The organism is Burkholderia sp. HI2500 (assembly GCF_002223055.1).
Lineage (GTDB): Bacteria > Pseudomonadota > Gammaproteobacteria > Burkholderiales > Burkholderiaceae > Burkholderia.
In genome coordinates, this window is record NZ_NKFL01000006.1 from 3080613 (window position 1) to 3136520 (window position 55908).

Genomic DNA, 55908 nt, shown 5'->3' on the forward strand with positions numbered 1-55908 from the left:
ACATTGCGCGCGCCCGCGTAGCGGATCATCGCGTCGGCGGCCGTGCGCTGGCCGGCGACGAGCGCCTGGTTGCCGGTATGGTTCAGCACGAACAGCACGCGCGGCGGCTGCGCGCCGCCGGGCGCACGGGCGGCGACCGCGTCGCGCGCGGCCTGCCAGTCGCGGTCGAAACGTTGCAGCAGCGCGGTGCCCGCGTCGCGCACGTCGAGCGCCTGCGCGACGCCGGTGATCTTCGCGCGCACCGATTCGACGTCGTGGCGTTCATCGAACGTCGTCACCGCAACGCCGGCGTTCTTGACTTGCGCGATCGCGGTGGGCGGGCCGGCTTCGGCCGACGCGAGCACGAGATCGGGCCGCAGCGACAGCAGCCCCTCGGCCGACAGCGCGCGCTGATAGCCGACCTTCGGCAGCCGCTTCGCGGCGTCGGGGTACGTGCAGGTCGTGTCGGCGCCGACGAGCCGGTAGCGCGGCGTTTCCGCGCCGCCGAGCGCGAACGCGGTTTCCGCGAGTGCGCCGCCGATCACGACCACGCGTTTCGGTGCGGCCTGCACACCCTGGGCGAGCACGCTGCCGGGCAGCGCGCCCGCGAGCGCGCCGGCCGCCGCGCTTGCCAGCACCGCGCGGCGGCGCGGATCGAACGGCCGCGCGCTCACCGCGCGCCTCCGCGTGCCGCGGCCGGCAGCGCCGCGACGAGCGCGCGCCAGTCGTCGCGTTCGACCTTGCCGGGCTTGCGCTCGCCGAACAGCAGCGCGACGTGGTCGCCCTGCCGGTCGAACAGTTCGAGCGACGTGACGATGCCGTCGCTCGTCGGCTTCTTCACGACCCACGCGGCGGCGATCAGGTCTTCGCGCACGTGCAGGTTGAAGCCCGGGTCGAGCACGTTGATCCACGCGCCAACCTCGCGCACGTTCGCGACGGGGCCGGTATGGATCTGGATCATCCCTGCGTTGCCGACGAACACCATGATCGGCTGGCCGCTCTGCGCGGCCTGCTGGAGCACGTGGCGCAGCGCATGTGAGGTTTCGACCGGATACGCGTATTGCGGATCGGCGAGCCGCAGTGCCTGCATGCGGCTCACGCCGAAGCGCTGCGTGATGCCGAAGAACTGGTGCGTGTCGGTCATCGTGTCCCACGCGGCGCGGAAGCCCGCGACGTCGATCTCGGTATCGGCGCGCTCGGGCGTTTTCGGCGCGGCGGGCGCGACCTCGAGGCCCGGCTCCTGCGACGGCGCACGCCAGCGCTCGACGAACGCGTCGTACGCGGCGTGGTCGCTGTGCGCGCGCAGGTAGACCTTGTGGATCGCATGGCCCTGCGCGTCGAAGAACTGCAGGCTCTTCAGCGGGCCGTGCGCGGTCTCGTCGCGCACCGCGAATGCCGATACCCAGTGACGATAGAAGATGCGCAAGTCGATATCGCCGAGCGCTAGGCCGACGGGGCCGTCGTGGCTCATCTGCGCGTATTCGCCGTCCTTTTCGTGGACAGCCGTGTCGTTGCGCGTGAGCGCCATCACGCGACCGAGGCGCGGCATTTCCTCGAACATCGCCGGAAAGCGCGCGTCGAGCCGCACGACGTGCTCGCCGACGAACGCGGCGAGCGCCTCGCCTTCGCTGACGCCGAGCGCCTGTGCGACGTCGCGGTTGCGCAGCTGGCGCTCGGTCTTGAGCTGGATGAACGCGTCGCGCAGCGCGGCGGCTGCGCGGGCCGGCGTGGTGGGTTGACCGGGAAGGGCGGATTGCATCATGTCGGACTCCTTCAAGTAACGGTTGGGGTGGCAGCGCGGGCGGCGCGCATCAGAAATCCACTTTCATGCTGACGGCGACCGTGCGACCGGACGACGTATACGCGTCGAGCACCTGCGAATCGGCTGCGATGCCGCGCACGTCCGACCAGTTCCAGTACTTCCGGTCGAACAGGTTGCGGATGCCGATCGTCGCGCTCACATGCTTGTTGAAGCGGTAGCCGCCGCGCAGGTCGACGACGAACGACGACGGCGGCGAGAAGCACGCCTTGTTCGAGCAGTCGGACTTGTCGATGTCCTTGTCGCGTTTCGCGGCCTGGAACAGCAGGTCGGTCTGCACGTACCAGCGCTCGGTCGGCTCGTAGCGCACGCCGAACACGGCCGAGAACGGGTTGACGGTGTTCAGCGGCTGGCTGGCCGCGCCGTCGTTCTGCGTCGAGCCCTTGGTGAACGCCATCGCCGTCTTCAGCGTGATGCCGTTCGGCATCACCCATTCGGCGCGGCCTTCGAGGCCGTGAATGCGCGCGTCGGCGAAGTTCACGTACTGGAACACGAACGGGTCGGTGGGCCGGCCGCTGCCGGCGATCGTCGTGCGCGAGATGAAGTTGCGGTAGCGGCCCGTGAACGCGGCGGCGCTGTAGCGCACGACGCCGTAGCCGGTGCCCGCCTTGCCGCGCAGGCCGGCTTCGAACGTGTCGCTCGTCTCGGGCTTCAGGTTCGGATTGCCGATCGACGTGTAGCCGTACACCGGGTTCGAGAAGCTGCTGTTCACCTGGTCGGGCGTCGGCGCGCGAAAGCCGTGTGCGTACTGTACGTACGGAATGACCGCGGGCGTGATCTCGTAGAGCACGGCGACGCGCGGCGACAGTTCGTTCGCGCTCGTCGATACCGCCTTGCCGGTGAACAGCGGATCGTTGGCGGTCGGGTTCAGCCGGTACGTGTCGAAGCGCAGGCCCGGCGTGACGAGCAGGCGCCCGTAGCCGATCTGGTCCTGCACGAACGCGCCGAACAGCGTGTAGTCGGTGTCGGGGAACGCCTTGTTCGGGAACGCCTCGCCGACGCCCGGCACCGTGCCGTCGCGCAGGTTCGTCACGCGCGACACGCTGCCGTCGACGCCGTAAAGCAGCTTGTGCGCGAACGGGCCTGTCGCGAAGCCGCTTTCGGCGAACGCGGAGCCGCCGAACGTGCGCTCCTTGTACTGGTTGTCGCGCGAACGCGAAGCCGCCCGGCCGCGCGTCTCGAACGCGTATTGGTCCTGCTTCGCGTCCTGGTAGTAGAACTGCACGTGCGCGGTCTGGAACCAGCGGAACGCGTCGTCGCGGAAATCGTAGTCGACGCTGAAGCGGTTGCGTTCGAGCCGGTCGTAGGTCGTGAGGCCGAGCGTGGTCGGCGGGCTGATCGCCGACAGCACGTCGGTGCTCACGCGGCGCTGCACCGTTTCGGCGGTGAACCTGATCGTGTCGCGCGTGGTCGGCGTCAGCACGAGCTTGCCGAGCAGCGATTCCGAATAGACGTCCTGCGGGTTCGACGTGGTGCGCAGCGTGCTTGCCGAGTTGTTGCTGCCGCGCGTGTCGACCTCGTGACCGCGCCGGCCGTCTGCGATGATCATCCCCTGCACGCGATCGTTGCCGCCCGCGGCCGATACGGTCGCGCCGACGCTGCGGTCGGCCGAGTCGTAGCTCGGCCGGAACGAGAAGTAATAGGGTTTGTTGTAGATCGACAGCAGGTCGCGCGGATCCTTCGTGATGAAGTTCACCGCGCCGGTCAGGCCGTCGCTGCCGTACAGCGCCGAGGCCGGCCCGCGCAGGATCTCGATGCGCTTGAGCGTGTCGAGATCGGCGTAGTCGCCGCGCCCCGCTTCGAGCGGGCCGAATGAAAACGCGTTCGGCAGGCGGATGCCGTCTTCCATCAGCAGCACGCGATTGCCTTCGAGGCCGCGGATGTTGATGCTCGAATCGCCGTCGCGGCCGCCGCCGAGCGCGGCGTTGCCGGGCCGGTACGCGGTGCGGCGCACCGTGACGCCCGGCTCGTAGCGCAGCGCGTCCTTGATGTTGGTGGCCTGCTGTTCTTCCAGATCCTCGTCGGTGATTACCGACACGGACGCCGCCGTGCGGCTCGCGGCCGTGGCGGTGCGGTTGGCCGTGACGGTGACGGGATCGAGCAGCGCCGCATCGCCGCGCGTGGACGCGGCGACGAGGAGGGCGGCAGGCGGGTTGGCGCCTTGCGGCGTCGAATCGGCGTGAGCCGTGGCGGCGGACAGGCCGAACGCGCCGAACAGCGCGGCACAGATCGGCCGCCGCGCCAGCGTATAGCAATGCACAGGTGGTCTCCCATTGATGATGACAAGCCCGAAGGCTGGCTGGGTGACGCGTTCACCTGGCTGGCCCGCCCGCGCACGGAAGGCGGCGAGCGGCGAATTGAAAGGCAACTGATAACTTTACCAGTGTAAATGAGAATTATTATCAATACAAGAACGGAAAGCGGCTCGCGTGGGTGAGCGCTTACCTGCGCGGCTCGGGCGAGCCGCGGCGGGAAATTCGGGAAAAACGCGGGCGTGAACAGGCCCTAGGCCAGCGCTTCGATGCGGATCAGCAGGTTGCGCGCATGCGTGATGAACGCATCGTGCGTCGCGCGATCGCCGTGGCTTTCGAGGCCGGCCTGCTCGGCGAATGCGATCTGTTCGGTGTAGAGGTCGACGAGCGCTCGGCGTGTGTCAGGGGGAAGCGCGCGGATCATCGACACGATCAGCAGTTCCTGCGCGCGAAGCGTGCCGGACAGCGTCTGGACGTTCATGCTGGCCTCCATCGGACGATGCGGCGGCGAGCCGCTCTTTCCATACTAGGCGGTCGGCGGTCGCAGCGCAGGCGCGGTGTTGGCGACGAGGAGACGGAATGCGATTCGACGCGGTAATCGACGCTGCCGTTGCGCGGCGCGAAACGCGCCACGCGTGGCCGGCGCACCGTGAATCGACGCGTGCAGGGAGGCGAACGGAATCAGCCGGCCGCTTTCGCCGCCTGCGCATCGCGCACGACCTGCGCGACGCGTTCGACGAACTCGACGTCGACGCTCGACAGTGCTTCGCGCTTGCCGTCGGGCATCTCGACCATCAGGCGATACGTGACGTCCTGCGTGGCCCATGAGAGATAGCCGACGACGGCGAGCATCACGCCGACGACGAGCGCGGCGCTCGATCCGGCGATGCCGCCTGCGACGGCGACGGCCGCGCCGATCAGCGAGATCAGCGACGGCACGAGGCGGTTCTTCGGAATCTTGACGACGTCGACCTGGCGGATGTCACGGAGTGCGAATACCTGCCCGGCGGCCGACAGGCCGTTGCGCGTGATCATCACGCCACGTTCGTTGAATGCGTTTTCCATCGTGTGTTGCGTGGACGAAAACGCGCAGCGTAGCAGGTTTCGTTGCGGCATCAAACGAGACCGACTGCCGCACGATGGGTGCGGCGCGGGTGAAACCAGGCAAGCGGATGGAGCGGGAAGTCGTTCAGAACTGCAGGCGGCCGTCGCCGTAAAGCCGGCCCGGCACGTGCGAGGCGACGACCTCGGCGATTTCTTCGTCGGTCGATTCGGCCGGCACGATCTGGCGCCGCGCGGGCGCGTCGAGATGCATCGTCCATTCGACGAGGCGATACGGCCGGCCCCACGGGCGCTGCATTTCGACCGATACGCGGCAGCTCTGGACCGGCATCGAGTGTTGGCACGTCAGAATCGCGTGCAGATGGCTGAAAACGGTATCTTCGATCATCATGGCCTCCGATCCTGTCTTGTCTTGCGGGCAATCGATGGCGGCGCCGTCGGCGGTTCAAAAAAAAAGCCGCCGATGTTCAGGCGGCCAACAGGGGGGGTGAGAGCATCCTCTCAGCCCAGAATTAAGCGAAACTTAAAAGCCCATAAAAAAGCGCCCCGCGTGGAGCGGGGCGCTTCTTGCCGTCGTGATCCGCGTGTTAAGCGGATGCTTTAGAACTTGTGACGGATACCGATACGTGCGGCGATCTGGTTCTTCGAACCCGTGCCCGACGTATTGAAGTAGCTCGTGCTCGAGCCGATCTGCGCTTGCACGCCCTTGCCCGATGCCTGCTGGTACACGACCAGGCCGTACACGTCCGTACGCTTGCTGAGTGCGTAGTCGGCGATACCGTTGACCTGGTTCCAGTGCCACGAGTTGCCGCTTTGCGTGGCGTTCGTGTACGTGTAGCCGAGGCCGCCCGACAGAGCCGGCGTGAAGGCGTACTTCGCACCTGCTTCATACGCGTTGTAGAACGTGCCGCCCGCGCCCGACACGGTCGAGAACTGCGTACGCGTCCACAGCAGCCATGCCGTTGCCGGGCCCCAGACGTAGCGGCCACCGACGCCGTACGTGCGCAGGTCGCGGACGTTGCCCGTTGCGATATTCGCGATCGTCGTCGAGAAAGCCGGCGTCGACTGGCTCGGGAAGCGGATGTCCGTGTACGCTGCGCCCAGCGAGAACGGGCCGTTCGCGTAGTTCAGGCCGAAGCTGTATGCGCGCGACGAGCCTGCCGTCGTCGTCGTGCCCGTCGTCGTCGCCGGTGCGCCTGCGAAGTCCGTCGAGTTCGAGAAGCCGTACAACGCGCCGAACGTGAAGCCCGAGTAGTTCGCGCTCTGGAACTTCACGGCGTTGTTGATGCGGCTCGACGTGAGCTGGTCGAGGTCGTTCACGTGGTACGCGTAGTTACCCGCGACCGTGTTGCCGCCCGTCGAGTAGTTCGAGCCGAGGATGTCGGTCGAGAACGAGTACTGGCGGCCGAACGTGACCGTGCCGTATTGCGACTGGCTCAGGCCGACGTAAGCCTGGCGGCCGAAGATCGCGCCACCCTGGCCGATCGTGCCGTTACCGCTGTTGAAGCCGTTTTCGAGCACGAAGATCGCCTTCAGGCCGCCACCGAGGTCTTCGGTGCCGCGCAGGCCCCAACGGCTGCCCTGGGCAACGCCGTCGTCGTACTTGAACAGCTTGCCCGTACCGCCGTTGGCGGTCTTGCTGTGGTTCACGTAGCTGATACCGGCATCGATGACGCCGTAAAGGGTCACGCTGCTTTGTGCGTGCGCCGTGCCGGCCGTTGCTGCCAGAGCGGCGATGGTCAACAGTTTCTTGTTCAAAGGGTTCTCCGAGCGAATAAATGGCGTGTCCAGTTGCGGTTCCGGCGCTCTCTATGGGCGCTTTCACGTACCGGCGGCAACTTTATCGAGGGGCCACGTAATGAATATGACAGCGACTGTCATATGAAGAATCTGTGGCGTCGATGCGACACCGAATTCTGCCCGGTTGTATAGCCGGTGGTTATACCGATTCAGACTGAGATTCGACCGGAATCAGGAATATGCACATGAAATAAGCTTGGTTGGCGGCGTTCCGGCCCCATGCCACGATCCGTGTTCCAACAAACGACACGGGACAGAGGACACCATGCGACGTTCATTCCTGACCGGCCTCGGCGCACTCGCCGCCGCGCTGGCATTCGCGGCGCCCGGCGCGCACGCCGACCCGCAAACGCTGAAAATCGGCACGATGAGCGGCCCCGACGCACAGATCTGGACCGAGGTGACGAAGGTCGCCGCGCGCGAAGGTCTCGCGATCAAGGTCATCGAATTCAACGACTACGTGCAGCCGAACGCGGCGCTCGATTCCGGCGATCTGGACGCGAACGGCTTCCAGCACCAGCCGTTCCTCGACAGCCAGATCAAGCAGCGCGGCTACAAGATCGTCAACGTCGGGCTCACGTACACGGCGCCGATGGGTTTCTACTCGAAGAAACTCAAGTCGCTGAAGGACTTGCCGGTAGGCGCGAAGGTCGGGATCCAGAACGATCCGTCGAACGGCAACCGCGCGCTGCTGCTGCTGCAGAAGTACGGCGTGATCAAGCTGAAGCCGGGCGTCGGCGCGAACGGCGTGAATGCCACGCCGCTCGACATCGCCGAGAACCCGAAGAAGATCAAGATCGTCGAGCTTGATTCCGCGCAACTGCCGCGCGCGCTGCCCGACGTCGATGCCGCGTCGATCAACACCGACTACGCGGTGAAGGCCGGGCTCACGCCGGTGAAGGATGCGATCGCGATCGAGGATCTGCGCGGCCCGTACGCGAACCTGATCGCGGTGCGCGCGCAGGACAAGGACAAGCCGTGGGTGAAGAAGCTCGTCGCGGCCTATGAATCGGACGACGTGCGCAAGTTCATCGACCAGAAGTTCGGCGGCGCGATCATCCCGGCGTTCTGAACGTTTTCACCTACCGGATGGCCGGATATCGACGATCCGGAAAGCAAATCGCCCGCGCAAGCGGGCGATTTCGTTGGTGCGGGCGGGTATCGCGATACGCGCGCGCCATGCTCCGGCGCGCAAGCCGGCCGCTCAGGCCGACAGCAGCGAACCCGTGCGGATCGCGGTCGCGCCGGCAATCCGCGCGACTTCCATGCCGGCCGTCGCGAAGCGCACGATCTGGCGCGCGTACAGCACGCCCGACACGCTGCTCTTCAGCGTGACGACGCGATCGGTCAGCGGATCGACGATGTCGGCCACGGCCTGCCCGGCCTCGATCATCACGCCGACCGGCGTGCGGAACACGATCACGCCCGACACCGGCGCGACGAGCGGATCGGTGCCCGCGAGCGGCGTGGCCGGATGCGCGAGCGGCGGCAGCGGCGCCGGCGTGCCGTCGACGACCCCACGCTCGGTCAGGTATTCGACGATCGCCTGTGCGTCCTTTTCGGCGAACTCGTACGACACGTCGCGCTCGCTGCGCAGCTCGATCGTGACGGAAATCGCACCGTTCGGGATCGGGAAGCGGTCGCCGAAGCGGTTGCGCAGGTCCGACCAGCAGAAGCTGTGAATCTCGTCGAACGGGTTACCGACCGAATTCAGCGCGAGCAGCGACGCCTGCGCGTCGAGGTAGCGCGACAGCGGCTCGACGTCCGGCCACAGATCGGGATTCGTGTAGAGGTGCATCACCGCATCGCTGTCGCAGTGCAGGTCGAGCACGATATCGGCGTCGAACGACAGCTTCTGCAGCGCGAGGCGCTGCGAGTCGAGCTCGGTGCGCGGCTTCTGCTCGTCGAGCGCTTCGCGCATCGCGGCGCGCACGGCGACGAGGTTGTGCTGCGCGTCGTGAGTCAGGCGGTGTTCGACGCGCGGCAGCACGAGCGCCGCGAGATCGTAGAAATTGCGGTTGAAGTTCTGCATCGAGCCGAGCTCGAAGCGGCCGAGGTGATCGCCGAACACGTGTTGCGACAGGCCGATCGGGTTCGGCACCGGCACGATGACGACTTCGCCGCGCAGCTTGCCGGCCGTCTCGAGCGCGGCGATCTTGCGGCGCAGCAGGGTGGCGACCAGCATGCCGGGCAGTTCGTCCGCGTGCAGCGACGACTGGATATAGACCTTCTTGCCGCCGCGCGGGCCGTAGTGAAAGCTCGTGATCTGGCGTTCGGTACCGACGGCGGGGGAAATCAGCGGATGGGTCTGCGTTTGCATGATGGGGGAGTGCGGCGCAGCCGCGAATGATCCGGTGTGCGTGGAAGATCGATTGTACGTTGCCTTCCTCGCCGCCATCAAACCGGCGCCAGAACACGCCGTTTCTCGTTGAGAATCATCAGGTTGGGGCGGAAAAAATAACGCTGCCGGCACGGCCCGCGCAAAAAAACGGGCTCCTTGCGGAGCCCGTTCGTGCCGAGGCGAAGCGTGCGCTTGCCGGGCGGATTACTTGCCGTAGACGTCGAAATCGAAGTACTTCTTCGCGATCTTGTCGTACGTGCCGTCCTTGCGCATGCCGGCGATCGCGCCGTCGATCTTCGCCTTCAGGTCGGTGTCTTCCTTGCGCAGGCCGATGCCGGCGCCGTTGCCGAGCGTCTTCGGATCGTCGATGTCCTTGCCGGCGAAATCGAAGTTCGCGCCGCGCGGCGTCTTCAGGAAGCCGATTTCAGCCTGCACCGCGTCCTGCAGCGCGCCGTCCAGACGGCCCGAGATCAGGTCGGCGTAGACCTGGTCCTGGTTCTGGTAAGGCACGACGTTCACGCCCTTCGAGGCCCAGTACGTCTTCGCATAGGTTTCCTGGATCGTGCCCTGCTCGACGCCGACCGACTTGCCCTTCAGCGATTCGGCCGTCGGCATCAGGCCGGTGCCCTTCTTCGTGACGAGGCGCGTCGGCGTGTTGAACAGCTTCGCCGAGAAGGCGATCTGTTCCTGACGCGCCGGCGTCATCGACATCGACGACAGCACGCCGTCGAACTTGCGGGCCTTCAGCGCCGGAATCATCCCGTCGAAGTCGTTTTCGATCCACACGCACTTCGCGTTCATGCGGCGGCAGATTTCGTTGCCGAGGTCGACGTCGAAACCCACAACCTTGCCGTCAGCGCCTTTCGATTCGAAAGGCGGGTAGCTTGCGTCGACGCCGAACCGCACGGTCGTCCAGTCCTTCGCATACGCGGTGCCTGCCGATACGGCGAGCAGGGCTACGGTCACAGCCGCAAGAATCTTTTTCACTCGGTGACTCCTCGTTTTGTTCGATGGGTGCGCGGTTGTGCCGCGCCGTAAGCCTTCGGCCCGGCGCGGCTTCGCGACAGGCTGTCCGTTTCGCCCACCCGATGCGGGCGCGCGACGTGCGGAAGATTATCAAGACAAAATACCGGCAGGGCGCCTAGGACAAGCCCCGATACCGGGCCCGGCGGCGGCGCATGAGGGGCGCCGCCGTTTCAGACACAGGAACGATTCAGCCGAGCGTTTCGTTGACCGCGCGCTGCAGGCACGTGACGAATTGCGTGACGGCCGGCGTGGGCAGCAGGTCGCGCCGCGCGATGATCGACAGGTCGAAGCGCGGCATGGCTTCGTCGAGTTCGGCCGTGCGAATGCCCAGCGGCGCGACCATCGCGGCGAGCGGGCGCGTGAAGCAGCCGATCACGTCCGAGCGCGCGACGAGCCCGAGCGTCACCGCGAACGACATCGGCGAGCGCAGCAAACGTTTGGGCAGCGGCAGCCCGTGCGCCTCGAACATCCCGACCATCACACTGTGCGGAAACTGCTCGGCACCGACGGTGACGATCCACTCGGCATCGAGCAATGCCTCTAACCGGCGGGCATGCGCAAGCGGGTGGCCTTCGCGCATCACGACGGTGAATTCGGTCGACAGCAGCGGCGATTGCGTGAAATCGCGGTCGAGCGCGGGCACATGGTGCATCGCAGCGATGTCGAGCGTGCCGTTGCGCAACTGCGCGAGCGCGTCGGGCACCGTCACTTCCTCGAGATGCAGGCTCACGTTCGGCATCGACTGGCGAAACGCCGTCACCGCGTGCGGCAGCGCGGTCAGCGCGATCGACGGCATCGTGCCGACCGCCACGCGCCCCGACATCTCGCCTTTCACCTGCTCGACGGCCTCGACCGTGCGGCGGATGTCGCCGAGCAGCTGCTCGGCGCGCGGCAGCAGCGCATGGCCGCACGCGGTCAGCTCGACGCCGCGCACGCTGCGCGCGAGCAGTTCCGCGTTGAGCGCCGTTTCGAGCTCGCGGATCGTATGCGTGACCGCGGGCTGCGTGACGCCAAGTTCGCGCGCGGCGGCGCGCAGGCTCTTGTGATGCGCGGCGGAGACGAATGCCTGGAGCTGCGCGAGGTTCAGGGGGTTGCGGATGCGGGTCATCGATCGGGTCCGGTTGGCGCGACGCTGTGGCGGGCGACGGGGTGTAGCGGAATTTGATTGCAATCCTGAAGGTTGCGTGCGCATGGGGTTGCGGCGCCGTGGCTCGGGCAGGCGGCAGGTGCGGCCGTGGCCGCGACGGCGATCGTCGTCGGGCTGGTCGTGATCAAGCCGTTTCGATGCCGGTAGCCTGCACGTGCCGCAATGGCAGGTGCGGCGAGGCCCTACGCCAGCGCCATTTCGACAGCCGTCAGCGTGCGGCGCCGAATCCAGCCGCTCGCCATCCGGATCGCGAGCCAGTACGGCATGAACAGCAGCCGCGTGCGGGCGGTCGGGCAATGCACGAAGGTTTCGGTGCGCAGCAGGTGCGCACCCGACGCGAGCCCGACGACTTCGAAGCTGAGCACCAGCTTCGCATCGCGCGGATCGTCGTGCCGCATGAACGCCGCCGCGTCGGCGATCTTCAGCACGCCGAGATCCGGGCGCCAGAAGCGGCCGATCAGGCCGAGCGACAGCGACGTCTCGTCACGATGCAGCGGGGTGAACGCATGGAGGCCGAAGCGTTCGCGTTCGACGCGTGTGGTGCCGGGGCGCAGCGACGCGGCAACGACTGCCGGGAATTCGCGGACGTTGAGCAGCGCGTCGACGATCGGATCCGTGCGCATGTCGAGCGTGGCGACCGTGTCGATGATGCGCGCCGGCGCGGCATCGATCGGCTTCGATTCGTGCACTTCGTAGAAGCCGAACGACGGGATGAACGGCGGCTTGTGCGCCGACGTCCGGGTGCTCGATTCGGAGACGATGCCGAGCGCGTTCATGGGGGCTCCCGAAGGCAAAGCCCGATCGTAGCACCGGGGGCGGATTCGCGTCGCACTGCGCCCCATCAACAAAAAAAGCCTGGAAACTTGCGTTCCCAGGCCTGGAGACCATCAACGATGATGGTGGAGGAGACGATGTCGTCCCGATGCGCGCCGTCCTTCTGCCGGCGACGTCGCGCACGATTCGCGGTCAGATCGCCCAGCCGCCGAGATAGAACGTGACGAGCACGGCCGCGATGAGCACGGTGCCGACGTTGAGCTTGCGGAATTCGCCGCTGGCGATGCGGCCGATCACGAGCGTCGAGAAGCCGAGCATGATGCCCGTCACGATGTTCGCGGTCAGCACGATGAACACCGCGCACACGAGGCCCGACATCGCGTCGACCATGTCGTCCATGTGCAGCTTGCTCACGCTGCCGAGTATCAGCAGGCCGACGTACATCAGCGCCGGTGCGGTGGCGTACGACGGCACGAGGCCCGCGAGCGGCGAGAAGAACATCACGACGAGGAACAGCAGGCCGACCACGGCGGCCGCGAGGCCCGTCTTCGCGCCGGCGGCCACGCCGACGCTCGACTCGATGTAGGCTGCCGCCGGCGCACCGCCGAGGAAGCCGGAGAAGATCGAGCTGAGCGAGTCGGCGGTCAGTGCACGGCCGCCGTTGATGATGCGGCCGTTCTCGTCGAGCTGGCCGGCCTGGCCCGCGACCGCGCGGATCGTGCCGGTCGCGTCGAACACGGCGGTCATCACCAGCGCCAGCACGCTCGGCAGCACGGCCATCGACAGCGCGCCCTTGATGTCCATCGCGCCGATCAGCGACGCATGGCCCGGTGCGCTCAGCGACGGCAGCGCGAAGATGCCGTGGTACTTCACGCTCGGATCGAAGACCAGCCCGAAGATCGAGATCGCGATCACGACGAGCAGGATGCCGCCCGGCACGCGACGCTTCTCGAGGCCGAAGATCGCGGCGAGGCCGATGATCGACATGATGACCGGGAACGCGGTGATCTGGCCGAGCGCGACCGGCAGGCCCGCGCCCGGGTTCTTGATCACGAGGCCGACGTCGTTCGACGCGATCAGCAGCAGGAACAGGCCGATGCCGATCCCGGTGCCGTGCGCGACGCCCGCGGGCAGGTTGCGCAGGATCCACGAACGCACGCCGGTGACCGAGATGCCGGTAAACACGAGGCCCATCAGGAACACGGCGCCGAGCGCGACCGTCGGCGACAGTCCCTTGCCGAGCACGAGGCCGAACGCGGTGAACGCGGTCAGCGAGATCGCGCAGCCGATCGCGATCGGCAGCTTCGCCCACAGGCCCATCAGCAGCGAACCGAACGCGGTCGTGAGGCAGACCGCGACGAACACGGCGCTCGTGTCGAAGCCGGCCTTGCCGAACATGCCGGGGACGACGAACACGGAATAGACCATCGCGAGGAAGGTCGTGACGCCGGCAATCACCTCGCGGCGCTGCGTGCTGCCGCGCGACGAAATGTCGAAGTACCGGTCGATGACTCCCTTGGTGCCAAAGTCAGTTTCTTCCGCGCCGACGCCGACCGTCGGCTGCACCGGGGTATCACTCATGAGCTTGCTCCTTTATCAGCATGCTGAAACGGCCCGTAGCGAACCGTCGTCAGGGTGTCTCGTATCTAGTTGGGATTGTCGGCAACGTCGTGGGGACGAATGACGCGTGATCCGTGTCGTTCCGTGCGAATCGAAACGATCGCGTGGGTGTCGCGTCGTGCGACGCGTTGTGGTGTCGACCCCGTCACGTGTGCTTTGCCGTAGCGAAGGTTAGGCGAACCGCCCATCACGTCCCATTGGGGGAAGAGCATGCAGCGCATGTCTCAGCGCTTATATCGGCGTGCAACGGGGCTCTGTCGCGTCGACACGCGTGTATACGCCTAGTTCGAATCCGTTAAGGCGATTATTTGAATGCAGGGTCGACGGGCAAGGGGGAAGCGGGGGATGCATCGAAAATTACAAATATCTTTCATGGTGGCCGGGTAGGCCGGTGGAATCAGGGGCCGGTGACAGGATCCGCCGCCGCGCGCAACCTGCATTCGGACGAGGGCGCCATCGCGCCGAGGCGGTTTTCGTCGTCGCCCCGGCCTCAATTGTGCGCGAGATGGTCGAGGTAGGCGCGGAACATGTCGGCCATCGCGTTCGCATACGCGTCGATTTCATCGGGCGAGCGCTCGCTTTCCGAAAACGCCTTGCCGGCCGCGGTGAGCGTGGTGATGATCAGGTCGCAGGCCAGTTCGCGCGTGGCGTCCGGTGCATCGGGCAGCGCCTCGCGCATGAACGCCTGGAAGATGCGGTTGCCGGCCGCCTTCGCTTCGTGTGCCTCGGGCGCGTCGCGATAGAGCGGCGCGGCGTCGTCGAGCGCGATGCGCATCCGCGCCTCGTCGCATTCCGAACGGATGAACGCGTGAACGGCCGTGCGCAGCCGCTCGGGCGGTGTCCGGTTCACGTCCTCCAGCATCCCGCGCAGCATCTCGGCCGTCTGCCGCCACTCGTCATGCTGCAGCCGGAACAGCACGGCCGCCTTGTTCGGGAAGTACTGGTACAGCGAGCCGACGCTCACGCCGGCGCGCTCGGCGACGCGCGCCATCGTGAAGCGCTGCGCGCCTTCGCTCGCCAAAACCTGAACAGCAGCCTGGAGGACGGCCTCGACGAGCTGGGTCGAGCGAGCCTGCCGAGGCAGCTTGCGCGTGGCAATCCGGGCGTTCGGGCGGTCGGTCATGCGTGGCTGGCCAATGCGAATAGTAAAACCTGAATAGTTCGTCATATTCTAACCAGGTGCACCGACGCACTCAACCTGAACCCGGAGATTCGCATGACCACCCTGACGCTCGACCCGCTGGCCTCGCTGCTCGCACGCCTGTTCGACGAAGCCGACGCCTCGTCGCCCGCGACGAGCCCGGATTTCGCCAGCCTGTCGCGCGACGAGCAGGCGCGGCTGATGCGCAGCAAGACCGACTACACCGACTTGTATGCGCGCCTGAAGGACTATCCGCTCGCCGTGTCGCGCGAGACGGGCACGCTGCTGTACATGCTCGCGCGCAGCGGCGGCGCGCGGTCGATCGTCGAATTCGGCACGTCGTTCGGCATTTCGACGCTGCATCTCGCGGCTGCGCTGCGCGACAACGGCGGCGGCCGGCTGGTCACGAGCGAGTTCGAGCCGTCGAAGGTCGTGCGGGCGCGGGCGAACCTGGCGGCGGCCGGGCTGGCCGATCTCGTCGAGATTCGCGAGGGCGATGCGCTGCGTACGCTGGCCGCCGATCTGCCGGATTCGGTCGACCTGCTGCTGCTCGACGGTGCGAAGGCGCTGTATCCGGAGGTGCTTGCACTCGTCGAGCAACGGTTGCGGCCCGGCGCGTTCGTCGTTGCCGACAATGCCGAGTTCAGCCCCGACTATCTCGCCTACGTGCGCTCGCCGGAGAACGGCTATCTGTCGGTGCCCTTCGGCGGCGATGTCGAGTTGTCGATGCGGATCGGCTGAGTTTTGCGGTACGTGATGACGGCATGCATCCATTCATCAAGAATAGGATGACTGATCAATATGATGCGAGAGACGGACGACACCGCAGTGACGCCCGTCGCTTCGTGCGCCGCGCCGTCGTGTGTTATTTCAGGAACACGTAGCGCGCGAAATACGGGAAGCGGCCGACCGCATGCTCGGTCGAACACGCTGCATCCGGCGGCATGCCGCCCGCGGTATCGAGCCGCTGCACGAAGCGCACGCCGGCGAGCGTGCCGGCCGCGGCTTTCGCGTCCGTTGCGGCCGGCGTCGCGGCGAGCAGGAGTTGCGGAATGCTGCCCGGGCTTGCGCTTGGCGCTTCCGCGAGTTTCTTGCCGGTAATGCGGCTGCCGTCGAGCGCCTCCCATGACGGCCCCGTGCCGTGCCGGACGACGAGCGTGCCGCTCGCGTCGAACAGCATCGCTTCCGGGTGCTGGAACACCCACGCGAGCTTGTGTCCGGCATCGTAGTCGCACGTGTAGACCTGTAGGCCAGCCGCGGTCGTCGACAGCACGGGCGTGGCCGGCTGCGGCGGCGCGAGGCCGGCGGAGTCGTCGGCGCGGGCGGACGACGCGCAGAAGGCGAGTGCAACGCAGGCCACGGCGGCCGGTAGCATGGGGCGTTTCGGGAAGCGGCTTCGCATGGCGAGGCATCCTTTCGGGTCGGGTGACGGGTATTCGTCGACGAACCCGTAAACGCTAGACGCCAATTGCACCGGCTGCAATGCGCAAATGGCAATCTTGGCGATAGCCGTTGCGATTGCGCGCGGCCCGGGATGCTCGGCCGTGGGTTGACGCGGCCGCGCCTGCCCGATTCAACCTCAAACCGGGCCAACCGGCGTCGGTGCCTGCGCGGCAATCAGGCGTTCGGCCTTCAGCACATCCCACAGCTCGGCCGGGATCGACATCGCCGCGAGACGCAGGTTGTCGTCGATGCGATCGGGCCGGCTCGCGCCGGGGATCGCGGCCGCGACGGCCGGGTGCGCGAGCGAGAATTGCAGCGCCACCGCGCGGACATCGACGCCGAATCGTTCGCAGATCCGGCGGATGCGCGCGACGCGGTCGAGCATGGCCTGCGTGGCCGGCTGATACTCGTAGTGAGTGCCGCCCGCGAGCACGCCCGAGTTGTACGGGCCGCCGACGATGATCCCCAGCCCGCGCGCGGCGCTTTCCGGCATCAGTCGTTCGAGCGCGCCGGCATGGTCGAGCAGCGTGTAGCGCCCGGCGAGCAGGAAACCGTCGGGGTCCGCACGTTCGAGCGCGAGTTCACACGGCTCGACGCGGTTCACGCCGAGGCCCCATCCCTGGATCACCTTCTCGTCGCGCAGCCGCGTAAGCGCCTTGGCCGCGCCCGACATCGCGACGTCGAACACGTCGCGCCATGCGTCGCCGTGAAAGTCGACGGCCGGGTCGTGAATCCACACGGTGTCGAGCCGGTCGGTGCGCAGCCGCGCGAGGCTCGCGTCGATCGAGCGCAGCGTGCCGTCCTCGGTGTAGTCGTAGACGATCCGGTTCGGCAGCCCGTGGCGGAACAGGCCGCCTTTTTCGCCGAGATCGCGTTGCGATGCGTCCTCGTGTTCGTCGAGGACGAGCCGGCCGACCTTGGTGCCGAGCGAATACGCGTCGCGTGGGCGGCCCGCGAGCGCTTCGCCGAGGCGCAGCTCGGCGAGGCCGGCGCCATACAGCGGCGCGGCGTCGAAGTAGCGGATACCGCTGTCCCACGCTGCGTCGACCGTGGCCAGCGCTTCTTCGTGCGGGATGTCCCGGTACATGTTGCCCAGCGGCGCGGTGCCGAAACCCAGGCGGGAAGGGAGCGTGATTCTCATGGGCAGTCTCGGGTAGGCCGATTCAGGCCGCGGCCTGGGCCAGCGTCGGATAGTCGGTCAGCCCGCGCTCGCCGCCGCCGAACAGCGTGTTGCGGTCGTGCGGTGTGAGCGCGGCACCGGTGCGCAGCCGCTCGGGCAGGTCGGGGTTCGCGACGAACGGGCGGCCGAACGCGACGAGGTCGGCCCAGCCGGCGGCGATCGCTTCGCGTGCGCGCTCGGCGGTGTACGCGCCGGCATAGATCAGCACGCCCGGGAACGCGGCGCGCAGTTGCCGCTTGAATTCGACCGGCATCAACGGCGCGTCGTCCCAGTCGGCTTCCGCGATGTGCAGGTAGCCGACACCGAGTTCGCCGAGCAGCGTTGCAGCGGCGAGGTAGGTCGTTTCCGGATCGGCGTCGACGCAGCCGTTCAGTGTCGTCAGCGGCGCGAGGCGGATGCCGACGCGCGACGCGTCGCCCGTGCCGTCGATCAGCGCCTGCGTGACTTCGCGCAGGAAGCGCAGCCGGTGTTCGAGCGAACCGCCGTACGCATCGGTGCGCGTGTTCGCATTCGAGTCGATGAACTGGTTCACGAGATAGCCGTTCGCGCCGTGCAGCTCGACACCGTCGAAGCCGGCCTCGATCGCATGGCGCGCGGCGGCGCGGTATTGATCGACGATCTCGCCGATTTCGTCGATCGTCAGCGCGCGCGGCTCGGACGCCTGCACGAAGCCCGGCGTGCTGCCGTCTTCACCGGCGATGAACACGTTCACGCCTTTCGCCTGGAGCGGCGACGACGACACCGGCTGCCGGCCACCCAGCAGGCTCGTGTGGCTCAGCCGGCCGACGTGCCACAGCTGCGCGAAGATCCGGCCGTGCGCCGCATGCACGGCGTCCGTCACCTTGCGCCAGCCGGCGACCTGCGACGGCGTGTGAATGCCGGGCGTCCATGCGTAGCCCTTGCCGAGCGGCGCGATATAAGTGCCTTCGCTGACGATCAGGCCCGCGCTCGCGCGCTGCGCGTAATACGCGGCCATCAGTTCGTTGGCTTCGTCGCCGGGCTGGCTGGCGCGCGAGCGCGTCATCGGCGGCATCACGATGCGGTTCGGCAGCGTCAGCGCGCCGAGTCGCAGCGGTTGGAAAAGCGGGTCCTGGGTCATGGTGCTGATGTCCTGTCGGTGCCGCGGCCTTCGGGCCGCGGTGAATCCAATGTGAGTGGCGGGTGGTGCGGTCAGTCCCACTTCGGCGCGAGGCCGGCCGGGTCGACTTCGCGGCCGTTGCGTTCGAGCGCGGCGATCTGCGCCATGTCTTCGTCGGTCAGGCGCAGCGTCTGCGCGAGCAGGTTGCTCGCGAGGTTCTCGCGCTTCGTCGACGACGGGATCACCGAGTAGCCGAGCTGCAGCGCCCACGCGAGCGCGACCTGGGCGGGCGTCGCATCGTGACGCTGCGCGATCGCGCCGATCACCGGATCGCCGAGCACCTTGCCGTATGCGAGCGTCATGTACGACGTGACGTGGATGCCTTCGGCGTTCAGGAATTCGACGAGCTTGCGGTTCTGCAGGTACGGGCTCAGCTCGATCTGGTTCGTCGCGATCGCGTCCTTGCCGACCGCCGCGATCGCTTCCTTCGTCAGGGCGATGTTGAAGTTCGAGATGCCGATCCGGCGCGTGAGGCCCTGCGCCTTCGCATCGGCGAGCGCGGTCATGAACGTGTCGAGTGCGACGCCGTTGTCGGGGGCCGGCCAGTGGATCAGCGTCAGGTCGACATGGTCGGTGCGCAGCTTGCGCAGGCTTTCCTCGAGGCTCGGCACGAGCTTGTCCGGTGCATAGTGGTCGACCCAGATCTTGGTCGTGAGGAACAGCTCGTCGCGGCGCACGCCCGATGCGGCGATCGCTTCGCCGACTTCGGCTTCGTTGCCGTAGATCTGCGCGGTGTCGATCGCGCGGTAGCCGACTTCGAGGCCGTTGCGGACCGAGTCGATGACCGTCTGGCCTTGCAGTCGGAACGTACCGAGGCCGAATGCGGGAATCTTGCTCATCAGGTGCTCCTGGGAGAGTGGAACAGGTTCGCTATGGAAGTCATTCTGGCGTTTCGGATTGGTGAGATAAACGCCGTTGCAGGTCAAAAATATTTGATCTGGAATCAAGTATCGGGAGCGGCTCGGGGCGGTGTCATGCAGCGCGTATCCGTGCGTTTTCATCCGCGTGGAACACCGGCAGCACCTCTGCCGCGATCTCGGCCATCGTCTCGTCGAGCGGACGCAGGTTGCGGCGGAAATGCAGGCCGATGTGCCGCACACCCGCGTCGCGCATGGCCGCCAGCTCCCCGATGAGCGCGAGACGCCCCGCGCGGGCGCCGAAGCGGTGACGCTGCAGCGGCGTGTGCGGGTCGTCCGCGAGGTCGAGGTGGAGGAAGCTCACGTACGGCTTGTCGCCGGCCACCGCGCGCCAGTTCGCGGCGCGCTGCCGGTGGTCGTCCGGCGTGCCGGGATACGCGAGGCAGCCGTCCATGTGTTCGCCGATCCACGCGGGCGTTTGCTGCGCGAGACCCGCGACGAGCAGCGGCAGCGGCGCACGGGCGGCGGGCAGCACGTCGAGACCGGGCGGCAGATGCCCGCGCGCGCCGTCGCGCAGCAGCGCGATCTGGTCGCGGAAATTCGTGCCGCGTGATGCGAAGTCGCGGCCGAACAGCGGATATTCGACCGGCCGGTCGCCGCTGGCGACGCCGAGCAGCAGGCGGCCGCCGCTCAGTTCCTGGATCGACGCGGCCGATTTCAGCGTGAGCAGCGGCTCGCGCAGCGGCAGCACGACGGCCGCCGTGCCGAGCAGGATGTCGTTCGTGATGCCGGCGAGGTAGCCGAGATACGAGAAGGTTTCGAACACCTGCGCGGCGTCGCCGAACGCCGGGTCGTACACCGGTACGTCGCGCACCCAGAGCGCACGGAAGCCGAGCGTGTCGGCCCGTTGCGCGAGCGTCGCGTGGCGCGCGAGGTCGGGTACGCCGGGGTAGCGACGGTCGTGCTGGCGCTTCGCGTTGCCGGCCGGCGACCAGTCGTTGTCGAGCGGCAGTTCGATGCCGATGCTGAAGCCGCCGTCGGCCAGTTTGTCGAGTGCGGTGAATGAAGTGGACATGGTCGGGCTCCGTTCAGATCGCGCGCAGGCTGCCTTCGAGCCGATAGAAATCGAGCGACGACGCGGTGAAGAACGACCGCGACGTGCCGGCGGCGAAATCGTCGATATGCACGACCGTCGCGCGGTCGGCTTCCTGCCACGAGATCGCGTAGGTATCGCCGGCGATGGGCTGCCACGTGTAGGCGACTTCGCCCTTCGCGCCCGCGTACGGGCCTTCGGTGATCTCGTAGCGCATGTGGCGGCCGTCGTCGTCGTACGCGTTGAGCGCGGTGAGGCCGTCGTAGCGCACTTCGAACGTCTTGCCGGCGAATGGCGGGCGTGGGGTCGATGCGTTCATGTGTGCAAACTCCTGCAAGAAAGTGACGTTCAGTGCGCGAGCTGGACGGGTTCCGCCGTGCGTTCCGGCAGGCCTGCGCTGCGATCGAGGCGACCGCTCAGGGCGGTGAGCGCGAATGCGCCGAGCGTGACGGCTGCCGCGATCCACGGCGTATGGCCGAGGCCGACGTGCGCGACGATCACGCCACCGAGTGCCGAGCCGCCCGCGACGCCGAGGTTGAACGCGGCGATGTTGAAGCCGGATGCGACATCGGTGGCGTCAGGCGCGAAGTGCCGTGCCTGCTTCACGACGTACACCTGCAGGCCCGGCACGTTGCCGAACGCCACCGCGCCCCACGCGAGCATCGTCAGCACGGCGAGCCATTTGACGTGGATCGTGAAGGTGAGCGCGAGCAGCACGATCGCGAGCAGCAGGAAGATCCGCTTGAGGGCCTTCACGGGGCCGACGGCGTCCGCGAGCTTGCCGCCCCACACGTTGCCGAACGCGACCGACACGCCGTAGCCGACGAGCACGAGGCTGACCTGCGACGGCGTGAAGCCGGCGATCTGCTCGAGCAGCGGGGCCATGTACGTGAACGCGATCAGCGAGCCGCCGTAGCCGACGGCCGTCATCGCATAGACCAGCAGCAGGCGCGGTTGCGCGAGCACGCGGAACTGGCGGGCGAGCGGCGCGGGCGCCGTTTGCGGCAAGCCGCGCGGCACGAAGGCCACCGCGCCGACGAACGCGACGAGGCCGAACAGCGCGACGACCAGGAAGGTTGCGCGCCAGCCGAAGTGCTGGCCGATGAAGGTGCCGAGCGGAATGCCGGCGACGAACGCGACGGTCATCCCGCTGAACATCGTCGCGATCGCGCTGGCGGCCTTCTCCTTCGGCACGAGCGTGGTCGCGATGATCGAGCCGACCGAGAAGAACACGCCGTGCGCGAGGCCGGTGAGAATGCGCGCGACGATCAGCGATTCGTAGCCGGGCGCCTGCCACGCGACGAGGTTGCCGACGGTGAACAGCGCCATCAGCGCGGCGAGCAGGGTCTTGCGCGGCACGCGGCCGGTGAGCGCGGTGAGGAGCGGCGCGCCGATCGCGACGCTCAGTGCGTAAAGGCTGACGAGCAGGCCGGCGGACGGCAGGCTGACGCCGAGGTCGGCGCCGATCGTCGGGATCAGCCCGACGATCACGAATTCGGTGGTACCGATGGCAAATGCGCTGATGGTCAGCGCAAGCAGGGCGAGTGGCATGACGGGTGCTCCAGGGTCCGGTGAGGATGGAGCGCAGTGTGCCGACTTTACTTTTGCTGAAAAACAGGTCTATAAACCAAATTGTTTTGATTTGAAATCAAGAATGCAGCGATGAAGATTACGCTCGACGAACTCCAGGCCTTTGCCGCCGTGGTCGACTCCGGTTCGATCACGGCGGCCGCGCAGCAGCTCGACCTCACGGTGTCGGCGACGAGCCGCACGCTCGGGCGGCTCGAGGAGAAGCTGAAGACCACGCTGCTGCGCCGGACCACGCGCCGGCTCGAGCTGACCGAGGAAGGGCGCGCGTTCCTGCAGGACGCGCGCGCGATCATCGAATCGGTCGAGACGGCGGAAGAGCAGATGCTCGCGCGGCGCGAGATGCCGTCCGGGCGGCTGCGCGTGGATGCGGCGACGCCGTTCATGCTGCACGTGATCGTGCCGCTCGTGCGCGGCTACCGCGAACGCTTCCCGAAAGTCGAGCTGGAACTGAACAGCAACGAGGGCATCATCGACCTGCTGGAGCGGCGCACCGACGTCGCGTTCCGGATCGGCCGGCTGAAGGATTCGACGCTCCACAGCCGCCGCATCGGCGCCAGCCGGATCCGCATGCTCGCGAGCCCAGAGTACGTGGCGGCGCACGGCCAGCCGCGCAAGGTGGAGGATCTCGACAAGCACACGCTGCTCGGCTTCACGCAGCCCGAATCGCTGAACGTGTGGCCGATCCTCGGCACCGACGGCGAGCCGTGCCGCATCGAGCCGGGCATCCGCTCGTCGAGCGGCGAGACGCTGCGGCAGCTCGCGCTCGATGGCGCGGGCGTCGTCTGCCTGTCGGATTTCATGACCGCGCAGGATCGCGACGCGGGCCGGCTCGTGCAGGTGCTCGCGCGCCAGACGCTGGAGGTCGAGCAGCCGATCCACGCGGTGTACTACCGCAATACCGCGATCTCGTCGCGGATCGCGTCGTTCGTCGATTACCTGATCGAAGCGCTGGGCGGCAGCGGCAGCGATGCGCCGGGGCGGCGCAAGGCGGCGTCGTGGATGGAGCCGCGGTAACGGCGGCCGGGACGACGGGGCGGGTTACGCCCCGTGCGGTTTGACGTGCGATCCGGCGTACCCCACTGGGGCACGCCGTCGCGTGGCGGTTACGCCTCTTCGGACCACGACATCCCGTCGCGCGCGAGCAGCGCCGACGAAGCCGCGGGCCCGAACGTGCCGGCCGTGTACAGGCGCGGCCGGTCGCCGAGCTGCTTCCAGCCGTCGAGGATCGGCTCGACCCACGACCATGCGGCTTCGAGCTCGTCGCGGCGCATGAAGTGCGTGAGGCGGCCGCGGATCACGTCGATCAGCAGACGCTCGTACGCTTCCGCGCGCCGCTCCGGAATCGCCTGCTGCAGGTCGAGGTTCAGGCTCACGGGCACCATGTTCATCCCGCTGCCTGGTTCCTTCGCGAGCATCTGCAGCTGGATCGACTCTTCCGGCTGGAGCTGGATCACGAGACGGTTGCTGTAGTGGCGCGGGCCGGTCGGGATGATCGAGAACGGCATGTCCGCGAACTCGATCACGATTTCCGACTGGCGGCGCTGCAGCCGCTTGCCGGTGCGCAGGAAGAACGGCACGTTCGCCCAGCGCCAGTTGTTGATGTGCGCGCGCAGCGCGACGAAGGTTTCCGCGCGGCTGTCCGCCGGCACGTTGTCTTCCTCGAGATAGCCCTTCACCGGCTGGCCGTCGACCGCGCCGGCCGTGTACTGGCCGCGCACCGTGTCGCGCGCGACGTCGGCCACCGCCATCGGCCGCAGCGAGCGCAGCACCTTCAGCTTCTCGTCGCGCACCGCGTCCGGGTCGAGCGACACCGGCGGCTCCATCGCGACGATGCACAGCAGCTGCAACAGGTGGTTCTGCACCATGTCGCGCAGCGCGCCGGTATGGTCGTAGAAGCCCGCGCGACTGCCGACGCCCACCGTCTCCGCCACCGTGATCTGCACGCTGCGGATGCTCGGCGCCTGCCACAGCGGCCCGAAGATCGGGTTGCCGAAGCGCAGCACCATCAGGTTCTGCACGGTTTCCTTGCCGAGATAGTGGTCGATCCGATAGATCTGCGATTCCTCGAAGTGCTTGCCGACCGCATCGTTGATCGCCTTCGCGGACGCGAGATCGTGGCCGAGCGGCTTTTCGAGGACGACGCGCGAGTGCTTGTCGACGAGATGCGCGGCCGACAGGTTGTCGCAGATGGTGGTGAACAGCTCCGGCGACGTCGACAGGTAGAACACGCGGATCGCATCGCCGCGCGCCGCTTCCGCGAGCCGCAGGTAGTCGTCCGGCGCGTTCACGTCGATCAGCACGTACTTGAACAGGTCGAGGAAGCGGCTCCAGGCCGCTTGATCGAACGCCTTTTCGTCGATGAACGGGCGCGACTGCTCGTCCATGAACTTGCGATAGCCGTCGATGCCCCAGTCGCGGCGGCCGACCGCGATGATGCGCGTCTCGGGCGGAAGGTTGCAGTGCAGATGCGCCATGTACAGCGCGGGCAACAGCTTGCGGGCGGCCAGGTCGCCGCCGCCGCCGAAGATGATCATGTCGACGGGCCGGTCGGCTCCGGTCTGGGTAGGCTGATTCGTCATGGGAGGTTCGCGGTGTGAAACGGGGAACGTGAAACGAACGTCGGAGGCGTCGGGCGCCGGTACGGCAAAACCCTAATAGTGCACGCTTTTGATGGATTGCGTGCGTGTCCGTTTACTGTTGCGAAGCGGCCGGGCGGCGTATTGCCGTCGAAGGGACAGGAGTGAGCGCTGACATCGGGTTGGCTCGCCGGGAGCGGCGAGCGGCCGTTCGGCCCCAGCGCGTGAGGGCGGGCGTCGGCTGGCGCCGCCCGCGTGCGGCGATCGACGGGCGCGGCGGTTGTTTCAACCCGCCTGTTCCACCAGCGCCTGCACGTCATGCCCGGCCTTCGCGATGGCCGCTTGCACCGCCTCGGCGCCCAATACGGTGCCTTCCATGCGCACTTCGCGGATGTCGCTCAACCCGATGAACCCGAGCAGATGCTTCAGATAGCCGGACTGGTAGTCGAACGGTGCATACGGGCCTTCCGAAAAGACGCCGCCGCTGGCGGTGACCAGATAGACCTGCTTGCCTTCCACCGTGCCGGCGACGCCGCTTTCGCCATAGCGAAACGTGACCTGCGGCCAGATCACGCGGTCGAACCACGCGCGCAGCTGCGTGGACGGGCCGAAGTTGGTCATCGCGGAGCCGATCACGACGATGTCGGCGGCGCGCAATTCGTCGACCAGCGCTTGCGCCAGCTCGACGGCCTGCGCTTGCTCCGCGTTGCGCGCGTCGGGCGGCAGCATGCGGCCGACGATGTAAGCATCGTCGATATGCGGCAGCGGATCGGTGGAGAGATCGCGCAACGTCACGGTGCTGTTTGCGTCGCGCGCCGCGAGTTGCCGCGCGAGGTCGTGCGCGACGCGCGTGGACAGGCTGTCGGTGCTGCGGGGGCTGGAGGTGATCAGCAGGATGCGGCTCATGAGCGTTCCTTTCGGGATAAGATGAGAACCCGGTAACTTTTGATAACTCAGTTACCGAAAAGCATGTGGAATGCTAGGGTTCGCGCCCGGGCCCCACAAGAACGCACAGGGTTGTGCCCCAGTCACATCGATGTTCCTGCCACCATGCCCCGACCCAGCGAAGACGGCTGCCAGGCGACCCGCCAGATCCTCGACCGGATCGGCGACAAGTGGAGCCTCTACATCATCGCGACGCTGAACGACGGTTCGCGGCGCTTCAACGAGCTGAAACGCGAGATCGAAGGGATTTCGCAGCGCATGCTGACGCTGTCATTGCGCGGGCTGGAGCGCGACGGGCTGGTCACGCGGACGGTGTTCCCGACGATTCCGCCGCGCGTCGACTATGCGCTCACGCCGCTCGGCGCAACGCTGCTGGAGCCCGTGATGACGCTCGTCAGGTGGGCGGAGAAAAACAAGCAGCCGATCGCGCAAGCGCGCGAGCGTTTCGACGAGGCGGCCGAGGCGGTGCCGAAGCCGGGCGAGGGCGTCGTTTACCGCAGTCGCTAGGGGCGGAACGCGGCCGCCCGCCGCGTCCCCGAACGTCGCGTGCGCTCAGCGCCCCAGCGCGTAGAACTCCGCATTCGGCCGCATGTTCGTCACGTTCGCGATGCGGTTGGACATGCCGAAGAAAGCCGAGATCGCCATGATGTCCCACACGTCTTCTTCGACGAAGCCGTGCGACTTGAGCGCGTCGAAGTCCGCTTCGCCCACCCGATGCGCGGCCTGTGACACCTTCATTGCGAAGTCGAGCATCGCCTTCTGCCGGGCGGTGAGATCGGCCTTGCGGTAGTTGGTGGCGACCTGGTCGGCGATCAGCGGATCCTTCGCGCGAATGCGCAGGATCGCCCCGTGCGCGATCACGCAGTACTGGCACTGGTTCGCGCTGCTGGTGGCCACGACGATCATCTCGCGCTCTGCCTTGCTCAGGTTGCCCGGCTTGTCCATCAGCGCGTCATGGTAGGCCATGAACGCGCGAAACTCGTCCGGGCGATGCGCCAGCGTCAGGAATACGTTCGGGATGAAGCCCGACTTTTCCTGGACGGTCGCGATGCGTTCGCGAATGTCCTTGGGCAAGTCTTCGAGCGCGGGCACGGGAAAGCGGCTGATGGGGGCGGTGTGTGCGGCGGTCATGAGGTCTCCTGGATAACGTGGCGCGGGCGTACTCGCTGCGCGAGCCGCCGTCCGAATGAAGCAGCGTGGGTGATCGTCAGCGGCGTCACGCGTTGACGTCGACGACGACGCGGCCGCGCACCTTGCCGTTGATCAATTCCCCGGCAAGCGGGATGGCGTCGCCCAGGCCGACCTGGTGGCTGATCGCGCCCAGCTTCCCGACGTCGAGGTCGGACGCGAGCCGGCGCCACGCTTCCAGGCGGTCGGCGCGCGGGCACATGACGCTGTCGATCCCGACGAGCGTGACGCCGCGCAGGATGAACGGCATGACCGTCGCGGGGAAATCGAAGCCCGCGGCCAGGCCGCAGGCGGTCACGACGCCGCGGTAGCGCGTGGTCGCGCACACGTTGGCGAGCACGTGGCTGCCCGCCACGTCGACCGCGCCGGCCCAGCGCTCCTTGCCCAGCGGCTTGCCGGGCTCGCTGAATTGCGACCGTTCGAGGATCTCCGCCGCGCCGAGCTGCCGCAGGTAGTCGGCATCGGCGGGGCGGCCCGTCACTGCGACCACGCGATATCCCAGCTTGGAGAGGATGGCGGTGGCGACGCTGCCCACCCCGCCTGCCGCGCCGGTCACCACGATCTCACCGTCGTCCGGGCGCACGCCGTGTCGCTCCAGCGCCATCACGCACAGCATCGCGGTGTAGCCCGCCGTGCCGATGGCCATCGCCTGTTGCGGAGAAAAGGCGGACGGCAGCGGCACCAGCCAGTCGCCGTCGACGCGGGCCTTCTGCGCGAGGCCGCCCCAATGCGTTTCGCCGACGCCCCAGCCGTTGAGCACGACCTGATCGCCGGGGCGATAGTCCGGGTGCGTGCTCGCTTCGACTTCGCCGACCAGATCGATGCCGGGCACCATCGGGAACTTGCGGACCACCGGGCTTTTGCCGGTGATCGCCAGCCCGTCCTTGTAGTTCAGTGTCGAATAGCCCACGCGTACCGTCACGTTGCCGGCGGGCAACTGCGCGTCGTCCAGCGTCTGGAGCCGGGCCTGCTGGCCGGTTTCATGCCTGTCGATCACGATGCCTTGAAACATGTGTCCTCCTTTCTAGACCGATCGTCTAGTTAATGGCAAAAAAATTCAGCGGCGCGGGAGTCCATTGAAGAAAAACTGCGTGAACAGGCTCAGTGGTTTGTCGCTGCGCTCCAGCTTCGCGCGCAGCACGGCGCCTTCCCAGCCGATCCAGAAGAATGCGGCCAGCTCGGCGGGGTCAGCCGAACCGGCCAGTTCACCGGCTTGCTGCGCGGCGGCCAGGCATTCGGCGAGGCGCCGTTGCCAGTCCTCGAACGTGGTGCGCAGGCGTTCGCGGAAGCTTTCCGGCAGCGTGCCCATTTCCTGTCCGAGGTTACCGATCAGGCAGCCGCGGCTGTACGCGTAGCGGGCCATGCCGTCGCGGGCGTCGTCGATGAATGCGCGTACGCGCTGCAGCGGCGAGCGTGCCGGGTCGCTGAAATGGCGGTCGAGCTTGCGGGCGAAGAATTCGGCGTAGCGGTCGATCAGTTCGAGGCCGAACGCGTCCTTGCTGTCGAAGTAGTGATAGAAGGAGCCCTTCGGCACGCCGGCGCGCCCGAGGATCTCGTCGAGCCCGGTGGCGGAAAAGCCCTTTTCGGTGAGGATCTCGAGCCCGGTGCGCAACAGCATGTCACGCGTGGCGACGAGGTCGTCGTGCTGCTTGGGTGGCCTGCCGCGGCGGCGAGGCGGATCGATTCGAGCGTCCATGGCGGAATAATAGACCGTTCGTCTCGAAAATCAATGGGTCGTGTGCGGAGCCGGTCGGACGGGCCGTCGCGTCGGCGCTGCGCTGCGGGTGTCACGCCCCGGCCCGCGCGTGGCGTCGTGCGAACGTGTCCGCGGTCAGGCGACGAACGGTGCGTCGACCTGGACCCTGCCGGTGTCAAGGCGGCGATCAGCTGCCGTACATGTGCTCGCAGAGCGCGACACTCGCGCCCAGCTTCCGCGACAGATCGGCGGCCGCATCCAGCTGCGGTCGATCCAGCTCGCCCGACTCGTGCGCGACACTGAGGCGGGATGCCGGACCGGAAAGCGTCAGCGCCGCCATGAACTTGTCGCCCGCGCCGAAGACCGGCACCGCGAACGCTGCCGTGTGCACATCGCGCGCACCCGCGGTGAAGAGGGGCAGTGCCGGCGATTTGTCATAGATCGGTTCGCCGAGCCCCCAGAAACGGATCACCTGGCTGATGGCCGTGTCGTCGAGCGGCAGCATCGTCCCCGCGAGCCGCGTTTCACGCAGGCCTTCGGACGGCTCGACCCGAAACAGGCAAAGCCGCTGCCCGTTGTCGTGCACGTAGTACGATGCGCTTTCTTTCGTGAGCGCGGCCAGCGCATGCAGCGCCGGTTCCACCACCGTGGATAGATGGAAAGACTGCTCGTACAGCTTGCCGAGGTACAGCACGCGGTGCCCCAGCGAATAGTTGCCGGACTGCGCGCGCACGACATAGCCCATTCGCTCAAGCGAGTTCATCAGCCGATAGACCGTCGTCTTGTGCATGCCGGATGCCTGCGACAGCGTCGCGAGCGATTGCGATTCGGCGCCGGGCTTGAAGCAGTCCAGCAGCGCAAGCGCCTTTTCCACGGCAACGACCCCGTCGTTTCCCATTTCTTCTCTCCCGTCGACATTCACTCGGAATTGTACAGAGTAAAACGCTGGTTTACCACGTAAAAGGGTAAACGCCAGTGCCCTGACGCATGCCCTCTGGTTATAGTGATTTCACCATGTACACCAGTGTTGTACAGAGTACAACGCACAACCCGAGGTCGAATCATGAGCAACCCATCCGCCAGCACTTCTCCGATCACTCGCGACATCGAACGCGTCTCGCCGGAACTCGTTCAGGCGGCCGCGCGCTACCAGGCCGCGATCCTGGCCGACGTCGCGGGCCGTCGCGGCACGGTGCATGGCCGTGTGCGGCCGTTGTCGCCGAAGATGAAGGTCGCCGGCCCCGCGGTCACGGTCGAAGTCCGCGCGGGCGACAACCTGGCGATCCATGCGGCGCTCGCCGTCGCGAAGCCGGGCGACGTCGTCGTGGTCGACGGCAAGGGCGACATCTCGTGCGCGCTGCTCGGCGAAATCATGGCGGCGCAGGCGAAGGCGAGCGGCATCGCCGGCATCGTCATCGACGGCGCGGTGCGCGACGCGCACGAACTGGCCAACGGCGACTATCCGATCTTCTCGGCCGGCCTCAATCCGTGCGGCCCGACCAAAAGCATCGCGGGGCGCGTGAATGCGCCGATCTCGCTGGGCGGCACGGCGGTGAATCCGGGCGACCTGGTGGTCGGCGACGCCGACGGCGTCGTCGTCATTGCGCGCGCCGACGTCGCGCGTATCGTCGATCTGGCGCAGAAGAAGCTCGACGTCGAAACCGCGCGCATCGCAGCGATCCACAAGGGCGACCTTCGTCCGGGCTGGGTCGAGAAGGAGTTGCGCGCAGCCGGCATGCTGGCCGAAGGCGAGGCACTGTGATGCAGGCCGCTTCGCACAAGCCCGTGGTCCTGGTGACCGCCGCCGACCTCGCGCCGCAAGCGCTCGAGATGCTTGCGCAGTTCGACGTCGTGTTCGCCGGCAAGCAACCGACCGAGGACGACATCGTGGCGCTCTGCGCCCAGCACAAGCCGGTCGCGATCGTCGTCCGGTACGGCAAGATCAACGCCCGCATCATGGACGCCGCCGAAAACCTGCGGGTGATTTCGAAGCACGGCAGCGGCATCGACGTGATCGATCAGGACGCCGCTGCCGTGCGCGGCATCGCGGTGCGCGCCGCGGTCGGCGCGAATGCGGCCGCCGTCGCCGAGCACGCCTGGGCGCTGCTGCTCGCGTGTGCGAAGTCGGTTCCGCAGCTCGATATCCGCATGCGCGAAGGCCATTGGGACAAGTCGACGCACAAGTCCGTCGAACTCGACGGGCGCACGCTCGGCCTCGTCGGGCTCGGTGCGATCGGCCGGCGCGTGGCCGCGATCGGCGCGGCGTTCGGCATGAAGGTGCTCGCGTTCGATCCGTTCGCGAAGGAAGCGCCCGCCGGCGTGAAGCTCGTGCCGCTCGACACGCTGTACGCGGACTCGGACGTCGTGTCGCTGCATTGTCCGTTGACGGCCGACAACCGCCGGATGCTCGACCGCGACACGCTCGCGCGTTTCAAGCGCGGGGCGATTCTCGTCAATACCGCGCGCGGCGGCCTGATCGACGAAGCCGCGCTTGCCGACGCGCTGGCGAGCGGCCACGTGCGTGCGGCCGGGCTCGACAGCTTCGACGTCGAGCCGATGACGGTGCCGCACCCGTTCCAGCAGATCCCCAACGTGATCCTGTCTCCGCACATCGGCGGCGTGAGCGATGCCGCGTACGTGAACATGGGCAAGGGCGCGGCCGCCAACATCCTCGCGGTGCTCGACGAACGCGCGCACAGCGCGGCTTGAACCCTGGACATCGAGGTACGCATGTTTTATCTGACGAACCCCGACGTGCGCGAAGCCGACGTGTTCACGCGCATGCCGGAAAAGTTTCGCAAGCCGGACGTCCGCACGGAATGGGCGCGCGCGAATCGCGGCGGCATGGTCACGGATTCCTTTCTCGAAGGGCCGGTCTGGGATCCGGACGGCTATCTGTTCGTGACCGACATTCCGCACGGGCGCATCTTCCGCATTTCGCCGTCGGGCGACTGGGAGCTCGTCGTCGAATACGACGGCGAGCCCAACGGGATGAAGCGCTTCGACGCAGCGCACCTGATCATCACCGACTACCGGAACGGCCTGATGCTGCTCGATATCGAGCGCGGTGAAATTCGCCCGTATCTCGAGCGCCGCAACACCGAGCGCTTCAAGGGCGTGAACGACCTGACGTTCGACTCGGCCGGCAACCTTTATTTCACCGACCAGGGGCAGACCGGGCTGCACGATCCGACGGGCCGCGTGTATCGGCTCTCGCCCGACGGCAAGCTCGACATGCTGGTCGGTACCTGCCCGAGCCCGAACGGCCTCGTCCTGTCACGCGACGAGAAGGTGCTGTTCGTCGCGATGACGCGCGGCAATGCGGTGTGGCGCATGCCGCTGCAGGCCGACGGATCGGTCACCAAGGTCAGCCCGTTCTTCACGTCCCACGGGCCGAGCGGCCCCGACGGCCTCACCGTCGATCTCGAAGGCCGCCTGTTCGTCGCGAATCCGGGGCTCGGCCGCGTGTGGGTGCTCAACCACTGCGCGGAGCCCGTCGAGATCCTGACCGGGCCGAAAGGGGCGTCGCTCACGAGCGTGTGCTTCGGCGGCGCCGACATGAAGACGCTCTTCATCACCGAATCGACGTCCGGTTCGGTCCTGAAAGCGGACATGCGCATTGCCGGCCCGTTGCCGAAACAGGCCGCGAACAAGGACTGAAACCCGCGAACCGGGAAGCCGCTCGCCGGTTTCCCGCCCGTATGCCGAAAGATCGCGCCGCCAGTCGCGCGACGAAGGAGACAAGCATGACCATTTCGCACGCGCTGCGTGCCGGCGATGACGCACCGCGTGCCGACGCATCGTCCGTGGAGCGCCTGGGCGGCGATGATTACGCGGCCAGCGAGCGCACGCTCGCGAAGGCGTTCCGGCGCATTCTGCCGTTCATCTTCGTCTGCTACGTGATCAGCTATCTCGACAGGACCAACGTCGGTTTTGCCGCGCTCACGATGAACAAGGATCTCGGTCTGACGGCCGAGCAGTTCGGTGTCGGTGCCGGCCTGTTCTTCATCGGCTACTTCCTGTTCGAGATTCCGAGCAACCTGATCATGCAGAAGGTCGGGGCGCGCGTGTGGATCGCGAGAATCATGATCACGTGGGGCCTGTTCTCGATGGCGACGGCGTTCGTCACCGGACCGAAAAGCTTTGCGGCGGCGCGCTTTCTGCTCGGGCTCGCCGAGGCGGGGTTCACGCCCGGCATCTACCTGTATTTCACGCACTGGTTTCCCGGCAAGTGGCGCGCGAAGGTGACGGCCGCCTTCCTCGTCGGCATCCCCGTCGCGAACATGATCGGCTCGCCGATTTCCGGCGCGCTGCTCGAACTCGGCGGCCTGCACGGGCTGCGCAGCTGGCAGTGGCTGCTGCTGATCGAAGGCGTACCGGCCGTGATGCTCGGCATCGCGTGCCTGTTCGTGCTGGCCGACCGTCCCGAGAAAGCCGCGTGGCTCAGTGACGAAGAGAAGGCGTCGCTCGCGAAGCGCCTCGCGTTCGAGCAGCGCGACATCGGCGCGAAGCACGGCAGCAACCTGCGCGACGCGATGACGAACTGGCGCGTGTTCGTGCTCGCGTTCGTCAACTTCTGCGGGATCGTCGGCTCGCTCGGCGTCGGCTTGTGGATGCCGCAGATCATCAAGCAGTTCGGCGTCGAACACGCGGTGGTCGGCTGGCTGACGGCCATTCCGTATGCGATCGGCGCCGTTGTGATGCTCTGGTGGGCGCGTCTTGCCAATCGCGCGGCCAACCGCATTCCGTATGTCGCCGGTGCGCTGGCGGTTGCCGCCGTGGCGTTGTGCGCGAGCGCCTTCATTCATGCGCCGGTTTTCAAGCTGATCGCACTGTGCGTCACGGTGAGCGGGATCCTCGCGTTCCAGGCGACGTACTGGGCCATCCCGTCGGGATTCCTCACCGGCCGTGCCGCCGCGGGCGGACTCGCGCTGATCGTGTCGGTCGGCAATCTCGGCGGCTTCGTCGGGCCGTCGCTGATCGGCGCGCTCAAGCAATTCTCCGGCGGCTTCACCGCGCCGCTCATCGCCGTGTCGGGTGTGCTGCTGCTCGGCGCGTTGACCATCGCGTGGCTCGGCGATCCGGGCTCGGGCGCCGGCGAAGCGCGTGTTGCCCGCGAGCCGTGAATTTTCCTTCGTCAGCCGCACCCATAAAAAACAGTTTGGAGACTCCATGTTGTCGAATCAGGCCAGCCGCAATACCCGCCCCACATCCCGCTTCATGCTCGGCGTCATCACGGTCGCGAGCGCGACCTCGTGGTGCGGCGGCGCCCATGCAGAAAGCAGCGTCACGCTGTACGGCATTGCCGACGTCGGCATCGAGCACATCAACAACACGAGCACCGGCGGCGCGCAGACGCGCGAAGCGTCGGGCAATCTGTCCGGTTCGCGCTGGGGACTGAAGGGCGTCGAGGATCTCGGCGGCGGCATGAAGGCCATTTTCCAGCTGGAAGACGGCTTCAACATCAATGACGGCACGACCGCGCAGTCGACGAAAGGCCTCGGTTCGAATGCCGCCACGACGTCGCGGATTTTCGGCCGGCAGGCGTGGGTCGGGCTGGCGTACCGGGGCCAGCAACTGACGTTCGGCCGCCAGAATGCGCTCTTCTACGAACAGGCCGTGGCCTTCGACCCGATGGGCGCGTCGTCGCGGTATTCGTTGCTGTCGCTCGACTACGCGGCGGCCGCGCGCATCGACAATTCAGCGAAGTACACCGGCGTGTTCGGTCCGCTGACGGCGCAGGCCATGTACAGCACCCGCTACGACACCGGGTACGGCGCCGAGGTGCCGGGCGCGCAACTCACCGGCCGCTTCTTCAGCGGGGCGCTGACGTTCGCGCAAGGGCCGCTCGCCGCGAGCGTGTCGTACGAGCAGCGCAACAGCAACACCGTCGCGACGAACACGGGCACCGAGCGTCGCGCGACGGCCGCCGCGTCGTATGCGATCGGGCCGGTGAAGGGATTCGCCGGCTATCGCTACCTCCATGCGTCGAACGCGTTCCTGCCGGCGAACCCGATCCGTGTCGCGAACGGTTCCGAAGCCAGTGCGGCGAACCTGTACTGGGCCGGCGCGCAATACGCGGTGTCGCCGGCGTTCGTGGTCACGGCAACCGCCTATTACCAGGACGTGCATTCGACCAGCGCCGACCCGTGGCTCGCCGTGCTGTGTGCCGACTATCTGCTGTCGAAGCGCACCGATATCTATGCGACGGCCGGTTTCGCGCGCAACAAGGGCGGTTCCGCGCTCGGCGTGAACGGCTACGGCACGGTCGCACCCGATCACAACCAGACGGGCGTGGTGATCGGCATGCGCCAGAAGTTCTAAGGCGAGCGCGATGCAGACCGTTCACGCGCCCCATCTTCCCGTCAGGCCCGAGTGGCTCGCCTTGCGCGACGAGCCGGTGCTCGAACCCGAGCTGGCCATCGTCGACGCCCATCATCACCTGTGGGACCGACAGACCGGTCGCTATCTCGCGGACGAGTTCGGTGCGGACGTGCGCAGCGGACATCGGGTCGTGTCGACGGTCTACGTGCAGTGCCGCTCGATGTTGCGTGCGAGCGGGCCGGAAGCGTTCAAGCCGGTGGGCGAAGTGCAATTCGCGAGCGGCGTCGCCGCGATGTTCGACAGCGGCGCGTACGGCCCCACGCGATGCTGCGAGGCCATCGTCGGCGGCGCCGATCTGTCGCTCGGCGCGGAACTCGATGCGGTGCTCGACACGATGCTGCAGGTGTCCGGCGGGCGACTGCGCGGGATTCGCAATCCGCTCGCGTGGCATGCGAGCCCCGACGTGCGGTCGAGCCCGGTGACGCCGCCGCGCGACCGGATGTCGGATCCGGCTTTCCGGCGGGGCGTGGCGACGCTCGGTCGCTACGGGCTGTCGCTCGACACGTGGGTCTATCACACGCAGCTCGACGACCTGCACGAACTCGCGCGCGCATGCGAGCACGTCACCGTCGTCATCGACCATTTCGGCGGCCCGCTCGGCGTGGGTCCCCATGCCGGCCAGCGCGCGGAAGTCCATGCGCAATGGAAGCGGCAACTCGCGCGTCTCGCCGCGTTGCCGAACACGCGCATGAAGCTCGGCGGCGCGGGCATGACCGTGTTCGGCTTCGACTTCGCCGCGCGCGACCTGCCGCCGTCGTCGCAGGAACTGGCGGCGGCGTGGCAGCCGTATTTCGACACGTGTGTCGAACACTTCGGCGTCGAACGCTGCATGTTCGAAAGCAACTTCCCCGTCGACAAGGGGATGTTCGGCTATCGCGTGCTGTGGAACGCCTTCAAACGACTCGCGTCCGCGATGTCGGCCGATGAAAAGGCTGCGCTGTTCAGCCGGACGGCCGCATCGACGTATCGCATCACGCTTCCCGGAGACAACCCATGAAGACGAGTGCAACCGTGGCGACGCAGGACATGACGTCCGCAGCCGCGGAAAAAGGGCTCACGCGCGTGACCGGTATCGAGTGGCGTTCGCTGTCGCTCGCGGGGCTCGGCTGGACGTTCGAGAGCTACGATTCGTTCCTGTTGTCGCTGCTGCTGCCGACGCTCGCGCTGCAGTTCGGGCTGAGCAAGGCGCAGCTCGGCATGTTCACGAGCGTCACGGCGGCCGGACAGATCGTCGGCGGCATTCTGTTCGGCTTCGTGTCGGACCGGATCGGGCGCGTGCGCACCGCGCTGCTCTGCGTCGGCATCTACTCGCTGTTTTCCGGCCTGATCGCATTCGCGCCCGACGCGCACGCGTTCGCCACGTTGCGCTTTTTCGGCGCGCTCGGCATGGGCGGAACCTGGACCGCCGGCGCGGCGCTCATCGCGGAGACCTGGCACCCGAGCCGGCGCGGCAAGGGCGGCGCGCTGATGCAGATGGGCTTGCCGATCGGCGCGATTCTCGCGATCGCGATCTCGGGCATCGTCGGCGCCGCGCATGGCGGACTGGCCGGCGACAGCTGGCGTCTGCTGTTCCTGATCGGCGCGTCGCCGTTCTTCATTCTGTTCTGGGTTGCGCGCAAGACGCCGGAATCGCCGATCTGGCTCGAACGCCGGCACGCGAAGTCGCCGGCCCGCAAGCGCGACACGGCAAGTCGCGAGAAGCTGAACGTGCGCGGCCTGCTCACCGCTTTCTGCTTCATCTTCTTTCTGCAGTACCTCTACTGGGGCGTATTCACGTGGACGCCGACGTTCCTCATCACGGTAAAGCACCTCGACTTCGTGCATAGCCTGAAGTTCGTGCTGGCGCTTCAGTTCGGTGCGATCGCCGGGTTCCTGCTGTTCTCGGCATGGGTCGACCGGCTCGGCCGGCGGCCGATGTTCCTGGCCTACCTGCTGGTCGGTGCGCTGGCCGTCGGCGTGTACATCGTGTCGGCGAATCCGTTGCTGCTGATGGCCGCGATCTTTCTGACCGGCTTCAGCGTGAACGGCATCTTCGCGGGTGCCGGCCCGTTCCTCGCGGAAATCATCGGCAACACGGCATCGCGCGGGTTCTTCATGGGCCTCGCGTACAACGGCGGCCGGCTCGGCGGTTTCATCGCGCCGTTGGTCATCGGTGCGCTGGCGTCGACGTCGGGCGGCTTCGTGCTTGGACTCGCGACGACGATCGTCGCGTTCATCGCCGCGGCGGCGGTCGTGCTGTTCGCGCCCGAAACGCTCGGAAAGGCGCTGTCATGAACGTGGCAACGCAGGCGGGGTGGGTGAACAGGCTGTTTCCCGCGCTGTCGGAGGCGTCGCTGCGGCGCTACCTGAGCGGGCAGGTCGCGTCGGTGCTCGGCAGCTGGACGCAGAACGTCACGCTGAATCTGCTGATCTATCACCTGTCCGGCTCGGCGGCGATCCTCGCGCTGCTCAACTTCCTGCTGTACGGGCCGCAGCTGATCGTCGCACCGGTGGCGGGCTCCCGCATCGGCTCGGCCAACGCGCGCCGCGTGACGCTATGCGTGTTGACGACGTCGCTGCTGCTGACGGGCAGCCTCTTCACGTTGTCGCTGCTAGGCCTGCTCGGCGTGAAGCTGATCCTCGCGCATGCGCTCGCGATCGGCGTGTCGAGCGCGGTGGAAACGCCGGCGCGGCAGGTGCTGCTGCTGACGAGCCTCCAGGATGCGACCCATACCTCCAACGCGGTCGCGATGAACACGATGGTCTACAACGTCGGGCGCATGGTCGGCCCGACCATCGCCGGCTTCGTCTATCCGACGCTGGGCCCCAGGACGTCGTTCGCGATCTATGCGCTCGCGCTGTGCTTCATGGCGGCGTGCGTGCGGTCGATCCGGGCGGCGACGGCGGACCGCCCGTCGCGCGCGGAGAGCGGCCTGCGCGACGCGGTCGGCTACGTGCTGTCCGATGCGTTCTCGGCCCGCTATCTGCCGATTCTCGCGTGCATCGGCCTGTTCGCCGGCAGCTACCAGACGCTCGTGCCGCTGCTCGCGGACCAGGGCTTTCACGACGCGGCGCACTTTACCGGCGTGTTCTTCGCGTGCGCCGGCGCCGGGTCGTTGAGCGCGGCGGTGCTGCTGTCGTCGGCGCTCGGGCCGCGTGCGTCGCACCGGTTCATCGCGTATGCGCCGTGGACGGCCGTCGGCGCGCTGGCCGTGCTGGCCGCGACCACCGATGCGGCGGGATCGATCCCCGCGTTCTATGCACTCGGCTTCAGCCTCACGTTCGCGGCCACGTCGACGAACGCGACCATTCAGCGCCAGTGTCCGGATCACGTGCGCGGGGGGCTCGTCGGGATGTACGGCATGGCCTACAACGGCACGATGCCGTTCGGTTATCTGCTCGTCGGCAGCGCATCCGAGGCGCTCGGCGTGCGACACACCTTCGCCGCCATGGCCGCCGTGCTCGCGTGCGGCGTCATCGCGGTCATCGCGTGGCAACGGTTCACAGAAACGCGCTCAGGCGCACAATAAACGGAGACAACATGCACACCGGTTTCATGGAAGCGTCCGCGATCGAGCGCCGGACCATACGCAAGGTCGTCTGGCGACTCATTCCCTTTTTGATGATCTGCTACCTGCTTGCCTTCATCGACCGGGGCAACGTCGGGATGGCGTCGTTGCAGATGAACCATGACCTCGGGATGTCGGCGCAGGTCTTCGGTTTCGGCAGCAGCCTGTTCTTCATTTCATACTTCTTTTGCGAAGTGCCGAGCAATCTCGCGCTGCAGAAATACGGCGCGCGGATCTGGATCGCGCGGATCATGATCACGTGGGGCATCGTGTCGGCGGCGACCGCGCTCGTGCACAACGCGACGACGTTCTACGTGCTGCGTTTCCTGCTGGGTGCGGCCGAGGCCGGCTTTTTCCCCGGCGTGCTGCTTTATCTGTCCTACTGGATTCCCGCGCAGTATCGTGCGCGGATCGTCGCGACGTTCATGGTCGCGATTCCGGCCGCGAGCTTCATCGGCTCGCCGATCTCCGCGCTGCTGTTGCAGATGGACGGCGTCTGGGGCCTGCGCGGATGGCACTGGCTGTTCATCCTCGAAGGCGTTCCGACCGTGCTGCTCGGCGTCGCGTGCCTGTTCGTGCTGACGAACAAGCCGGACGACGCCAGGTGGCTCGACGACGACGAGCGCGCATGGCTCACGACCGCGCTGGCCGCCGGTCACAAGACACGCAAGAAAGTGCCGTCGCTGCCGCTCACGCAGCTGTTCCGCAACCGCTACGTGCTGTGCCTCGCGCTCGTCGACACGTGCGCTTCCGCGGCAGGCAGCACGCTGTCCGTGTGGCAGCCGCAGCTGCTGAAGTCATTCGGCTTGACCGTCATGGAGACCGGCCTGCTGAATTCGGTGCCTTACGCGGTGGCCTCCGTCCTGATGGTCTACTGGGGCCGTCGCTCGGACCGCGTCGGCGAACGGCGCTGGCACACGGTCGTGCCGATGCTGCTGATCGGCGTGGGCCTGTTCGCGACGTCGCTGAGCGGATCGCTGCTGCCGACGGTCTGCATGCTCTGCGCGGTGCTGGTCGGCGCGTATTCGTTCAAGGGCCCGTTCTGGGCGCTGGCGACCGACATGCTGTCCAACAGCACCGTGGCGGCCGGGCTCGCGACGGTCAATGCGATCGCGAACCTGCTTGGCGGCGGGCTGATGGTGAACGTGTACGGGTGGGTGAAGGCGGCGACCGGCAGCTACGCGCTCGCGTTGATGCCGCTCGCGATCCTCACGCTCGCGAGCGTCGCGACGCTGCTGCTGCTCACGCGCAATCATTCGGCGGGCAAGCTGGTCGGCAAGACGGAGACCATCTGATCATGGCGCGCATCGCGAGACGCGAATTCCTCAGGATTGCGGGCGCCACGCTGGCTTCGGCTGCATTGCCGGGGCTGGCCGCGGCCGACGAAACGTGGTCGAGCGGCATCGAGCGGCCGGCGCTCCGGCTGCCCGAAGGGGCGATCGACTGCCACATGCACATCTACGACGACCGGTTTCCGGTCGCGCCGGGCACGACGCTGCGACCGCCGAATGCGACCGTCGCGCAATACCGGCGCGTGCAGACGCGCGTCGGCGTGAAGCGCAACGTGGTCGTGACACCGTCGACGTACGGGACGGACAATCGCTGCACGCTGGCGGCGCTCGCGCAGTTCGGCGACGACGCGCGCGGCGTGGCCGTCGTCGACGGCACCGTGAGCGACGACGAACTTTTGGCATTCGATCGTGGCGGCATCCGTGCGATCCGGTTCAACCTGAGCTATCCGGGCGCGACGACGCTCGACATGCTGGCGCCGCTCGCCGCGCGCATCGCGAACCTCGGATGGCATATCGAGCTGGTCGTGCAGGGGGCGCGGCTGCCTGAGCTGGAGCGTCATCTTGCGGTGCTGCCTTGTCCGCTCGTGATCGACCATATCGCGCATGTGCCGCAGCCCGGCGGCCTGTCGTCGGACGCGTTTCGCGCCGCGCAACGCCTCGTCGAAAAGGGCCATACGTGGATCACGTTGTCGGGGCCGTACGTCGACAGCAAGACGGGCGCGCCTGCCTACGACGACGTCGCGCCGGTCGCGAAGGCGCTGATCGACATGGCGCCGGAGCGCATGCTGTGGGGCTCCGACTGGCCGCACCCGACGCAGAAGTCGGACAAGCCGGACGATGCAGGCTTGCTGGACGTGATCGCGGGCTGGATCGGGCGTGCGGACTGGCAGCAGCGGATATTCGTCACGAACCCGGCGAAGCTGTACGGATTTGCCTAGATCGACAGCCGCGTGTCCAAACCGGGGAATCAGCACTAACCCTGATTAAAAAACCTTATCGCGGTGAAAAATTCCGCATCTTATTGAACCGATATCGGCTCGCTATAGTGGCTCGCTTTCCCGCACGCACCCGTTGCGTGCGCAGACAAACAGCAGGAGCCCCTTGATGCCCACCGATACCCGATTCACCGAAGTCGAGGATCTGATGCCCGCCGCCGGCGGGTTGCGCGAGATCCGTCACCACATCCATCACCACCCCGAACTCGCGTACGAGGAGCACGACACGGCCGTGCTCGTCGCCGAGAAGCTCGAGCAGTGGGGCTGGCAGGTGACGCGCGGGGTCGGCAAGACGGGCGTGGTCGGCACGCTGCGCGTGGGCGACGGCACGCGCAGCATCGGCATTCGCGCCGACATGGACGCGCTGCCGATCATCGAGGCGACGGGGCTGCCCTACGCGAGCGGCACGCACGGCAAGATGCACGCATGCGGCCACGACGGCCACACGACGATGCTGCTCGGCGCCGCGCAGCACCTCGCGAAGACCCGCAACTTCTCCGGCACCGTGCACCTGTATTTCCAGCCGGCGGAAGAGCATGGCGTCGACAGCGGCGCGAAGAAGATGATCGACGATGGCCTGTTCGAGCGCTTCCCGTGCGACGCGGTGTTCGGCATGCACAACCATCCGGGCGCGGCGCCCGGCGTGTTCCTGACGCGGCGCGGTCCATTCATGTCGGCCGGCGACAAGGCGATCATCACGATCGAAGGCGTCGGCGGCCACGCGGCACGGCCGCACCTGACGGTCGACCCGGTCGTCGTCGCGGCGAGCATCGTGATGGCGCTGCAGACGATCGTCGCGCGCAACGTCGATCCGTCGCAGCCGGCGGTCGTCACGGTCGGCTCGATGCACGCGGGCACCGCGAACAACGTGATCCCGAACGGCGCGCGTCTCGAACTCAGCGTGCGCTCGTTCAGCCCCGACGTGCGCGCGCTGCTCAAGCGCCGCATCACCGAGCTGGCCGAAACGCAGGCCGCGAGCTACGGCGCAACCGCGCACGTCGAATACATCGAAGGCTATCCGGTCGTCGTCAATACGGATGCCGAAACGGATTTTGCCGCGCAGGTCGCGCGCGAACTCGTCGGCGACGCGCACGTGGTCGAGCAGACCGACCTGCTGATGGGCAGCGAGGATTTCGCGTTCATGCTGCAGCAGCGGCCGGGCTCGTTCGTGCGGCTCGGCAACGGCGAAGGCGAGGACGGCTGCATGGTGCACAACCCGAAATACGACTTCAACGATCGCAACCTGCCGATCGGCGCGGCGTACTGGACGCGTCTCGTGGAGCGTTACCTGGGGCAGTGATCGCGGCGACGGCGCGCGGCCGGCGCTTCCGGCGCATTGACAGGAGAGGATAGCGATGCAGAAAGACCATCTCGCGCTGCACCCCGCGTCGACGGGCGTGGCCGAAGCCGGCGCGCCCGGCGCACCGGCCGTCACGCGGCGCGGTGCGATCGCCGCGGCCGTGATCGGCAACTGGCTGGAATTCTTCGATTTCACCGTGTACGGCTTCTTCGCGGTGCTGATCGGCAAGCTGTTCTTCCCGTCGAGCGACCCGACCACGTCGCTGCTGCTGTCGGTCGCGACGTTCGCCGCCGGCTTCTTCACGCGGCCGCTCGGCAGCGTCGTGCTCGGCGTATACGCGGACCGCAAGGGACGCAAGGCCGCGCTGAACCTGACGATCATGTTGATGGCGCTCGGCACGGGCCTGATCGCGATCGCGCCGACGTATGCGCAGGTCGGCGTGGCCGCGCCGCTGCTGGTCGTGTTCGCGCGGCTGATGCAGGGCTTCTCGCAGGGCGGCGAATTCGGCGCGGCGACGTCGACGCTGCTCGAACAGGGCGGCACGTCGCGCCGTGCGTTCCGCGCGAGCTGGCAGCTCGCGACGCAGGGTGGCGCCGCGCTGATGGGCTCGGGCTTCGCGGCGCTGCTGTCGAACACGATGACGAAGGATGCGCTGGAAGGCTGGGGCTGGCGCTTGCCGTTTCTCGTCGGCGTGCTGATCGCGCCGGTCGGGATGTTCTTGCGCCGCCGGCTCGCCGACGATGCGCCCGGCGACCGCCATCACGGCATCGAACGCGGCGTGCTTCACGAGCTGTTCTCGAAGCACACGCGCACGGTGGTGCTGCTGATGCTCACGGTGATGGGCGGCACGGTGTCGACCTACATCCTGACGTTCTACATGCCGACCTACGCGATCCACACGCTCGGCCTGCCGATGAAGCTGTCGATGTTCGTCGGCGTCGCATCGGGCTGCGTGATGCTGGTCACGTGCCCGCTGTTCGGCTGGCTGTCGGACAGGCTCGGCAGCCGGCGCCTGCCGATCTTCGTCGGCCGCGGCGTGCTGGTCGCCTTGCTGTTCCCGGCGTTCTGGCTGATGAACCATCACCCGACGCTGTCGGTGATCCTGCCGCTGACCGCGCTGATGCTGCTGTTCTATTCGCTCGGCTCGGCGTCGGAAATGGCGCTGATGTGCGAGTCGTTGCCGCGCCACGTGCGCGCGACCGGCATCTCGATCGCGTATGCGCTCGCGGTGACGATCTTCGGCGGCACCGCGCAGTTGATCGCGACCTGGCTCGTGAAGACGACCGGCAGCAAGCTCGCGCCGGCCGGTTACGTGGCCGCATGCGTGGTGCTGTCGTTGATCGCGGTGGCGATGCTGCGCGAGACGGCGCGGGATTCGATCGACTGACACGCGGCGCAGCGCGGCACGACGGGCGGCCGGCGGCAATACGCGCTTACCGCCCGCGCACCACCCTCAGGTACGACGCGAGCATCGTCGCGAGTTCCTGCGCGGCCGGCGTCAGCGGCACGGCCGCGCGCTGCAGCAGGCAGATGTCCTGCGATTCGGCCTGCTCGCGCACGGGCACTTTCGCGAGCGCACCGGCGAACGGCCCGTGCCGCGTCACGGCTTCGGTTTCGAGCGACAGGCAATCGGTCTGCGTGACGAGCTGCAGCGTCTCGAACATCCCTTCGACGGTGGCGAGGATCTTCGGCGGCGGCAGGCCATGCACGTCGAAGTACGCGAGCAGCCGGTTGACGACGGGGTCCGCGCTCAGGTTCGGCGAGCGCGTCGACACCCATGCGTAGTCGGCCAGTTCGGCCAGCGATTGCGCATGCATCGCCGGATGCCCGTTGCGGCACACGACCACCGGCGCGGAAGCACGCAGCGGCGTGACCGCGAGATCGGTCGTGTCGGTCTGCTTCGCGACCAGCGCGATCGCGAAATCGACTGCGCTTTCCCGCAGCCAGCCGATCATCATCCGCGACGTGCCGGTGCGCAGGTGCACGTCGACCTTGTCGAAGCGCGCACGGAACGCGCTCAGCACCGGCGCGAACGCATCGATCAGCGGTTCGGCCACGAGGCCGAGCGTGACGGTGCCTTCGTACGCGCCGCTCAGTTGCCGGATTTCCCGCTCGACCTGCTCGCATTCGCCGAGGATCGACCCGGAGCGCGCGAGCAGCCGCTGGCCGACGGCCGTCGGCACGATCCCGCGATTGGTGCGCGTGAACAGCGTCGCGCCGAGCGTCGCCTCGAGGCTCTGCAGCTGCTGCGTGACGCCGCTCTGCGCGAGATCGAGCGCGCGTGCGGCCGCGCGCAGGCTGCCGTGCTCGACGACGGCCTGGAAGATGCGGAGCTGGGAGAGCGTGAACGCCATGGGCAAGCGCGGGGCCGGTGATCGGGAAAAGTGATCATGATAAGGCAGTGGGCGATTCCGCCGGCGGCGCGTGCGCACTACGATCGCAGGCAGTCCGGCTCACGCCGTTTGCCCATCGTCCCGCCTTCGTCGACCATGAAACGTCCCTTCCTGCCGCTCGTTTCCCTATGCCTTGCGCTCGCGGCTGGTTCCGCGCACGCACTCGATGCGCGCCCCGTGCGCCTCGGCATCGATCCGACCTATCCGCCGATGGATTCGAAGGCGCCTGACGGCAGCCTGAAGGGCTTCGACGTCGATCTCGGCAACGAGATCTGCCGCCGCGCGCAGTTGCGCTGCCAGTGGGTCGAGCTTGAATTCTCCGGGATGATTCCCGCGCTGCAGGCGCGCAAGATCGACGCGATCCTGTCGTCGATGGCGATCACCGAGAAGCGCGAGAAGCAGATCCTGTTCTCGTCGAAGCTGTTCCGCTTCAAGTCGCGGCTCGTCGCGCGGCCCGGCAGCGGCGTCGACAGCACGACCGCATCGCTTGCGGGCAAGCGCGTCGGCGTGCAGTCGGGCACGCAGTTCGAATCGTGGGCGCTCGCGCACTGGGCGCCGGCCGGTGTCAGCGTGATGCCGTACAAGAGCCAGGACGACGTGTTCGCCGATCTCGTCAACGGCCGCCTCGACGCGGCGTTGCTCGGCACCGTGGAAGCCGACTACGGCTTCCTGCGCACGCCGAAGGGCAAGGGCTTCGCGTTCGTCGGCGCACCGCTCGACCTGGGCGATCGCGGCGTCGGCATCGGCATGCGGCAGTCGGATACGGCGCTCAAAGCGTCGATCGACGGCGCGATCGCGTCGATGCTGAAGGACGGCACGTACGACCGGATCGCGAAGAAGTATTTCGACTTCAACCCGTACGGCGACTGAGCGCCGAGCCACCTCGACGTTTCACCGGCTTCTTCGTTTTCATTTCGTTCGAGACCATCGATGCAGATTCGCACCACGCCGCTCCTGTCGCCGTCGATCGGCACGCAGCGCACGCTGACGAGCTTTCATTTCGGGCCGGCCGACACCGGCCGCAAGATCTACCTGCAGGCCGCGCTGCACGCGGACGAGACGCCCGCGATGCTCGCGGCGTTCGTACTGAAGCAGCGTCTCGCGCAGCTCGATGCCGAAGGCCGGCTCGCGGCCGAGATCGTGCTCGTGCCGGTGGCGAACCCGGTCGGCCTCAATCATCATCTGCTCGGGCAGTTCATCGGCCGTTTCGATCTCGCGAGCGGCCGCAACTTCAATCGCGGCTTCCTGCCGCTCGCGGAGATCGCCGCGCATGCGCGCGACCGGCTCGGCGACGACGGCGAGCGCAATCGCGCGATCGTGCGCGAATGCGTCGGCGTGGCGCTCGACGAGATCGTGCCGCGCACGGAGTTCGATGCGCTGCAGCTCGCGCTGCTGAAGCTGTCGCTCGACGCCGATGTGGTGATCGACCTGCATTGTTCGCTCGAAGCGGTGATGCATGTGTACACGAGCGAGACCGCATGGCCGGAAGTCGAGCCGCTCGCGCGTTATCTCGGCTCGGAGGTGTCGCTGCTCGCCGAGGATTCGGGCGGGCACGCGTTCGACGATGCGCATCACCTGCTGTGGTCGCAATTGCGGCAGCACTTGCCGGCGGGCACGCCGATGGCGGCCGGCACCGTGGCCGTGACGGTCGAGTGCCGCGGCCAGCGCGACGTGACGTACGACTATGCGGAACGCGATGCCGATGCGCTCGTCGACTATCTCGTCTGGCGCGGCGCGGTGCAGGGCGAACGCAAGCCGCTACCGCCGCTCGCCGCGCCGGCCACGCCGCTGGCCGGCAGCGAGCAGTTCCATGCGCCGGTGAGCGGGATACTCGTGCACCGCGCGGCGATCGGCGCGACGATCCGCGCCGGCGATCCGCTGTTCGACATCGTCGATCCGCTGACGGACGCGATCACGACGATTTCGAGCGGGACCGATGGCGTGTTCTACATGCGCCGCGCGATTCGGTTCGTCACGGCGGGTGCGCCGCTCGGCCGCGTGACGGGCACGGTGCCGGTGCGCAAGGGGATGTTGCTCGGCGCATGAGCGGCGCGGTGTTCTACCCGTGTGCGACGCGATTTCGTTCTTGTCAAATTGACCGCGTTTCCGTGCGTCACTAAATTGTGCGGCGCGGAGTTCGCTCCGTGTTCCGTGAGAAGAACGTTGTAACCAAGTGGAGTTGATACGGGCAGCCAAGGGCTGCCCGTTTTTTTTGCGGTGCGTCTACGGCAACGCACTGTGGCGAAGGTCGTGAAACAGGTCGTAGACGAGCGCGCGTGCTGTTCGGCAGCGATGTCAATTAGCCAGACAGTGTCTGGCTAATCTTCCCCGGCACTGGTACGCCCGAGGTGACTCGACGAACTGGCGCAGTGCTTCACGCTGCCGTGGTCGGCCTATGTGCGGCTGCCGTCGGTCAAGGACGACCAGGCCTCACCCCCGCCGCGCCACCAGCTCCGACACCGTCTGCGCGGCCTGCTGCAGCGGCCCGAGAAACTCCTTCACCATCTGCTTCGCGGTATGCCGCTGCGCGTTGCCGCTGATGTTCATCGCCGCGATGATCTGCCCACGCCGGTTGCGGATCGGCGCGGACAACGACATCAGGCCCACTTCGAGTTCCTGGTCGACCACCGCCCAGCCTTGCTGGCGCACCTGCGCGATCGCCGCCTTCAGTTCGCCGAGGTCGGTGATCGTGCGCGGCGTATGCGCGCGGATGCCGCTTTGCGCGAGCGTCTCGTCGAGCTCGGCGTCGTCGAGCGCGGACAGCAGCACGCGGCCCATCGACGTGCAGTACGCGGGCAACCGGCTGCCGATCGACAGGTTGATCGTCATGATCTTGCGGGTCGGCACGCGCAGCACGTAGACGATCTCGGTGCGGTCGAGCACGGCCGCCGAGCAGCTTTCGTGGATCTGCGCGGACAGCTGTTCCATCACGGGATCGGCGAGATTCCAGAACGGCATCGACGTGAGGTACGCGAAGCCGAGCTCGAGGATCTTCGGCGTGAGCCGGAACAGCCGGCCGTCGGCCTCGACGTAGCCGAGCGTCTGCAGCGTGAGCAGGATCCGGCGCGCGCCCGCGCGCGTGAGCCCGGTGGCCGAGGCGACCTCGGTGAGCGTCTGCTCCGGACGGGCCGCGTCGAATGCGCGGATCACTGCGAGGCCGCGCGCGAACGACTGGACATAGGAGTCGCCGGGTTTCGTCTGAGTGTCTTCGGTTGTCATGAGCGCCTGGAATATCGTGCAGCCGAGAAGATAGCGCATGGGGCCTGACACGCCAACCGCGCGGCGGACCGCGCGCTTGACAGGTCGTCCCCGCACTCCCTATGATGCGTTGAACGTTCGATACACGATCTTATGTTCGTATATAGAACATTTAAGCGCATCCCGACGGGCAATGCAAGGGGCGCGCCCTGTTCATTCCCCCAGCCTGTCCTGGGACCGGAGACACTGATGACCGAAGCTTTTCTGTGTGATGCGATCCGTACGCCGATCGGGCGTTACGGTGGTGCACTGTCCGGCGTGCGCGCCGACGATCTGGGCGCGGTGCCGCTCAAGGCGCTCGTCGAGCGCAACCGTGACGTCGACTGGACGGCGATCGACGACGTGATCTACGGCTGCGCGAACCAGGCCGGCGAGGACAACCGCAACGTCGCGCGCATGTCGGCGCTGCTCGCAGGGCTGCCGCAGGGCGTGCCCGGTTCGACGATCAACCGCCTGTGCGGTTCCGGGATGGATGCGGTCGGCGTGGCCGCGCGTGCGATCAAGTCCGGCGAGGCCGCGCTGATGGTCGCGGGCGGCGTCGAGAGCATGACGCGCGCGCCGTTCGTGATGGGCAAGGCCGCGAGCGCGTTCGCGCGCCAGGCCGACATCTACGATACGACGATCGGCTGGCGCTTCGTCAATCCGCTGATGAAACAGCTGCACGGCGTCGATTCGATGCCGGAGACGGCCGAGAACGTCGCGGTCGACTACAACATTAGCCGCGCCGACCAGGACCTGTTCGCGCTGCGCAGCCAGCAGAAGGCCGCGCGCGCGCAGCAGGACGGCACGCTGGCCGAGGAAATCGTCGCGGTCACGATTGCGCAGAAGAAGGGCGATCCGCTGGTCGTATCGCGCGACGAGCATCCGCGCGAGACGTCGCTCGAAACGCTGGCGAAGCTGAAGGGCGTCGTGCGCCCGGACGGCTCGGTGACGGCCGGCAATGCGTCGGGCGTCAATGACGGCGCCGCTGCACTGCTGCTCGCGAACGAGGAAACCGCGAAGCGCTTCGGCCTGACGCCGCGCGCACGCGTGCTGGGGATCGCGACGGCCGGCGTCGCGCCGCGCGTGATGGGCATCGGCCCCGCGCCGGCCACGCAGAAGCTGCTCGCCCGGCTCGGGATGACGATCGACCAGTTCGACGTGATCGAGCTGAACGAGGCGTTCGCGTCGCAAGGTCTCGCGGTGCTGCGCATGCTCGGCGTGGCCGACGACGATCCGCGCGTGAACCCGAACGGCGGCGCGATCGCACTGGGCCATCCGCTTGGCGCGTCGGGCGCGCGTCTCGTGACGACCGCGATGTATCAGCTGCATCGCACGAACGGCCGCTTTGCGCTGTGCACGATGTGCATCGGCGTCGGCCAGGGCATCGCGATCGCGATCGAGCGCGTCTGACCTGCGCCACACGGCGAAGCGGCAGCGCACGCGCCGCTTCGCGCTATCCGAATCGATGCGCGGCACGAGGATTCTCGTGCCGCGCATCGTCGTTAACCGGCCTGCGACAACTGCTTGAGGCGCGCATCGAGCGCGTCGATCTCGGTGTCCGCGAACACTTCGACGCCATGCTCGCGCAGCAACGCCGCCGTGACACCGGCGCCCGCGTGCCGCCGGTTCTCGAAACTCCCGTCATAAATGAACGTGCTGCCGCACGACGGACTGCCGTCCGCGAGGATCGCGAAGCGGCAATCGTGCGTGCGCGCGAGGGCCAGCGCGGTGTGCGCGCCGGACACGAACGGCGCCGTCACGTCGGTGCCGTTCACGTCGACGATGCGCGCGGCGCCAGCCAGCACCCGCTGCCCCGATTCGCCGTGGGCGATTTCGGCGGGCGGGCGCGGCACGCTGAAGCCGCCGGCCAGTTCGGGGCAGACGGGCACGAGACGCCCTTCGCGCTGCCACCGTTCGAGCGCCTCGTGCGCGGCGGTCTTGGCCGAGCCGTTGTAACGGACCGGATGACCGATCACGCACATGCTGACGAGGATCCTCGGCATGGCTTGCGGCTGCGCTTCGTTCTGCAATTTCGCTCTCCGTGATGCGGCGCTAGCCGATAGCGGCCGTGGCAAAGCGGGAAATTCCACGCTTCACCCGCGCGCCGGTGCGTCAGGCCGTCGGTCCTTCCAGGTGAATGTCTTCCGGCTCGAGCGCGTACAGCGCCGGGTCGGGCGACGCGCTGACCGTGAAGCCGAGCCGCAGGTAGAAGTCGATCGTGTTCTGCGACGGCGTCGCGGACACATACAGGCGCGCAGCGCCCATCGCGCGCGCCTGCTCGCGGGCCGCGCGGTAAAGCTGCTCGCCGAGCCCGCAGCCGCGCCAGTCGTGGCTCACGTGCAGGAACTTCAACTGCAGCATGTCGCCGTGCGGGCCGAGCGGCTGGCTGTCGACGATGACCGCCGCGACGAGCCGCGCGCCGTCGAACATGCCGACGCACCAGCCGCCGCGATCGTGGCAGTCGAGCAGGATCGGCGTGTAGTGGTCGGCTTCGCCGTCGGGCCAGCCCGCGACGTCATAAAAGTCGGGAACGAGATGCAGCGTGCCGTCGCGCAGCACGTACAGGTGCTGGATGATCTCGCGCCGGTCGATGGTCCACACGAGCGGCACGTCGTCGCGCGTGAGCAGGCGGGTGGACAGGGCGTCGCGTTCGGCGGCGGTGCGGCGCGTCATGCGGCCTCCCGATGCGCGGCGATCGCATACATCAGCGGCAGGCGCGGCATGTGATCGGGCGGCACCATCCGGCGGCCGTCCAGCTCGCGCATGTCGTCGAAACCCTTCCAGCCGTTCGCGTACGGATATTCGGTCAGGCGGTCGATCGCGAGCCCTGCCGATACGAGCGCGTTCACGACATCGCCGATGCCCCACATGAACTCGTAGCTCGGATGCGGGTTCGCGAAATCGACGACGCCCGGATGGTCGTGCTGCGCGCCGAGCCCCGTGCCGGATGCGGCAACGTAATCGCCGACACCTGCCGGCTCCTCGGTCGCATCGCCTTTGAAATAGTCGTAGTGCGGCGTCCAGTGTTCGTCGAAATACAGCGCGAACGGATGGAACTCGACCATCGCGAAACGGCCGCCGGGCGCGAGCAGCGCGGCGATCCCGCGGGCCCACGCGTTCAGGTCGGACAGCCAGCAGATCGCGCCGTACGACGTGAACACGCGCTCGAAGCGCTCGCCGCGCGCGGCGGCCTCGGGCATCCAGTCGAGCACGTCGGCGCGCTCGAAGCGCGCGGGCAGGCCCGCGTCGGCCGACAGTTGCCGTGCGAAGGCGATCGCTTCGTCGGAGATGTCGACGCCCGTCGCGTCCGCGCCGTCGCGCACGAGGCTCAGCGTGTCCTGCCCCGCGTTGCACTGCAGATGCAGGAGCCGCACCCCGCTGACGTCGCCGAGCAGTTCGCGTTCTTCCGGGAAGAGCGTCGAGCCGCCCGCGCGAAAAAATGCGGCCTGATCGCCTTTATGACTGTTATGCGCGACTGTCGCCGTATTCCAGGACAGCCGATTCAGTTCGTGCAATGCCTTTTTCATCGAATTCGAATACCGATTGAATGGGACAGGATAGACGGAATCGTTTCGCCGCGTGCAACGGCCGACGGCGTTGGCATGCCGCGCGGCCTGGCTGGGCGGTGCGGCGTGACAGGCGGATGAACACGCGCAGCGAATATTGCCGGATTATTTGATCGAAATCATGGCGTCCGCCGAATTGAATATTTTATGCGATCAAAGGGTAAGGTTTTTCCCCAATATGCCGACAGTAAGATGAAGACCGTCGTAAAGCGATAAACCGTTTTTCGGCTACTGAGCGTGAAGTCAGCGCGACGCGGACGTCAGATCCGCTTTTCGGAGCCTTGCATGCGCAATAACCAGCCCGTTACCCAACAGGAATTCGATTTTCCCGACGACGTCACGCTGATGTCGACGACCGACGCAGACAGCATCATCACCTACGCCAACACGACGTTCGCGCAGGTGAGCGGCTTCACGAACGAGGAACTCGTCGGCCAGCCGCACAACGCGGTGCGCCACCCGGACATGCCGCGCGAAGCGTTTGCCGACATGTGGGCGACGCTCAGGCGCGGCGAGCCATGGACCGCGCTGGTGAAGAACCGCCGCAAGAACGGCGACCACTACTGGGTGCGTGCGAACGCGATTCCGGTGATGCGAAACGGCGAGCCGCAAGGCTACATGTCGGTGCGGACGAAGGCGCCGCACGACGAATCCGAGGCCGCCGACGCGTTGTATCGCGCGTTCCGCGAAGGCAAGGCCGGCCAGCGCCGGTTCCACAAGGGGCTGGTGATCCGTACGGGGCTGATGCGCATCGCGTCGCTGTCGCAGACGATGTCGGTGCGCGCGCGCGTGCACTCGGCGCTGTGCGTGCTCGCGCCGGCGGTCGTTGGCGCGGGCTGGGCATGCGGGCTGGCGGGCGGCGGGCTCGCGGCGTTTGCCGGCGTGACGGTCGGCGTGGCGGCGGCGGCCGGCCTGTGGCTCGATACGCAGATCGTGCGTCCGCTGAAGCGGCTGCACGACCAGGCGCTGAACGTCGCGACCGGCGAAAGCCGCCGCGGCGTGCGGATGAACCGGGTCGACGAGATCGGCATGACGCTGCGCACGATCAACCAGCTCGGGCTGATGTTCCGCTGGCTCGTCGACGACGTCAGCGAGCAGGTGCACAACGTGCAGCGCGCGAGCAACGAGATCGCGCAGGGCAACAACGACCTGAGCGCGCGCACCGAGCAGGCGGCGTCGAGCGTGCAGGAGACGGCCGCGTCGATGGCCGAGATGACGGCGACCGTCGACAGCAACGCGGAGACCGCGCTGCAGGCGAACCGGCTCGCGATGTCGGCGAGCGAGGCAGCGGGGCGCGGCGGACAGGCGGTGGGCGAGGTCGTCACGACGATGAGCGACATCACGGCCAGCTCGCGCAAGATTGCCGACATCATCGGCGTGATCGACGGCATCGCGTTCCAGACCAACATCCTTGCGCTGAACGCGGCCGTGGAAGCGGCACGCGCGGGAGAGCAGGGGCGCGGCTTCGCGGTGGTCGCCGGTGAGGTGCGGGCACTCGCGCAGCGCAGCGCGAATGCGGCGAAGGAGATCAAGACGCTGATCGGCGCGAGCGTCGAGCGCGTCGAATCGGGCGCGCGGCGCGTGGACGAGGCCGGCAAGACGATGGAGGACATCGTCGCGCAGGTGAAGCGCGTGTCGGACCTGATCGCGGAGATCAGCTCGTCGACGGCCGAGCAGAGCACGGGTGTGTCGCAGGTGGACCAGGCGGTGGTGCACCTGGACAACATCACGCAGCAGAACGCGGCGCTGGTCGAGCAGAGCACGGCGGCGTCGGAGAGCCTGAAGCAGCAGGCGACGCGGCTGGTGGATGCGGTGAACGTGTTCCGGTGAGCGTGGGGGCGCGCACGTGATGTGCGCGCCAAATCAATGCAGCATGATTGGCGTGCGCAATGCGCGTCAGGATTTTTTTAGCCAATCAAAAATGCGCTGTTCGACGAATATTCATATTCAAGATTTCATGTTGATACATTGAAGCGCGATCGAGTAAATGGCGTTGAATGATCAGACGAATACCCGTCTAACCCTTGCCTGGCGTGGTGTTTGGTTTTATCCATAAACAAATTGTTCGGTAAAAACAAGATCATGTATTTCTAATGCATATTTACCCGAATACACCATAATGTTTTCGTGGGATTTGCCGAAAGCGCAGGGGTAAGACCAACGTGCATGCGGACAGACCGCAATGCGCGGGTCTCGAATCAATCGACAAGCGGACGCAAGATCCGTTACCCGGAGCTCCACACCATGCGCAACAACCAGCCCGTCACGCAACGCGAATTCGATTTTCCCGATGACGCGACGCTGATGTCGACCACCGACGCGAACAGCTACATCACCTACGCGAACGCGGCCTTCATCCAGGTCAGCGGATTTTCCCCCGAAGAGATCGAAGGCCAGCCGCACAACGTCGTGCGGCATCCGGACATGCCGAAGGAGGCGTTCGCCGACATGTGGGCGACGCTCAAGGGCGGCGAGCCGTGGACCGCGCTCGTGAAGAACCGCCGCAAGAACGGCGATCACTACTGGGTGCGCGCGAATGCGATTCCGGTGATGCGCAACGGCGAGCCGAAGGGCTACATGTCGGTGCGCACGAAGGCGACGCGCGACGAGATCGCGGCCGCGGAGGCGCTCTACAAGGCATTCCGCGAAGGGCAAGCCGGCAACCGGCATTTTCACAAGGGGCTGATCGTCCGCAAGGGCGTGGCCGGCTTCACGTCGCTGTTCCAGACGATGTCGGTGCGTGCGCGGCTCCATGCGTCGCTGTGCGTGCTCGCGCCGGTCGTGGTGGCCGGCGGCTGGGCGTGCGGGCTGGCCGGCGGCGGGCTCGCCGCGTTCGCGGCGGTGACGGCCGGCGCTGCGGCTGCTGCGGGGCTGTGGCTCGATGCGCAGATTGCGCGCCCGCTCATGCAGTTGCGCGACGAGGCGCTGCGCGTGGCGACCGGCGAAAGCCGCCGCGGCGTGCGGATGAACCGGGTCGACGAGATCGGCATGACGCTGCGCACGATCAACCAGCTCGGGCTGATGTTCCGCTGGCTCGTCGACGACGTCAGCGAGCAGGTGCTGAACGTGCAGCGTGCGAGCAACGAGATCGCGCAGGGCAACAACGACCTGAGCGCGCGCACCGAGCAGGCGTCGACGAGCGTGCAGCAGACGGCCGCGTCGATGGCCGAGATGACGGCGACCGTGTCGAGCAATGCGGAGACGGCGCTGCAGGCGAACCAGTTGTCGGTGTCCGCGAGCGAAGCGGCGGGGCGCGGCGGGCAGGCGGTGAGCGAGGTCGTCACGACGATGAACGACATCACGGCCAGCTCGCGCAAGATCTCGGACATCATCGGCGTAATCGACGGCATCGCGTTCCAGACCAACATCCTTGCGCTGAACGCGGCGGTGGAGGCGGCGCGGGCCGGCGATCAGGGGCGTGGTTTCGCGGTGGTTGCGGGCGAGGTGCGGGCACTCGCGCAGCGCAGCGCGAACGCGGCGAAGGAGATCAAGACGCTGATCGGCGCGAGCGTCGAGCGCGTCGAATCGGGCGCACGGATCGTCGATGGCGCTGGCAAGACGATGGAGGACATCGTCACGCAGGTGAAGCGCGTGTCGGACCTGATCGCGGAGATCAGCTCATCGACGGCGGAGCAGAGCACGGGGGTTGCGCAGGTCGACCAGGCGGTCGTGCACCTGGACAACATCACGCAGCAGAACGCGGCGCTGGTCGAGCAGAGCACGGCGGCGTCGGAGAGCCTGAAGCAGCAGGCGTCGCGGCTGGTGGAGGCGGTGAACGTGTTCCGGTGAGCGTGGCGTGCCTCGTTGGCCTTCACGCATGTCGACCGGCCTCATGCGTGGATCGCGCCGTTCAGTGACGAACTGAACGGCGCGATCGGCCAGGCTGGAGATTTTCCAGCCTTTCGGATTAACCGATGCTCACCCCGTGAGCTTCTGCCAGAGGCTTCAGGCCACCCGTGAAACCTTGTCCGATCGCCTTGAACTTGAACTCGTCGTTGTGGCGATACAGCTCGCCGAAGATCATGGCGGTTTCGGTGGATGCGTCTTCGGACAGGTCGTAGCGGGCGATTTCCTTGCTGTCGGCCTTGTTGACGACGCGGATATAGGCGTTGCTGACTTGACCGAACGACTGCTTGCGGGCTTCTGCGTCGTGAATCGTGACGGCGAAGACCAGCTTCTTCACGTCGGCCGCCAGACCGGCCAGCTTCACGTTGACCTGCTCGTCGTCGCCGTCGCCCTGGCCGGAACGGTTGTCGCCCAGGTGCTCGATGGAACCGTCGGCGGACTTCTTGTTGTTGTAGAAGATGAAGCTGGCGTCGCTCAGGACTTTGCCGTTTTCACCGGTGACGAAGATCGAGGCGTCGAGGTCGAACTCGGTGCCGTCGGTGACGCGCGGGTCCCAGCCCAGGCCGACGACGATTTCGCTCAGGCCCGGGGCCTCTTTCGACAGGGAGACGTTACCGCCTTTGGACAGACTGACAGCCATGGTGTGATTCCTTGTTCAGGTGAGGAGACCGTTCAGA

The 55908-nt window shown here is 67.1% G+C and carries 54 protein-coding genes and 1 pseudogene (2 of these 55 running past the window's edge); 22 read left to right on the forward strand and 33 right to left on the reverse strand.

Annotated features, from left to right (window positions below; all coding sequences use genetic code 11):
- The 7 genes from CFB45_RS31660 to CFB45_RS31690 all read right to left on the reverse strand — a co-directional run.
- Positions 1-653, reverse strand: the 5' portion of a protein-coding gene (locus tag CFB45_RS31660) for a heme/hemin ABC transporter substrate-binding protein (RefSeq protein WP_089428925.1). The gene continues 265 nt to the left of window position 1, outside the view; only the first 653 of its 918 coding nucleotides appear in the window; it begins with the start codon at positions 651-653; its stop codon lies beyond the left edge, outside the window.
- Positions 650-1741, reverse strand: a complete 1092-nt coding sequence (locus tag CFB45_RS31665) for a hemin-degrading factor (RefSeq protein ID WP_089428926.1) — start codon at positions 1739-1741, stop codon at positions 650-652. The genes CFB45_RS31660 and CFB45_RS31665 overlap by 4 nt, the downstream gene beginning before the upstream one ends.
- Before the next feature lie 49 nt (positions 1742-1790).
- Entirely contained in the window at positions 1791-4058 is a 2268-nt protein-coding gene (locus CFB45_RS31670; protein WP_089428927.1) for a TonB-dependent hemoglobin/transferrin/lactoferrin family receptor, read from the reverse strand.
- Between the two features lie 245 nt (positions 4059-4303).
- The gene (locus tag CFB45_RS31675) at positions 4304-4531 is read right to left on the reverse strand and encodes a hypothetical protein (protein ID WP_089429221.1); all 228 of its coding nucleotides are present in this window, start codon (positions 4529-4531) and stop codon (positions 4304-4306) included.
- Positions 4532-4731: 200 nt separating this feature from the next.
- Complete coding sequence (locus tag CFB45_RS31680; protein WP_089428928.1) at positions 4732-5115, reverse strand: DUF6232 family protein; 384 nt, start codon at positions 5113-5115, stop codon at positions 4732-4734.
- A gap of 124 nt (positions 5116-5239) precedes the next feature.
- The gene (locus tag CFB45_RS31685) at positions 5240-5500 is read right to left on the reverse strand and encodes a DUF2866 domain-containing protein (RefSeq protein ID WP_011353838.1); all 261 of its coding nucleotides are present in this window, start codon (positions 5498-5500) and stop codon (positions 5240-5242) included.
- A gap of 212 nt (positions 5501-5712) precedes the next feature.
- Positions 5713-6870, reverse strand: a complete 1158-nt coding sequence (locus CFB45_RS31690) for a porin (RefSeq protein ID WP_089428929.1) — start codon at positions 6868-6870, stop codon at positions 5713-5715.
- Between the two features lie 307 nt (positions 6871-7177).
- Between CFB45_RS31690 and CFB45_RS31695 the strand changes: the two genes are divergently transcribed.
- On the forward strand, positions 7178-7984 hold the full coding sequence (locus CFB45_RS31695) for a MetQ/NlpA family ABC transporter substrate-binding protein (protein ID WP_089428930.1): 807 nt from the start codon (positions 7178-7180) through the stop codon (positions 7982-7984).
- Between the two features lie 132 nt (positions 7985-8116).
- On the opposite strand, the gene CFB45_RS31700 is transcribed toward CFB45_RS31695, so the two are convergent.
- The 3 genes from CFB45_RS31700 to CFB45_RS31710 form a co-directional block, all read right to left on the reverse strand.
- Positions 8117-9232 (reverse strand): succinylglutamate desuccinylase/aspartoacylase family protein, encoded by a 1116-nt coding sequence (locus tag CFB45_RS31700; protein ID WP_069252629.1) that lies wholly within the window; start codon positions 9230-9232, stop codon positions 8117-8119.
- A gap of 225 nt (positions 9233-9457) precedes the next feature.
- Positions 9458-10240 (reverse strand): ABC transporter substrate-binding protein, encoded by a 783-nt coding sequence (locus CFB45_RS31705; protein WP_089428931.1) that lies wholly within the window; start codon positions 10238-10240, stop codon positions 9458-9460.
- Positions 10241-10466: 226 nt separating this feature from the next.
- A complete protein-coding gene (locus CFB45_RS31710; protein WP_175238759.1) occupies positions 10467-11387 on the reverse strand; it encodes a LysR family transcriptional regulator in 921 nt (306 codons plus the stop codon).
- A gap of 93 nt (positions 11388-11480) precedes the next feature.
- On the opposite strand from CFB45_RS31710, the pseudogene CFB45_RS39895 reads away from it, so the two are divergent.
- Positions 11481-11573: pseudogene (locus tag CFB45_RS39895) on the forward strand (CopD family protein); the annotation flags it as partial.
- Between the two features lie 35 nt (positions 11574-11608).
- Here CFB45_RS39895 and CFB45_RS31715 read toward each other — a convergent pair.
- From CFB45_RS31715 to CFB45_RS31725, 3 genes are all read right to left on the reverse strand, one after another.
- The gene (locus CFB45_RS31715; RefSeq protein ID WP_089428932.1) at positions 11609-12202 is read right to left on the reverse strand and encodes a hypothetical protein; all 594 of its coding nucleotides are present in this window, start codon (positions 12200-12202) and stop codon (positions 11609-11611) included.
- A gap of 190 nt (positions 12203-12392) precedes the next feature.
- Positions 12393-13781, reverse strand: coding sequence for an NCS2 family permease (locus tag CFB45_RS31720; RefSeq protein ID WP_089428933.1), 1389 nt, complete (start codon positions 13779-13781; stop codon positions 12393-12395).
- 529 nt (positions 13782-14310) lie between these two features.
- Positions 14311-14988 carry a TetR family transcriptional regulator gene (locus CFB45_RS31725; protein WP_089428934.1) on the reverse strand — a complete coding sequence of 226 codons (678 nt, stop codon included), beginning with the start codon at positions 14986-14988 and terminating at the stop codon, positions 14311-14313.
- A gap of 48 nt (positions 14989-15036) precedes the next feature.
- Here CFB45_RS31725 and CFB45_RS31730 point away from each other — a divergent pair, with 48 nt between their 5' ends.
- Complete coding sequence (locus CFB45_RS31730; protein WP_089428935.1) at positions 15037-15702, forward strand: O-methyltransferase; 666 nt, start codon at positions 15037-15039, stop codon at positions 15700-15702.
- Between the two features lie 124 nt (positions 15703-15826).
- Here the strand turns inward: CFB45_RS31730 and CFB45_RS31735 are convergent, their stop codons facing one another.
- The 7 genes from CFB45_RS31735 to CFB45_RS31765 all read right to left on the reverse strand — a co-directional run bounded on the left by CFB45_RS31735 (position 15827) and on the right by CFB45_RS31765 (position 22223).
- Positions 15827-16363, reverse strand: coding sequence for a DUF3455 domain-containing protein (locus CFB45_RS31735; protein WP_089428936.1), 537 nt, complete (start codon positions 16361-16363; stop codon positions 15827-15829).
- A 177-nt stretch (positions 16364-16540) separates the two neighbouring features.
- A complete protein-coding gene (locus CFB45_RS31740) occupies positions 16541-17545 on the reverse strand; it encodes an aldo/keto reductase (protein ID WP_089428937.1) in 1005 nt (334 codons plus the stop codon).
- Between the two features lie 22 nt (positions 17546-17567).
- Complete coding sequence (locus CFB45_RS31745) at positions 17568-18683, reverse strand: alkene reductase (RefSeq protein WP_089428938.1); 1116 nt, start codon at positions 18681-18683, stop codon at positions 17568-17570.
- 71 nt (positions 18684-18754) lie between these two features.
- Entirely contained in the window at positions 18755-19561 is an 807-nt protein-coding gene (dkgB, locus tag CFB45_RS31750) for a 2,5-didehydrogluconate reductase DkgB (protein ID WP_089428939.1), read from the reverse strand.
- Between the two features lie 133 nt (positions 19562-19694).
- Complete coding sequence (locus tag CFB45_RS31755) at positions 19695-20654, reverse strand: TIGR03571 family LLM class oxidoreductase (protein WP_089428940.1); 960 nt, start codon at positions 20652-20654, stop codon at positions 19695-19697.
- Positions 20655-20667: 13 nt separating this feature from the next.
- The gene (locus CFB45_RS31760; protein WP_089428941.1) at positions 20668-20991 is read right to left on the reverse strand and encodes a MoaF-related domain-containing protein; all 324 of its coding nucleotides are present in this window, start codon (positions 20989-20991) and stop codon (positions 20668-20670) included.
- A 29-nt stretch (positions 20992-21020) separates the two neighbouring features.
- Positions 21021-22223, reverse strand: coding sequence for an MFS transporter (locus CFB45_RS31765; RefSeq protein WP_039349950.1), 1203 nt, complete (start codon positions 22221-22223; stop codon positions 21021-21023).
- Between the two features lie 111 nt (positions 22224-22334).
- Here CFB45_RS31765 and CFB45_RS31770 point away from each other — a divergent pair, with 111 nt between their 5' ends.
- A complete protein-coding gene (locus tag CFB45_RS31770) occupies positions 22335-23276 on the forward strand; it encodes a LysR family transcriptional regulator (protein ID WP_089428942.1) in 942 nt (313 codons plus the stop codon).
- Between the two features lie 89 nt (positions 23277-23365).
- On the opposite strand, the gene zwf is transcribed toward CFB45_RS31770, so the two are convergent.
- Positions 23366-24841: a glucose-6-phosphate dehydrogenase gene (gene zwf, locus CFB45_RS31775; RefSeq protein ID WP_089428943.1), complete on the reverse strand. Its 1476-nt coding sequence runs from the start codon at positions 24839-24841 to the stop codon at positions 23366-23368.
- A 282-nt stretch (positions 24842-25123) separates the two neighbouring features.
- A complete protein-coding gene (locus CFB45_RS31780; protein ID WP_089428944.1) occupies positions 25124-25744 on the reverse strand; it encodes an FMN-dependent NADH-azoreductase in 621 nt (206 codons plus the stop codon).
- 111 nt (positions 25745-25855) lie between these two features.
- Between CFB45_RS31780 and CFB45_RS31785 the strand changes: the two genes are divergently transcribed.
- On the forward strand, positions 25856-26290 hold the full coding sequence (locus tag CFB45_RS31785) for a winged helix-turn-helix transcriptional regulator (RefSeq protein WP_179255118.1): 435 nt from the start codon (positions 25856-25858) through the stop codon (positions 26288-26290).
- A gap of 45 nt (positions 26291-26335) precedes the next feature.
- Here CFB45_RS31785 and CFB45_RS31790 read toward each other — a convergent pair whose 3' ends face one another.
- The 4 genes from CFB45_RS31790 to CFB45_RS31805 all read right to left on the reverse strand — a co-directional run bounded on the left by CFB45_RS31790 (position 26336) and on the right by CFB45_RS31805 (position 29565).
- Positions 26336-26914 carry a peroxidase-related enzyme gene (locus CFB45_RS31790; protein WP_089428946.1) on the reverse strand — a complete coding sequence of 193 codons (579 nt, stop codon included), beginning with the start codon at positions 26912-26914 and terminating at the stop codon, positions 26336-26338.
- A gap of 85 nt (positions 26915-26999) precedes the next feature.
- The gene (gene acuI, locus CFB45_RS31795) at positions 27000-27983 is read right to left on the reverse strand and encodes an acrylyl-CoA reductase (NADPH) (RefSeq protein ID WP_089428947.1); all 984 of its coding nucleotides are present in this window, start codon (positions 27981-27983) and stop codon (positions 27000-27002) included.
- A 45-nt stretch (positions 27984-28028) separates the two neighbouring features.
- Positions 28029-28667: an acrylate utilization transcriptional regulator AcuR gene (acuR, locus tag CFB45_RS31800; protein ID WP_089428948.1), complete on the reverse strand. Its 639-nt coding sequence runs from the start codon at positions 28665-28667 to the stop codon at positions 28029-28031.
- A gap of 187 nt (positions 28668-28854) precedes the next feature.
- Positions 28855-29565, reverse strand: a complete 711-nt coding sequence (locus tag CFB45_RS31805; protein ID WP_089428949.1) for an IclR family transcriptional regulator — start codon at positions 29563-29565, stop codon at positions 28855-28857.
- A gap of 165 nt (positions 29566-29730) precedes the next feature.
- Between CFB45_RS31805 and CFB45_RS31810 the strand changes: the two genes are divergently transcribed.
- The 12 genes from CFB45_RS31810 to CFB45_RS31865 all read left to right on the forward strand — a co-directional run bounded on the left by CFB45_RS31810 (position 29731) and on the right by CFB45_RS31865 (position 43573).
- Entirely contained in the window at positions 29731-30429 is a 699-nt protein-coding gene (locus tag CFB45_RS31810; protein WP_089428950.1) for a methyltransferase, read from the forward strand.
- Positions 30429-31376: an NAD(P)-dependent oxidoreductase gene (locus tag CFB45_RS31815; protein ID WP_089428951.1), complete on the forward strand. Its 948-nt coding sequence runs from the start codon at positions 30429-30431 to the stop codon at positions 31374-31376. The genes CFB45_RS31810 and CFB45_RS31815 overlap by 1 nt, the downstream gene beginning before the upstream one ends.
- A 21-nt stretch (positions 31377-31397) precedes the next feature.
- A complete protein-coding gene (locus CFB45_RS31820) occupies positions 31398-32327 on the forward strand; it encodes an SMP-30/gluconolactonase/LRE family protein (RefSeq protein ID WP_089428952.1) in 930 nt (309 codons plus the stop codon).
- 86 nt (positions 32328-32413) lie between these two features.
- Complete coding sequence (locus CFB45_RS31825) at positions 32414-33793, forward strand: MFS transporter (protein WP_089428953.1); 1380 nt, start codon at positions 32414-32416, stop codon at positions 33791-33793.
- A gap of 46 nt (positions 33794-33839) precedes the next feature.
- Positions 33840-34991, forward strand: coding sequence for a porin (locus CFB45_RS31830; RefSeq protein WP_089428954.1), 1152 nt, complete (start codon positions 33840-33842; stop codon positions 34989-34991).
- 10 nt (positions 34992-35001) lie between these two features.
- Positions 35002-36048, forward strand: coding sequence for an amidohydrolase family protein (locus CFB45_RS31835; protein WP_089428955.1), 1047 nt, complete (start codon positions 35002-35004; stop codon positions 36046-36048).
- Complete coding sequence (locus CFB45_RS31840; protein ID WP_089428956.1) at positions 36045-37325, forward strand: MFS transporter; 1281 nt, start codon at positions 36045-36047, stop codon at positions 37323-37325. The genes CFB45_RS31835 and CFB45_RS31840 overlap by 4 nt, the downstream gene beginning before the upstream one ends.
- Entirely contained in the window at positions 37322-38560 is a 1239-nt protein-coding gene (locus tag CFB45_RS31845) for an MFS transporter (RefSeq protein ID WP_089428957.1), read from the forward strand. Before CFB45_RS31840 ends, CFB45_RS31845 begins: the two co-directional genes overlap by 4 nt.
- Positions 38561-38571: 11 nt before the next feature.
- Entirely contained in the window at positions 38572-39894 is a 1323-nt protein-coding gene (locus tag CFB45_RS31850) for an MFS transporter (RefSeq protein WP_089428958.1), read from the forward strand.
- Positions 39895-39896: 2 nt separating this feature from the next.
- Complete coding sequence (locus tag CFB45_RS31855) at positions 39897-40829, forward strand: amidohydrolase family protein (RefSeq protein WP_089428959.1); 933 nt, start codon at positions 39897-39899, stop codon at positions 40827-40829.
- A gap of 166 nt (positions 40830-40995) precedes the next feature.
- Positions 40996-42186: a M20 aminoacylase family protein gene (locus tag CFB45_RS31860; protein ID WP_089428960.1), complete on the forward strand. Its 1191-nt coding sequence runs from the start codon at positions 40996-40998 to the stop codon at positions 42184-42186.
- 55 nt (positions 42187-42241) lie between these two features.
- A complete protein-coding gene (locus tag CFB45_RS31865) occupies positions 42242-43573 on the forward strand; it encodes an MFS transporter (protein ID WP_089428961.1) in 1332 nt (443 codons plus the stop codon).
- Positions 43574-43619: 46 nt separating this feature from the next.
- On the opposite strand, the gene CFB45_RS31870 is transcribed toward CFB45_RS31865, so the two are convergent.
- Complete coding sequence (locus tag CFB45_RS31870; protein ID WP_089428962.1) at positions 43620-44540, reverse strand: LysR family transcriptional regulator; 921 nt, start codon at positions 44538-44540, stop codon at positions 43620-43622.
- A 135-nt stretch (positions 44541-44675) separates the two neighbouring features.
- On the opposite strand from CFB45_RS31870, the gene CFB45_RS31875 reads away from it, so the two are divergent.
- Both CFB45_RS31875 and CFB45_RS31880 read left to right on the forward strand, forming a co-directional pair.
- Entirely contained in the window at positions 44676-45449 is a 774-nt protein-coding gene (locus CFB45_RS31875) for a transporter substrate-binding domain-containing protein (protein WP_089428963.1), read from the forward strand.
- Positions 45450-45509: 60 nt separating this feature from the next.
- Positions 45510-46625 carry a succinylglutamate desuccinylase/aspartoacylase family protein gene (locus CFB45_RS31880; RefSeq protein ID WP_089428964.1) on the forward strand — a complete coding sequence of 372 codons (1116 nt, stop codon included), beginning with the start codon at positions 45510-45512 and terminating at the stop codon, positions 46623-46625.
- 384 nt (positions 46626-47009) lie between these two features.
- Here CFB45_RS31880 and CFB45_RS31885 read toward each other — a convergent pair whose 3' ends face one another.
- Positions 47010-47798, reverse strand: a complete 789-nt coding sequence (locus tag CFB45_RS31885; RefSeq protein WP_039367952.1) for an IclR family transcriptional regulator — start codon at positions 47796-47798, stop codon at positions 47010-47012.
- A gap of 228 nt (positions 47799-48026) precedes the next feature.
- Here CFB45_RS31885 and pcaF point away from each other — a divergent pair, with 228 nt between their 5' ends.
- On the forward strand, positions 48027-49229 hold the full coding sequence (gene pcaF / locus CFB45_RS31890) for a 3-oxoadipyl-CoA thiolase (RefSeq protein ID WP_071331902.1): 1203 nt from the start codon (positions 48027-48029) through the stop codon (positions 49227-49229).
- 92 nt (positions 49230-49321) lie between these two features.
- Here the strand turns inward: pcaF and CFB45_RS31895 are convergent, their stop codons facing one another.
- The 3 genes from CFB45_RS31895 to CFB45_RS31905 form a co-directional block, all read right to left on the reverse strand.
- Positions 49322-49822: a DUF523 domain-containing protein gene (locus CFB45_RS31895; protein ID WP_373558429.1), complete on the reverse strand. Its 501-nt coding sequence runs from the start codon at positions 49820-49822 to the stop codon at positions 49322-49324.
- Between the two features lie 109 nt (positions 49823-49931).
- Entirely contained in the window at positions 49932-50492 is a 561-nt protein-coding gene (locus CFB45_RS31900) for a GNAT family N-acetyltransferase (RefSeq protein WP_089428966.1), read from the reverse strand.
- Positions 50489-51346 carry a class I SAM-dependent methyltransferase gene (locus CFB45_RS31905; RefSeq protein WP_089428967.1) on the reverse strand — a complete coding sequence of 286 codons (858 nt, stop codon included), beginning with the start codon at positions 51344-51346 and terminating at the stop codon, positions 50489-50491. Before CFB45_RS31905 ends, CFB45_RS31900 begins: the two co-directional genes overlap by 4 nt.
- A gap of 324 nt (positions 51347-51670) precedes the next feature.
- Between CFB45_RS31905 and CFB45_RS31910 the strand changes: the two genes are divergently transcribed.
- Positions 51671-53215, forward strand: a complete 1545-nt coding sequence (locus CFB45_RS31910; RefSeq protein ID WP_089428968.1) for a methyl-accepting chemotaxis protein — start codon at positions 51671-51673, stop codon at positions 53213-53215.
- A 414-nt stretch (positions 53216-53629) separates the two neighbouring features.
- On the forward strand, positions 53630-55174 hold the full coding sequence (locus CFB45_RS31915; RefSeq protein WP_089428969.1) for a methyl-accepting chemotaxis protein: 1545 nt from the start codon (positions 53630-53632) through the stop codon (positions 55172-55174).
- A gap of 118 nt (positions 55175-55292) precedes the next feature.
- Here CFB45_RS31915 and CFB45_RS31920 read toward each other — a convergent pair whose 3' ends face one another.
- Together CFB45_RS31920 and CFB45_RS31925 are read right to left on the reverse strand one after the other, a co-directional pair.
- Positions 55293-55871: a TerD family protein gene (locus CFB45_RS31920; RefSeq protein ID WP_089428970.1), complete on the reverse strand. Its 579-nt coding sequence runs from the start codon at positions 55869-55871 to the stop codon at positions 55293-55295.
- Positions 55872-55903: 32 nt separating this feature from the next.
- Positions 55904-55908, reverse strand: partial view of a TerD family protein gene (locus tag CFB45_RS31925; RefSeq protein WP_089428971.1) — the 3' portion only. Its footprint extends 571 nt past the window's final position; the window shows 5 of its 576 coding nt (coding positions 572-576); its start codon lies beyond the right edge, outside the window; the stop codon is at positions 55904-55906.

Coding starts and splice junctions, on each gene's coding strand:
- CFB45_RS31715 (WP_089428932.1), bottom strand. CDS start 12,202: ATGAACGCGCTCGGCATCGTCTCCGAATCGAGCACCCGGACGTCGGCG.
- CFB45_RS31835 (WP_089428955.1), top strand. CDS start 35,002: ATGCAGACCGTTCACGCGCCCCATCTTCCCGTCAGGCCCGAGTGGCTC.
- CFB45_RS31730 (WP_089428935.1), top strand. CDS start 15,037: ATGACCACCCTGACGCTCGACCCGCTGGCCTCGCTGCTCGCACGCCTG.
- CFB45_RS31855 (WP_089428959.1), top strand. CDS start 39,897: ATGGCGCGCATCGCGAGACGCGAATTCCTCAGGATTGCGGGCGCCACG.
- pcaF (WP_071331902.1), top strand. CDS start 48,027: ATGACCGAAGCTTTTCTGTGTGATGCGATCCGTACGCCGATCGGGCGT.
- acuI (WP_089428947.1), bottom strand. CDS start 27,983: ATGTTTCAAGGCATCGTGATCGACAGGCATGAAACCGGCCAGCAGGCC.
- CFB45_RS31905 (WP_089428967.1), bottom strand. CDS start 51,346: ATGAAAAAGGCATTGCACGAACTGAATCGGCTGTCCTGGAATACGGCG.
- CFB45_RS31810 (WP_089428950.1), top strand. CDS start 29,731: ATGAGCAACCCATCCGCCAGCACTTCTCCGATCACTCGCGACATCGAA.
- zwf (WP_089428943.1), bottom strand. CDS start 24,841: ATGACGAATCAGCCTACCCAGACCGGAGCCGACCGGCCCGTCGACATG.
- CFB45_RS31685 (WP_011353838.1), bottom strand. CDS start 5,500: ATGATCGAAGATACCGTTTTCAGCCATCTGCACGCGATTCTGACGTGC.
- CFB45_RS31825 (WP_089428953.1), top strand. CDS start 32,414: ATGACCATTTCGCACGCGCTGCGTGCCGGCGATGACGCACCGCGTGCC.
- CFB45_RS31780 (WP_089428944.1), bottom strand. CDS start 25,744: ATGAGCCGCATCCTGCTGATCACCTCCAGCCCCCGCAGCACCGACAGC.
- CFB45_RS31875 (WP_089428963.1), top strand. CDS start 44,676: ATGAAACGTCCCTTCCTGCCGCTCGTTTCCCTATGCCTTGCGCTCGCG.
- CFB45_RS31870 (WP_089428962.1), bottom strand. CDS start 44,540: ATGGCGTTCACGCTCTCCCAGCTCCGCATCTTCCAGGCCGTCGTCGAG.
- CFB45_RS31805 (WP_089428949.1), bottom strand. CDS start 29,565: ATGGGAAACGACGGGGTCGTTGCCGTGGAAAAGGCGCTTGCGCTGCTG.
- CFB45_RS31880 (WP_089428964.1), top strand. CDS start 45,510: ATGCAGATTCGCACCACGCCGCTCCTGTCGCCGTCGATCGGCACGCAG.
- CFB45_RS31725 (WP_089428934.1), bottom strand. CDS start 14,988: ATGACGAACTATTCAGGTTTTACTATTCGCATTGGCCAGCCACGCATG.
- CFB45_RS31680 (WP_089428928.1), bottom strand. CDS start 5,115: ATGGAAAACGCATTCAACGAACGTGGCGTGATGATCACGCGCAACGGC.
- CFB45_RS31770 (WP_089428942.1), top strand. CDS start 22,335: ATGAAGATTACGCTCGACGAACTCCAGGCCTTTGCCGCCGTGGTCGAC.
- CFB45_RS31710 (WP_175238759.1), bottom strand. CDS start 11,387: ATGACCCGCATCCGCAACCCCCTGAACCTCGCGCAGCTCCAGGCATTC.
- CFB45_RS31745 (WP_089428938.1), bottom strand. CDS start 18,683: ATGACCCAGGACCCGCTTTTCCAACCGCTGCGACTCGGCGCGCTGACG.
- CFB45_RS31820 (WP_089428952.1), top strand. CDS start 31,398: ATGTTTTATCTGACGAACCCCGACGTGCGCGAAGCCGACGTGTTCACG.
- dkgB (WP_089428939.1), bottom strand. CDS start 19,561: ATGAGCAAGATTCCCGCATTCGGCCTCGGTACGTTCCGACTGCAAGGC.
- CFB45_RS31695 (WP_089428930.1), top strand. CDS start 7,178: ATGCGACGTTCATTCCTGACCGGCCTCGGCGCACTCGCCGCCGCGCTG.
- CFB45_RS31920 (WP_089428970.1), bottom strand. CDS start 55,871: ATGGCTGTCAGTCTGTCCAAAGGCGGTAACGTCTCCCTGTCGAAAGAG.
- acuR (WP_089428948.1), bottom strand. CDS start 28,667: ATGGACGCTCGAATCGATCCGCCTCGCCGCCGCGGCAGGCCACCCAAG.
- CFB45_RS31760 (WP_089428941.1), bottom strand. CDS start 20,991: ATGAACGCATCGACCCCACGCCCGCCATTCGCCGGCAAGACGTTCGAA.
- CFB45_RS31830 (WP_089428954.1), top strand. CDS start 33,840: ATGTTGTCGAATCAGGCCAGCCGCAATACCCGCCCCACATCCCGCTTC.
- CFB45_RS31865 (WP_089428961.1), top strand. CDS start 42,242: ATGCAGAAAGACCATCTCGCGCTGCACCCCGCGTCGACGGGCGTGGCC.
- CFB45_RS31915 (WP_089428969.1), top strand. CDS start 53,630: ATGCGCAACAACCAGCCCGTCACGCAACGCGAATTCGATTTTCCCGAT.
- CFB45_RS31720 (WP_089428933.1), bottom strand. CDS start 13,781: ATGAGTGATACCCCGGTGCAGCCGACGGTCGGCGTCGGCGCGGAAGAA.
- CFB45_RS31665 (WP_089428926.1), bottom strand. CDS start 1,741: ATGATGCAATCCGCCCTTCCCGGTCAACCCACCACGCCGGCCCGCGCA.
- CFB45_RS31740 (WP_089428937.1), bottom strand. CDS start 17,545: ATGAGAATCACGCTCCCTTCCCGCCTGGGTTTCGGCACCGCGCCGCTG.
- CFB45_RS31755 (WP_089428940.1), bottom strand. CDS start 20,654: ATGTCCACTTCATTCACCGCACTCGACAAACTGGCCGACGGCGGCTTC.
- CFB45_RS31895 (WP_373558429.1), bottom strand. CDS start 49,822: ATGCCGAGGATCCTCGTCAGCATGTGCGTGATCGGTCATCCGGTCCGT.
- CFB45_RS31765 (WP_039349950.1), bottom strand. CDS start 22,223: ATGCCACTCGCCCTGCTTGCGCTGACCATCAGCGCATTTGCCATCGGT.
- CFB45_RS31850 (WP_089428958.1), top strand. CDS start 38,572: ATGCACACCGGTTTCATGGAAGCGTCCGCGATCGAGCGCCGGACCATA.
- CFB45_RS31885 (WP_039367952.1), bottom strand. CDS start 47,798: ATGACAACCGAAGACACTCAGACGAAACCCGGCGACTCCTATGTCCAG.
- CFB45_RS31845 (WP_089428957.1), top strand. CDS start 37,322: ATGAACGTGGCAACGCAGGCGGGGTGGGTGAACAGGCTGTTTCCCGCG.
- CFB45_RS31675 (WP_089429221.1), bottom strand. CDS start 4,531: ATGAACGTCCAGACGCTGTCCGGCACGCTTCGCGCGCAGGAACTGCTG.
- CFB45_RS31735 (WP_089428936.1), bottom strand. CDS start 16,363: ATGCGAAGCCGCTTCCCGAAACGCCCCATGCTACCGGCCGCCGTGGCC.
- CFB45_RS31900 (WP_089428966.1), bottom strand. CDS start 50,492: ATGACGCGCCGCACCGCCGCCGAACGCGACGCCCTGTCCACCCGCCTG.
- CFB45_RS31910 (WP_089428968.1), top strand. CDS start 51,671: ATGCGCAATAACCAGCCCGTTACCCAACAGGAATTCGATTTTCCCGAC.
- CFB45_RS31700 (WP_069252629.1), bottom strand. CDS start 9,232: ATGCAAACGCAGACCCATCCGCTGATTTCCCCCGCCGTCGGTACCGAA.
- CFB45_RS31840 (WP_089428956.1), top strand. CDS start 36,045: ATGAAGACGAGTGCAACCGTGGCGACGCAGGACATGACGTCCGCAGCC.
- CFB45_RS31815 (WP_089428951.1), top strand. CDS start 30,429: ATGCAGGCCGCTTCGCACAAGCCCGTGGTCCTGGTGACCGCCGCCGAC.
- CFB45_RS31790 (WP_089428946.1), bottom strand. CDS start 26,914: ATGACCGCCGCACACACCGCCCCCATCAGCCGCTTTCCCGTGCCCGCG.
- CFB45_RS31860 (WP_089428960.1), top strand. CDS start 40,996: ATGCCCACCGATACCCGATTCACCGAAGTCGAGGATCTGATGCCCGCC.